This window comes from Paenibacillus sp. NEAU-GSW1, assembly GCF_009737085.1.
Classification (GTDB): Bacteria; Bacillota; Bacilli; order Paenibacillales; family Paenibacillaceae; genus Pristimantibacillus.
Genome location: NZ_WOVL01000036.1, coordinates 1 through 48,493, shown reverse-complemented (window position 1 = coordinate 48,493; position 48,493 = coordinate 1). Strand labels below are relative to the sequence as shown.

The window sequence follows — 48,493 nt, the reverse complement described above, 5'->3', positions numbered from 1 at the left end:
CCCCCTCAAGATGAGATTTCCCAATTCGTAAGACCCCTTGAAGACGACGAGGTTGATAGGCTGGGGGTGGAAGCACAGCAATGTGTGGAGCTGACCAGTACTAATCGGTCGAGGGCTTATCCTAATGGAGCCCCACAAAGTGAAGCGAATGCTTCCGGAGTTAATTCCGATACCTTTGCGGGGACCCCGAACTTGCTAAAGAGTTCAAACATTTCGCATCCAGTTTTCAAGGTACAACCCTTGACCGTTTGGTGGCGATGGCGGAGGGGAACCACGCGTTCCCATACCGAACACGACCGTTAAGCCCTCCAGCGCCGATGGTACTTGGACCGCAGGGTCCTGGGAGAGTAGGACGTCGCCAAGCACGAGAAGCCTGCCGCATGTGATGCGGCAGGTTTTTTGTTGTTCATAGAGTTGAGCGCGCTAACGATAATGAGCCACGTGCTAATGGACACCAGCGCCCTTATTTACTTGAAAACTGACTCGAATGAGCTGAAACTGGCGCAATAGCGTCTCTGATGTCCGTTAGCGAATAATGAAGAGAGAAAATTACTCGAATAAGGTCTCTCATGTCCGTTACAGTTTCGAGGTAAAGGGAAAAGGACAGCATAGAGTGCGGAGAAGGCGGCAGTAGTTTTAGCGACTACTATATCTGCTGATGTGCCAGCAATTTTATCTTCCCATAGGACTATTCTATCCATATAATAGAATAGTCCTAGTTTTATACGTAAAGGAAGTGAGTGGATTGACCATACAAGAGCAAACGATTAGCCGAAACGAGCTGCATAAGCCATTCTCAATACCTCGCATCCTGCTTTTGCTCAGGAACGAGCCGATCCTGACGACACTTTTCATACTCGGCATTTTCATCCGTATATATGGAATTGCTGCATTTCCTGCCGGTTTGAATCAAGACGAAGCTTCGATCGGTTACGACGCATTTGCCATACTGAATTATGGAATCGACCGTAACGGCAGCTTTTTGCCGATTCATCTCATCGCCTGGGGGAGCGGTCAGAACGCGCTTTATGCCTATTTTTCTATGCCGTTTATATGGCTGTTCGGATTAAACGCTTTTTCGATTCGCATCGTAAGCGCGCTTGCAGGCGTGGCTACACTTTTCTTGTTTCTATATGCGGCGAAACGTTTTATTCCAAACCATCGCGCAGCGGTTATCGCTTCATTTGTGATCGTCATCTGCCCTTGGCATATCATGATGTCGAGATGGGCGCTGGAATCGAATCTATTACCGGCACTCGTACTGCTTGCCGTTTGTTTTGCGCTCAAAGCGCTTAACAATCCGAAATGGCTGTTTGCCTTTTCAGCGGTTATGGCGATATCGCTGTACGCCTACGGCACTGCTTATTTTTTCGTGCCGTTGTTTGTCATTTCAATTTATGCGCTGTTCATAATAAAACGATTGATTACGGTTTGGCAGCTTGCCGCAAACGTGATTGCAGCCTTTGTGCTTGGCATACCAATAGCGCTTTTCGTATTAATTAACCGCCTCTCTTCGGATGCGATTCATGCAGTCTTTACGATTCCAAAGCTGACCGTTCCCCGCGTAGAGTCTGTTTCCAGCGTGTTTGGTTCGGAAATGATTAGCAGCTCGTTTCATAATATGAAGCGGTTTCTGGAAATTATCATTAGCCAAAATGACGGATTACTATGGAATGCGATTCCTACATACGGCTATATGTATCCGATTGCGCTGCCCCTAATCGTTCTTGGTCTTGCAGTAACGGCAAAGTTGCTGAAAAGCAAGCTTGATGCCGCGCAGTTGATTATTATGCTTTGGCTGGTTTTTGCCATTTCGTTAGGATTTATTTTGAGCGATGCCAATATTAACCGGATTAATATTGTGTTTTATCCGCTGCTGCTTCTAACGGCGGCCGGTCTTGCATGGCTGATAGACAAGGAAAAATGGTTAGGCAGGCTCGCAGTCGTCATGCTAGCGGGATACTTTTTATTTTTTACGAACTATTATTTCAAGGAATATCCGAAGCAAATCGGCCCGATGTTTTTTGAAGGGCTGGGCGAAGCGATCCAGTACGCGTCGGATGCGACCGATGGCACCGTCTATATTACCGACAAAATAAACATGCCTTACATTTATGTGCTCGTAAATGAAAAAGTAAATCCGCATGATTTTATGGATACGGTTGTGTATTCGAATCCAGGCGGCGCTTTTCAACAGGTTCAATCGTTTGGCCGATACCGCTTCGGACAGCCTGTCATTCAAGAGGGCGAAAAAGCGGCATACCTCATGTCGAGCGGGGATGCGCTCCCCGAGGACATATCCAAATATAAGGTAAAGCATTTCAAACAATATTTAGTCTTGACTGAGAGATAGGACGAAATCAGGCGAATTAGGCAATAAAATAGCATTAGCGGAAGGCAAATGGCTCCTAAGGGGGCCATTTGCTTATTTAGCGGGCTTAATGGAAGTATAGCTGGCTCTTTCACTTTTACAGCTATGATAAAATGAACGCATCAAATGACTAGCGCTGCAAGGTCAAGGAGAGAGACATCATATGTTAAGCGGCTGTAGATCAAGATTTCGTTTACCAAAAGGCAGTACGGTGCCTCCCGAGAGAAGGCTGGGTGCGAACGCTGTCGTCTCGCTCATCATTCATGGCTTTTTTCAATTTGGAGCCTCGATGTCGGGGCTGTTCCTCAATCTGTACTTATGGCGGCTGACGGAGGATCTAGTCATAAACGGCCTGTACAATATTATTGTGTACGGCAGTTTGCCTGTTGTTTTTGCTATCGGGGGCTGGGTCGCCAAGCGATGGGACAAAATGCTGATTTACCGGATCGGCATTGCAATGAACGCTTTGTTTTACTTGCTTGTCGTCATCGCGCAGGAGCAAGTCGTGCAATACTATATTTGGTTTGCTCTTTTAAACGGTATTGCAACCGGTTTCTATTGGACAGGCTATTTGATTATGCAGTATGACGTTTCTACCGACGCCAATCGGCTGCGGTACCTTGGCGTAAACTTAATTGTCTTTAATACTGCGGGTCTTGCTGGGCCGGCGTTGGCTGGCTATGTCATTAAGCAGAGCGAAGGTCTGCAGGGCTATATGATTATTTTTATGCTCGCTTTCGTAATGTTTATTGTCGCAGCCATTATCAGCTTTCGGATTCCAGCAATCAAATCGCACCACAAGGCGTACTACTTGAAGTTTGCGGGACTGTTGATGAAAAAGCATCCGCGCTGGCTGATGGCGCTAGTGAGCTTCTTCGTATTCGGGCTTTTTCAGGGCATTATGCTGTTTCTGCCTAATATTTTGCTTTTCCAAGCGGTTGGCCGCGAAGACTGGGTCGGTTACTTAGGCGTGTTTTTCTCGGCGCTGACAGTGGGTACCGGTTATGCGATATCAAAAACAAAGAAAGAAAATGTAAGCTCCTATTTGCGATATTCAACTACGGCTATTGTGATCGGGGCGGCCATGCTGCTGATTGAAGTGAAACTTTGGTCGGTAGCGATATTTATGATCGTGTTCTCGATCTGCAATCCGCTTGCAAGCAACACGCTGAATACGTTTTATTTTCGGATCATGAGCAGTTTGCCCTTGAAAGGGCAGCTTCGGGTAGAATCGGTAGTCATAAGGGAGCTGTTCTTGAATACCGGCCGAGTGCTTTCGATAGCGATGATGATCATTATGGCGCAGGATACCGAATCGGTATGGCTGCCAATCGTGCTGTTCGGCGGAGCGCTTCTGCAATATTTGCTTCTTCCGCTCGTACGCGGCAATAAATCGGCAGCCGGCGAATAATGAGAAAAGCTAGTTTTCAATTAGAATATTCTATGAATTCCATTGTCAATAGTGATGTTATGGTAAAATCAGTTTCCGTCGGACATGTTCGGCATGGACAGCATGAGCTAGAACTGGAGGGAACTGATGATGATGAAAAAAACAGCAGGAATGTTCGCTATCGCGTTGCTGGCGGCCATTCTAACGTTGACCGGCTCCGCCGATGCTTCTGCCTTAAAGCTAGGCAGCAGCGGAGCAGCGGTCAAAGATTTGCAAGAGCGGCTTTATATGCTCGGATATTATAAAGGGTCGATCACAAGCAAATTTAGCGTGTCGACCAAGCATGCAGTAATGGCTTTTCAAGGCGGAGCCGGACTCGAGAAGGACGGTGCCGCAGGAACGTCAACGATGCGCGCGCTGCGCAAAGTGACGGTAAGCCGTTCGGATTTATCGCGGCTGGCGCGAGTCGTGTATGCGGAGGCGCGGGGCGAAAGCTATAGCGGCCAAGTGGCGGTAGCCGCCGTTGTGCTTAATCGGTCACGGTCGCCGTTGTTTCCTAGCAGCGTGCGCGATGTTATTTTTGCTCCGAACGCTTTCAGTGCAGTAAGCAACGGCCAATTCTGGCTCTTGCCCGATGATGAAGCGTTCGATGCGGCAAAAGCAGCGGCACGCAGAGTGGACCCGTCAAAAGGCGCCTACTATTTCTATAATCCGAGGGTGACGGATTCAACCTGGTTCGAGTCGCGCAAAGTGACGGCGAAAATCGGCAATCATGTTTTTCTGAAATAGCTGTTTGGTGAACTGGCTTTCTGCTGCATTTGCAGCGGAAAGCTTTTTTATTCCATTCTGATGTGAAAGTGAGAACAGATTATTCTCAAGGCAATAGTGCTATAATTGATAAAGAAAACATGAGGAAAGCTTGATTATGATAATAAGTAAAGAAAATGCTGAACGATTCTATATGAACAAGAAGGTGTGGAGGTATCTGTCGCTGTATTTATGATCCATTGGCATGTTCACAGAAGGAGAGCGGTACATGAGCCAGCTTCATCAATATAAGGACTACATTTCGACTTTGCAAGACAAGCAGCTGACGAAGGAGCTGCTGCTTGTGCCCGAGCTGCTGCTTGCAGTCGATCATAAGCTGTCTGTCTATTACATCCCTTTCGAATATGTCAATGAAAGCGCGAAAGTGATGATTATCGGCATTACGCCTGGTTTTACGCAAATGAAGCTAGCCTATGAGCAGGCGATCATCGGATTGGGCAAGGGGAATCCATACCCAGATATCGACAAACGGGCGAAAGGCGTTGCCAGCTTCGCAGGATCGATGCGTAAAAATTTGTACAGCATGCTCGATGCAATCGGCCTGCCGGAAGCGATTGGAATTGAAAGCAGCGAAGCGTTGTTCGAAAAAGACCGCCATTTGCTCCATACGACTTCGGCAGTCCGTTATCCTGTATTCCGGAAAGGAAACAACTATACGGGACATCAGCCGGAGCTCGTAAAGTCCGATTTTCTGATGAGCTACGCTCGAAGTATTTTGCTAGAGGAGCTGCGTGCTGTAAAAGAGGCGCTCATCGTACCGTTAGGCAAGTCTACAGCCGATGTGCTGGAGAAGTTTATTGACGAGGGAGAGCTTGATCCCGTCCGCTGCCTGCTTCAAATGCCGCATCCTTCCGGAGCGAACGGTCATCGGTTTCGGCAGTTTGCCGAGCGAAAAGATGAGATGGAGCGGCGCGTAAAGCAGTGGTTTCTCAATCGTTGACCGGCGGGGCAAAAAATACGGAGATCAAGCAAAAAGTTACGTATTCCTCATGAATGCGACAAAGCTTTCTCTATATCAACGTTGACCGTTTGACAGGCTTCTCGTTAGCGTTTGGTTACAATCTATCTATCCTGCCAACTGAAGGGAAATGATAGAATGAACCGCGCAACGAAAACGCTAGTAATCGTACTCTCTCTTATGTTATTGTCGCAGCAGCTCGTAATGGCAGGCAGTCTGTTTTCGTACGAATGGAACCGGAAGCCGGCTGCGGCTAAAGCTTTTCCGTTGAAATATACGGAGACGGAAGGCATTCTCACCTTCCGCGGTTCGAACGAGCGGAGCGCGCCGTCTTTCGGCACGACCTCGATGACAACATTCAAACCGAAAATCGCATGGTCGAAGCAAACCAGGTCAAGTTCGTGGGGCGGAGGCGCAGGCTGGACGGGACAGCCGGCAATTGTGAAATGGTCGCCTGAAGTGTTGAAAGCGATGAACGTTAAGCCGAAATTTCAGTCGAAAGCGAATTTTACCGAAGTCATTTACGCTTCGCTTGACGGCTATGTCTATTTTCTCGATCTAGGCACCGGAGAAGAGACGCGCAGCCCAATCAAAATCGGCAATCCGATCAAAGGGAGCGTGTCGGTAGATGCGCGAGGCTATCCTTTGTTGTACGTGGGGGAAGGAATTCCCGAGAATGGCACGATCGGCTTTAGTTTGTACAGTCTGATCGATCAAAAGCGGCTGTTCAGAGCAAATGGCATCGATTCCTTCGCCTATCGCAAATGGGGCGCGTTCGACAGTTCGGCGTTGTTCAACCGGCAGGACGATACGCTGACCGTTGGCGGGGAGAACGGACTTATGTATAAGATTAAGCTGAATACGGCGTTCGAACCGGCGAAAAAGAAACTGACGATCAAACCGGAAGTCAGTAAATATCGGTATAAAATAAAAGGAAACAGCTATCAAGGCATTGAAAATTCCATTGCGGCGTACGGCGACCTTGCTTTTTTCGCGGATAATGGTGGCAGTCTGCAAGCGATAAATGTTAAAACTCACGAGCCGAAGTGGAATCTAGCCCCGCTTGACGATACCGATGCGACGATCGTCATTGAGGCGGAGAATGACGTTCCGTTCCTCTACACAGGAACAGAGGTCGACAAGCAAGGCACTGAAGGCTATGCCTATATACGAAAAATTAATGGGCATACGGGCAAGGTTGTATGGCAGCAAAAATACGCCAGCTTCTCGCAACTCGGCGATCATCCGGTCAATGGAGGGCTGCTAGCCACGCCGGTGCTGGGGAAGAAAAGCATTTCGAATTATGTTATTTTTACAATAGCGAGATACGGATCGTTTAGCGGCGGGCTTATGGTGGCGCTGGACAAGAAAACAGGCAAAGAAGCGTGGCGTATGACGATGAAAAATTACGCGTGGTCGTCGCCGGTTGACGTTTACGATGCGGACGGCAAAGCTTACATCATCCAGGCTGATTCGGCCGGTGTGGTATCCGTCATTGATGCGAGCAAAGGCAAAAAGCTGGGAAGCTTGAATATCGGAACGAACATTGAATCGACCCCGTCCGTGTTTAACAATACGGCAGTCGTCGCTTCGCGAGGCGGAAAAATATACGGAATCGCTTTGAAATAATATGGTAAACGGCTGAGATCGCCTAGTCGTCTCAGCCGTTTTGCTTGGTTAGCGGCGAGGGTATCTTTTTTTTCCTTTGCCGCCCTTTTTAATATTGACGTTGATTTTTTTCGACTCTTGACCGCCGATCTCGTCGTTTTTCTTGCCGGCCAAGCCGCTTCTGCCGTTGCCGTTCGCGAAGTTGGCGAATTTATTTCCGGTACGGCTTTTGAATGCCGATTGACCGCCCTGGTTAGAGTTTTGTCCAACATTTTTGTTGATTTGCCCGCCGCCTTCTGCACGCTGCTCAATGTGGATGTTGTTATAAATGTTGTAGTAGTAATTGTAAGTGATCGAGCTGCCTTTTTTGTGGCTTTTTTTGTGACCTTGTCCATAGCTCATGTTTATCCCCTCCTCTATTGATACAAGCAGTATATGCGAATCTATCAAATCGGATTATGTGGTTGTCCAATAGACGGGTTTCATGTTAAGTCATGTCGGACGGAAAAGCATTCCCGACCCTGAGAATACCGAATGCCGAGAAGCGCAGGTGGCTTTTCGGCATTTTTTTGCACATTTTTCGTTATTGGAAGGATGCATGCACATCATCGATAAACCGTTTGGCGGCCGGCGAAAGGAACCGGTCCCTTCTGGTTTGCAGCCCGACCTCGCAGATCGCGCCTTCATCGGCAATGGGCAGCCATGCCAATCCATCGAGTATTAATCCATTCGTTTGCGGAAGCACGGATATGCCTAGGCCAGCTGCGACAAAACCGGCGACGGTCATCAAATCGTCAGCCTCGAAAGTCGTAGCGGGCTGAAAGCCGACCCGGCCAAAGCAGGCGCATAGCGATTCGTTTAGGCCGCAGCTATTTTTCACCTCAATGAACGGCTCGCCTTCAAGCTGTTGGAAGCGGATTTCCTTCAGACCGGCAAAGCGATGAGCGCTCGGAACGACGACATACAGCGGAGCTGTCAGCATCGGGATCCAGGCGTACGTATCCGAGTGCGGCTTAATCGAAGTGATGGCCATATCGCTGGCGCCGTTATCTAGCTGGTTGACGATGACCGTGTGGTTGCCCTGCTTTAAATCAAAGGATATGCCTGGATGCTTTGCGCTAAAGCTGCGAATGAGCTTCGGTACAAGCTCTGCCCCAAGAATGTTCAAATACGACATGGAAATGATTCCTGTCTCGGGATCGGCCCATTCCTGGACGATTTGCTTGCCGCTGTCAAGCTCATCCAACGCCTTCGTCACCGATTCGGCAAACCGTTTGCCGTAGCGGTTTAGCTGAATCGTTCTGCCGCTTCGCTCGAACAGCGGAACGCCCAGCTCATCCTCCAGCTTGGAAATGGCATGGCTTAACGCGGGCTGCGTAATGGACAGCGCTTCTGACGCTTTGGTCATATGCTGAAGCCGGACGACTGTTAAAAAATAGTTGAGCTGCGTGAGCTCCATCGCTTTTCATCTCCAAATCATAAATAATATTCATTGATTTTATTATTATCATAAATTAGACGGCATGATTAATCAACGATAAACTGGAATCAAACGGAAGGGGATGATGAGATGAAAGTAACAGACGGTATAGCAACGGTAGAAATGACATTGCCATTCAGAGCAATTGGAGTAGGTACGAAAGCGGAGGATGAACCGGATCGATACAACCTTACGCTGCTTTGGGATGAAGAGGGGGCGATACTGGTCGATGCTGGCGTTACAGGCATCGTACCCGTTCTGAAACAAGCGATGGCGCTGGAAGGCATTCCCGAGGAAAAGCTGCAAAAGCTGTTGCTGACCCATCAAGATTTGGATCATATCGGAGGCATGGCGGAATTGCGGCAATATTTTCCGCAGCTGATCTCCATTGCTGCGACAGCCGAAGAGAAGCCATTTATCGAAGGGGAGCGCAGGCTGCTTAAGCTTACCCCGGCATTCGTAGAACGCTTGCGCGCTAATGTGCCGAAGGAGATGCCAGAGGATCAGCGCAATATGATTGCCGGTCTGCTGGAACGACCGCCATCCGCGCCCGTTGACCATATTGTTGCGGATGGCGAGGAGATTGCAAGATGCGGAGGCATCGTCGTCATTCATACTGCGGGGCATACACCAGGGCATATTAGTTTCTATTTGAAGCAAAGCCGGACGCTGATCGCCGGAGATGCGCTGATGATCCATGACGGCCGTATCGTGTTACCGATCAACAATGTGGACGATCAATTGGCTCGCCAATCGATCAAGAAGCTGCTGAACTATGATATCCAGACGTTAATCTGTTATCATGGCGGCGTTCTTAGCGGCGATGTGAACGAGAAGCTCAAAGAGCTGGCGGAACGGGCAGAGTTCGCATAACTTTATAGTCAGCAAAAGAAGTCCGCATGGCGATACTGCCCTGCGGACTTTAAGTCGCATTGGCTATTTTTCCACGTATCAGGAAGTTAAGAATTAATTCGTCTATCCCGTACATGCACTTCTAGGCTCCCGCCCTCATACAATGTAAAACCGACTTCATTGTGCACTGAGGGGAGCTGCCCCTCGGTGATCCGACCTGGGGGTGCATGGAATTATGGGATTGTTTGCGGCCATCGCGCTGTTTATTAAACAGCTGTCAATGCTTGTATCGTACGTCAAAAATAACGCCTTTCCGCAACCGCTTCACGAGGATGATGAAATGAAGCACTTGCAGCTTATGGCGGAGGGCAATGCGCATTCGCGTAATTTGCTTATCGAGCACAACCTGCGTTTGGTTGCGCACATCGTCAAGATGTTATGGTCAAAGTCGCACGTCAAATGTACGTCGTCAAGAACCGCGTGTTGATTGTTAAATCAAAGCATCGCGGCGAGAAATCATTTATCGAATAAAAGAAGAGGCGCCCGTTAATGGGCGCCTTGTTTGTCTACATGAGATCAGAGAGACTAATCAATCCGACAAAGTTATACTTTAAACTGAGTCGGATTTTTAATAAATCCTTCGACCGAATGCTGCCGATGTATTTCCCTAATTCTTGACTTTCTGAGATGCCCTGAATCATACTCACCGTTGCAATCGATGTTTCCTCTAAGAAATTGTTATGCTTTTTCTTAATTTTGACGTTGATATCCTTATCATACAATCTTGAATCTCCATCCTTCGACAAGGGGACGAAGAAGTGTTTTCGGTCTGCCGTATGTAAATAGACAGCAGGACGATATTTTTCCATTGAATACACAATAAATACATCCCCTGGGGATAGACTGAGCATACAAACTCACTCCTGACATGAAGTTTTTGTTATAAGATATCTTGCCCCCGCCAACATTCTCCATTCACCTTTGTCTATAGGCACATATTGGGAATAAAGTGTTCAACCAGTCGTTCCATTTATGGTACTATTTTCTTATTCGAGGAATGGATGGTGAAATCAGTGAGCGAAGCAATCAAAGCTAAGTTGCCCGAACAGAAACGCATTGAGAAACTGACCACAATAAATCGAAATTGGTTCTTGGAATTCGGAGAATGGCTTAAAACCAGAACTAGTAGGCGTGGCAAACCTTACTCTCCAGAAACAATTAGCCAGATGAGAAATGTCGTTTTAAACCGCTTATCTAATTTCGGCAAAACAAATGCAAATGAAATACCCATAGAATCATTCGAATCTTTCTTTAATCAAGAACGACGCTTAACAACAAGAAATAATAAAGTGAATCATATTATTGCTTTTTATACATTCCTTTCGGAAGAAAAGAAAGTTGATCTCCCATTTGAAGTTACAGAGTTAAACCGGCATATACGAAAAAAAGAAGAATTGACAAACGATTTAGAAGGCGCTGCAAAGGCGCTTACTATTGAGGAGATAATTTTGATACGGAATCATTTAATAAACGACCCTAGACGACTGTTTGTCTTCGAGATGGTGTATCAATACGGTTTGAACTTAGGTGAATTGTCTCAATGCGTTGAGCAAAATTACGATTTTAATACAGGAATATTTAAAATTAAGCGAAATCGAAAACTCGAAGAATTTCATGTAAATGCCCGAATCTCAAATTTGATTAATGAAAACCGCTTTATTTTAAAACCAATTGCAAAAACCGGCAGCCAAGACCGTTTTAAAACCCTTGGAGTGATCCTGCAAGAAAAAGGACTCATGAATAAGACGGTAAGATGGAAAGACATCGAAAAAACCCGAGAACGTAATTTTTTTCGATGCCCTGGCTGCGAGAAGTTATATGAAAATACGCCTGATAATTGGGCTTTAATTCAACATGAGATCGATGAACATAAGACCAAATGGATTGTTTGCAGAAGTACCTGTGCAGTAACGGGGGTATAACATGAGCAAAGTAATAATCTTTGATTTAGAAGCAGGCTTACCCATATACAAAGTAACAAAAAAGACATCGTTATTCGAACGTGGTCAAAGCGAGGTTGTTCTCGGTTCCATTGATAACGAACTTGATAAACGACAAGAAGAACTAAAACAAGCAAACATTCATCACGATATCGGCTCCGAAGAGGATTCTATTCCAGGTTGGGTAAAGGTAACTGCAAAGACCGGACGCTTTGGCGAGGAACTTGCCATAGCCTATTTGAAAGAACAATCATTAGGAGAAGTTAAATACGTTGGAATGAATGCCAAGCTAGGGTATGACATTCAAGTATCATATGAAGGGCAGCTTCATGCTTATGAGATAAAAACCACAACAAAGGATAATAACAAGTTTTACATTTCATACAATGAACTACGCGTCGCAGAAAAAATGCAAAATTTATATCATCTTCTTTTCATTAAAATTAATAATATTGCTCGAACAATAACCGGGTACCATATTGTCAATCCAATTAACATGTTAGATATTGATTTTCATACAATTTCCAAGCTTATAAATAATCAAAAGATTGAATTGGCTTCAAATCAGTTCGTTATCAATATTAATGATAATTTCTTACTGAGTACATTTGATGATATTTCATTAGATGCGTATGTTGGAAGAGCATCAGTAAAATAAATTGTACTTCTTTTTAAGGATTCAGTTCAGAAAGAGATAATAAATTCTCTGCTCAAGGTATTAGTTGAGAGTGGCAAGAGAAAAAATAATTGCTTCACGAAAATCATCTTATATGGCTAAATATCAACGTTAAACGCCTTTGACTGTATAGCCATAGTCCATGTTACGATCTCTCTACATTCCGTGAAGGAGAATGCAACATGGACTTAGAAACACAGCTACACTACATGCTCAAAGAGGAAAGCTACTTAACCAGATCTATACCGTCGAAACGCTATTAATGGCATTGCAAACGGCTGTAACCAAAGAACAGGATTGCTTGGACTTGGAGACAGTCAGAGAAGTGGTAGATCCTATTCTTGAACTTGAAACAGACATTAAGAACGAGTTACTTGAACTTGAACAAATTGGAAAACAATTGTCAGCCAAAAGAGCTGCAGATGCTGTTGCCAAAGGAATATAACTTCTAATTGTAAATATACTTATAGTATGTTTTCGATTTAGGAGGAAATATGTATTTTTATAATGAATATCATCAATTCAACTTTCATGTGATGTTAGAAAAGTATCCGATCGCACAACAAAATGCTGAGTATCGCGTTGCTTGCTATATCGTTGCTCACCCTGAAATTTATGAAAAGGCTACACGAAAATCATGGGAAAATATATTCGATGAATGGATGGATACAGAAGATTTCTCAAGAGGCATTCAATTGCTGATTGACTTAGGTTTGCACCTTTACGGTGGTGGATTCCATCGGTTTGATTTACTGTACGGAATTGAAACGTGGGACATTGGTAATTACTCTGTTTTCAAACAAGCGTGTGAAATACGAAAAAGTTTTGCTTGAAGCTGTCATTAGGCAGCTTTTTCATATTTCTTTAGAAGGTACATATACATATAGATGAACCATATTACGTACTAGGAGAATTATAATGAAAAACTACAACTACGCATTGGAAGCAGAGCTTGGACTTGCACCAAAATTAGAGGACAAATATAAAAGTATTCCCGACGAGATGACGTTAACATCTGATCAAGTCGCTGAACTCATCGGAATGAGCCCGGTTAGTGTTCGGCGTTGGTGCCATAATGGGAAGTTACCCGCTTATCAGTTTGGTCGAAAATACGTTATTACCGGCGAGGCTCTTAAGTCTTTCATGCAGAAATCTAAAATCAGGGTGGAAACAGCGAAGGATGTCTTTATGAATTGAGCACTGAATATGTCGCTTTATCCTTTTTCAAAACAAACAAAATCGATTATTACTATAAGAAGCCTATAATCACCTTTCCTTGCCCTGACTGCGGCAAGGAAGCAAAAATGAATGCATTTGAAGCCACTTGGAGTTGTAACGCATGCTTTGCTCGTGGAACGCTTGTAAGCTTAATTAAACTTACAACTAGCTCTCACTCAGGCAAGTTAACGGAGTCGATTTATAACCCTGGCAAAGAGATTCTAGACATTAGACGGCTACTCCAAGAAGTAAAGCGTTCTTCGTCAGAACGAAATCAAAAGTTAATCGAGAAAGCGTATAATAAAACGAACGCCTTATATTCGTATTTAAAAACCGAACCAGAATAATCACTGGTTCGGTTTTGTGTTTAACCTTTACAATTTGATCCCATGTAACAATGCACTCATTCTTACTCCAGGATATGTAATAAGCTTGGTGCTTATTTTTTTTGTAAAATCAGATTTAGAAAGATCTGTCCATACGGCATTTGATTCCCAATCGCAACCGATGTCTATAGATGTTCGTAATTCCCACTTTTTCGCCTTTTCATCTCTTTTAAATGTTATTCGATTCTCAATCCCCTCATAAATAAAGTGTATTGAAAAATACGGGTTGTCATAGTTCACATAAACATCAGTGATGTCTTTTATGACCTCGAACACACTGTGATTGTGTTTCCAAAACGTATTAATCATTTTACTTCTAACAGCCCACGCTTTTGCATACTTCTTTCCTTCATCTGTTTCCATAAAATCCATTTCATCACATCCAATTTATTAGATATGATTTTATTTTTTGAATTTACATTCAAATCCTAAAAAAAGAGAAGCGAAAAATTTCGCCCCTCAATATTACAACAAGCCAAGAACAATTCGAACCCTTTGCTCTTTGGTAATCTCTTTAGCTATTGATTTTTGATACGTTTGAACGATTGCCATTTCTGTGTCTTTGATTTGACTTTTTCCTTCAAATGAATTATTCTTTCTACATTTACTTCTTTCTGATTTTCCTTGTTAGTTATAACCTTAAACGTTACACGACAGTAACCACTCTCGAATATCGGGCGAACTTGCAACTCATACGTATAGAAGTTGCTTACTATTTTGCTTGCATTTTTTATATCTTTACCCTCCGGATCAGATATATGAAGTTCTGCGTCTAATCCATGTTCTTTTACAAATTCAACGACTGCCATAACCCACTTATTTTCATCACAATCCGTATTTATGATTATGTCTTCGATTTCGCACTGCTCTTTAACGGAAAGCACCGTTTGTTCAAGAATCATTTCAATTTTTCCGCCATCATCAAGCAAAAAGTACCCCCGAGACTCCTCTTTATCAGCTACTTTAACCTTGATGCCAAGCTTAATTCCTTCTTTACCATTTTCATTGTTACCAGTGAAAAACAGATACTCGAATTTCACACGTATATCCTCCATAATTCATTCTCTTGAACCATCGTTGTTATAAGAAAAGAATAGCACATGTCAACATTCAATTTGGAATTATCTTGTATGGAAAAGGAGAAACCGTGAAAGAATGAAAACAGAGTATATGTGTTAATTTGTTAAAGCGATGCGAACATTCGATCGCTTTAACAAATAATCGGAACGCTCAAAATGATACTGTTTTTATACAAATTCTTTACCGCTTTCGTTAGAAAGCAGTATCATTTGGATCACGTTGAGCGCATATACATATATTTGAGGTGAAGAAAGGAATATGACAAAGACATTACTCGACATTTCGATCGATAAATTGGAGATGCCGAATGAAGTGAAAAGAGCCTTTATAGCCAACGGCATTAATTCGATCAGTCACATTGTCACAAATACAGTCATGGATTTATGGCAGGTGTTGCTTAAACATTCGATTGAAATCATGAAGAAGGATGTTGCTTCGATTCGCGAGTCAGCATTTCAAATTGGGGAGGATGAAGGTTTTGGATGGGACACCGTTCAAATAAAAGTTGGTACATTTATCGGTTACTCCGAAGCCAATAAACTCATTGGACTGAGAAATACAACATTTATAAAACTTCTTCATAATGGCACATTCAATGAATTCTTGCTCCACGTCGGAAGAGATGTGCTACCTTCTCCATTAAGAAATACACCTGGCGGATCGTTTCCAAAGTTCGCATTCATTAGATCGGGCGTAGAAGCATTTATGAAGCGTTACAAATCACTCCCAGAGATAGCCGAGGAGATGGGTTATAACTACACCCGATTAGCGATATACTCCAAAGCCGGGTTAATGGATGAAGCCAAAATCGCTAAAGGGAAATGGGACTCCATTTGGATAAAAGAAAACTTCAAAAAAATAAAAATGGAATCGGTTGCTGGCAGGAGCGCAAAACGACGCAATTATTTCGGCATGCTAAGCCCTGTTCAACAAAAAATAATCAATGAATTTATTGATTATCGTACCGATAACAAAGTCGTTTTTAGCGCTTCCGCTCAGTTTCCTAAATTTAAACAAAGCGATGCACCAGATGATTGGAGAGCGCAAATTGCCCGTGCTTATTACTCGATCATCTGTTTTCGTAGCGGAATCAATAATTGGTGGGAATTAGAAGGTCGAAATGGCTATCGATTGTTAACCGAAGATGAACGCAAAAAATTTAATCCAGAATTGTTCGATTTCATGGATATTAACTCCAACGATATTCAAGCGCTCGTGCGGGGGAAAGGTGGAATGACTCGCTTCAGCGTCAAAAAATATATAAGAGGTTTCTTTTACTATTTATTGATGCAAGAAAAAGAAGAAATTCGAGCTCAAGAACGCGCAACCGGATTAACTATGCAAGAAGCTAGAGCTCGTCTTGTTGCTATCGGCGAAGATTTAGACGAAAACCTTGAAAAGTTTATGAGCAGAGAGAACGCTCAACCCGACAAAGAATCCACATCTTTATTTTTAACAAGAAAGCAACTGGTTCAGATGATTCACAATGTTTTCAACAGTACAGGCAAAAACCTTCATACACCGATCAAAAATACGGCTATGCTTGCATTAGGCTTTTTCAGCTGCATCCGTCCTATTGAAATGAGCAAACTTGAAATCGATAAACATTTCGAGCTCGATCAGACAACGAAGCTAATAAAATTAAAAGAATTCAAAGGCAGCTCAGGTGAAACGTATAAATTTGGCGTCATGCACGTTACTCGTGACATCAGCAAAATGCGCCAGTCTCCATCCGGCAAGTACGGCATATTGCTAGTACCCAAAGTTGTTCATTTTCTAAATTTATATTTGGAAAATCTCTATAACAAATACACCCTTCCTCGCGGAAAAGGATACTTATTCCGACCGCAAGACACAGAGGAATTTAGCGATTCACATTACTCTTCCAGTGCATCGATGGTGAATTGGATGAGTTATCACAAGGATATGTTCGAAGGGATTCTATCTGAAGACGAGATCTCACATTTCAGCAGCTATGACACGCGGCATACTGGAAACAACTTGATTGCCAAACGCACATTCTTTCGAAACCTGGTTCTCGAAGAGCAGAAATCGGATGTTGCCGAATATCACAGTAGGCACAAAGGTAAAAAAAGTACAAACAAAGAACATTATCAAGAAAAGATCGACTTAGAATCGTATGTCGAGGTAATCAATGCCGCCCTCAACTTCCCGTTTAATTTAGATGAATTAGAAATTTGGGAAAACAAAATGTTGGGCATTACCCCTCCTCCACCAGTTGCGGTTGTTAGCGATGAACCACCTAAGCTAGACGTAGCGACGAAGAAGCAAATCAGTAAAATCAATGCCGAACTCGACGATCTTAAACAAAGGTTTAATGCGCTCGGCAAATTGTCTAAGCTAAGCATTACCGAACGCACAAAATTAGGAGATGCACTTGAAGAAAAAATTCAAAAATTGACGACAGAAAAAGACCGACTAATCCTTGCAGCTACCGAGGGGGATACCACATGATTTCGTACGATCAATTTTGCTCACTCACAGAGAAGCTTGGCTTCTCTGTGTATACTTACTTACCTGAAGATGTATTTAAACCGTACAAAGATGGCTGGGAATATTCCGTTAACGATATCGCCGAACTGACAGGCAAATCCCCTGTAACTGTTCGAAAGTGGTTTACGACGGGTAAGATCAAAGCTTGCCGAACGAATCCCTGGGCAGCCCTAGGAAAGGACGTGAAGAACAAATTGTACATCGATCATTATCCCTACGTGAAAGATAAAATAAAGGTCTTGGAAAGTTTAGACCAAAAAAGAATACAACAAATTTTGAATATGGAATAAAAAAGCTTATACATTAATGAAGGAAACTTTTCTGCTTATGTCGAAGTATATGGAAACACGATATAAACAGAGGGGATATTTCAAAAGATGCATAAAAAATATGAAGATGTAGACGAACTAAGCACTTCATTAAAGGATCAGTTACAGACAAAGTCCACCTCCATTATTGCCAACTTAAAAAAGTGTGATTATACAAAAGCCGCAGCACTGCTAGATGCAATCACAGAAAATCTAAAATTATCTTACGACTCTGCAGAACTGAACAAACAAAGACCAACAGATGGTAAAGAAAAAAACCAACACCCCCTGAAGCCAATCAGAGGACAAATTTACAATGCATTTCTTGGTGAAAACCTTGGGAGTGAGTTAAGCGGCGAACACCCAGTAATTATTTTACAAAACTCATCCGGCAATCTATTTTCTCAAAAAGTAAATGTGGTACCAATCGAGGGCGACGGAAATAAGGTTAAAGAACCTTATCAAACTAAGCTAACAAGTAATGATCTTGAGGATGGTGTTACTTTAAAAAAAGATCCTTCTCGTGTTATTATTTCCGACATTATGTCAATCGATAAGGCTAGATTAGGTTTATTGGTTGGAAAAGTTAAGAAGGAAAAAATGAACGATATTTCTAAATTTATTGCTTCGCAACTTGAAATAAAACCTTGACAAGTTCTTTGTTTCTCGATATATTATAGACATCTAATATCTAGTCTCATTTGAGACACGGCTTCCTCGGAAGCATTTCTAGAAAAAAGAGAAATCATTGCGATTTCTCTTTTTTTCATTTCATATGTATAAACGCTTTGTCGCTAACATATACTAATTTTATCTAGCCGAAAGGCGCGGCTTCTGCGTATTTTGCAGAAGCATTGTCTAAGCCCCACACTTTCGTGGGGCTTTTATTTTTACTTAGTTATTGGACAATCTTTCACCCTCATACGTTGTACCGAGGTGACTGCCTTGGGTACAGATAAAAAGATTGTCATCATCTATGAGCCTCATAGCTTGGATTATCATGAGAAGGATGTCGCGGAAGCAGAGGCTGATCTTGACAACGTCATCCGTTATATCTTACAAGTGTTAATGCCCAAAGGAGCCGGTTCATTATGAACTCGGCTCTGTTTTTGTTTACGCATCAATGAGGTTTGTCTATAATAGATTTTATCGTTTGGTACAAAGGTGGTTTTGTGGTGTGAGAAGGATTGTTGCACTTTACGTACGTGTATCTACAACGCTTCAAGTAGATAACACCAGTTTAGAAGCTCAAATTGAGCTCTGTAAGAAGCATGCAGTATCAATGGGATATAAGTTTGAGGATATTCGTGTCTACCGTGAGGAAGGCGTTACTGGGGAGGATATTGATGTACGCCCTGTGATGACAAAGCTGCGTGAAGACGTTGCCGAAGGCATTATTGAGCGTGTCATATGTACGCACCCCGATCGTTTTAGCCGTGATCTGACCGACAAGTTGATTGTCGTCAGGGAACTTGAAAAAAACGGAGCCGACATCTCCTTTACGGATACCGAATTCGAGAAGTCTCCTGAGGGGATTCTGTTTTTTAACATCATTTCAGCAATCGCAAGTTATGAGCTTGCACTTATTCGCAAACGTACGGTACGTGGTCGCGAACGTGCTGTAAAAGAGCTAAAGAAGATTATGCCGATGCGTGTTGCCCCCTTCGGTTACGATAAGGACGAGAATGGACAACTCGTGATCAACGAAGCGGAAGCTCAATTCGTTAAGATGATTTATGAGTGGTACGTGTATGAGAATTTAACGACGCGTGAAATTGGCGAAAAACTTTACGCCGCAGGCGCTATGCCAAAACGTGGCGAATCTAAAAACTGGAGTGCTTCCAGCATTGGACGCATTTTATCATCCGAAATTTATATTGGGACGTATTATTACAACCGAAGAAAAACGAAAAAGATTAAAGGTCAAACAACAAAATCAGGTAATCCTAAACGTACGATCTCGCTTCGCGACGAAGAGGAATGGTTAGACGTTCCTGTTCCAGGGATCATTGATGAAAAGTTATTCGAATTAGCGCAAAAACAAAAAGATAAGAATAAAACAAACAAACATGTAGGTAATCAAACGTATCAATATTTATTAAAATCACTTTTGAAATGCGGTCATTGCGGTCGAACATGGGATGCGACGACCTATTCTGGTCGAGAAGATAAAATAACAGGCAAGCGAATGAAATATCGGTGTTACCGATGCCCGAATCAAGCGCCAAAGCGCTATGGTCCCGAAGTACAAAAATGCCAAAGCGAATCGTTGCGTGCTGAGCTTTTAGAGGATTACATATGGGCACAAGTCGTTAAACTGGTTTCTGATCCGACGGCTTTTTATAAGCATTTGCAAAACGAGACAAACGAAGGTGTAGAAGAACTTGAAGCAAGGTTAAAAGTATTAGAATCTCAAGCCGATCAACGCGAGAAAGAAAAAGACAAGATTAAAATTATGTTCCGTCATGAGGTCATTTCCGAACAAGAAATGATTAAAGATTTATCTAAAGTTAATGCAACGATCAGCGAATTGGAAACAGAAATAAACCGTTATCGTGTTCAAATTCAAAACCGCCTTAAAAGCGACTTGACGATGGAAATCGTACAGGAACTCGTCAGCCATATTCAATTAAAATTAAAGCAGCCTGAGAGCGTCACATTTGATTTCAAACGGCACATCATTGAAATGCTATTCACAGAAATCATTGTTCGATTTGAGCCAGATCCAGAGAACGAAAAACAGCGTTATATGGTTGTCACTTCAATCGGAGCGTTCGATAAATTGTTTGGAGCACACAACGAAATCGCGGCAACATTGGATTTGAGTGACATAGGAGTTCGAACACAACCTCAAAAAATTTGACAACACAGGTGAGGACCTCGAGGATTTGATCTCGATCGGGACGATCGGGCTTATTAAAGCGATCGAGAGCTTTCAGACGGGCAAAGGGACGAAGCTGGCGACTTTCGCAGCCCGTTGTATTGAGAACGAAATACTTATGCATTTGCGCTCATTGAAGAAAACGCGCAAAGACGTCTCCTTGCACGATCCAATCGGAACGGACAAAGAAGGCAATGAAATAACGCTGATCGATATTCTCGGTACGGAAGCCGATGATGTGGTGGAGCGGGTACAGCTGAAGATTGAGAAGAGCAAAATATACCGCAATCTCGATATTCTCGATGAGCGGGAGCAGGAAGTGATTCGCGGCCGGTTCGGCCTGGATCATGGCGGAGATGAGCGGACGCAACGGGAGATCGCGAAGGAGCTGGGTATCAGCCGGAGTTACGTATCACGGATTGAGAAGCGGGCGCTGATGAAGCTTTATCATGAGTTTTATAAGGCGAAGAAGTAATTAAAAAGAGTTTCCTTTAAATTAAGGCAATTCACTGACTAAAGTGGGTTGTCTTTTTCAATGTGTGCAAATTGTGGAACTTTGTGAATAATTCACAGCCTGCCGCGTTGGGAGCCATATACACCCGATGCGCCGATTGACGATAGGATGAAATTCCTTGTAAGGATATTTCAAGGAAATCAGCTGACGCGGCAGAATGGTTGGGGAGTCCTGAATATTTCAAAGCTAGGTAAGCTGGTTTTTATAATCTGTTGGCGTTGTTCCGGTAAATTGCTTGAATATTCTGCTGAAGTAAAAGGGATCAGGATATCCTACAACCTCGCCTATTTCCTTGACGGTAAGCTCTTGTTTAAGTGAGAGGAGATGCTTGGCCTCGTTCATTCGAAGCGACATGATATATTTGGAAGGCGGCTCACCGGTATACTTTAAAAATATTTTGCTTAAATGGGATGAATTAATGCTGAATTGGCGTGCTATATCCTCAAGAACAAGCTCGCTTTTATAATTCATTTTAATAAAGGCAGCTACTGCTTTAACGATTTCCTCAGGAGAATATTGTCGATTGATCAGCATTTTAGGTGATTTCAATGCAGATCGTTCTTTTTCAATGGTTAGCTTTAACTTGGACAGCATACTCTCGAGTTCCTGTTTTTTTACTGGCTTGAGCAAATAGTCTCCAACATTCATTTTTAAAGCCTGCTGGGCATATTCGAATTCACTGTAGCCGCTAATAATGATTTTTTTTACGCCGGGATAATCTCTGTCAACAGCCTTGATTAATTCAATACCATCTACAACCGGCATATGAATATCCGTAATAATGACATCCGGAACTTGGGTGCTTTCCATAAATTTCAGAACCTTGTCGCCATCAGGAGCAGCAAACAGAACATGGAATAAACGATCAATTTGCTGAATTTGGTTTATCAGCGTTTTGAGAAGCAATGGTTCATCTTCTGCCACAATGATATGAATGGGGTTCATTTGGTTTCCTCCTTTATCTTTTTTGGAACAAAGGACCGCCAATTGAAACAATAGCTCCTTGATCCGGTAAGTTGCGTATTTCGAAAAACATGAGATTGTTGTAATGCAGCTTTAATCTGATAAATACGTTGAGCAGCCCCATACCGTGCAATTTAAGAGTCGGAAGCAAATTGTTTTGTTCGATTTCATGAACCTGCGCATAAAAACGGCTGATTTCTTGTTGATCGAATCCGGGTCCGTTGTCTCTGACTTCTATGATCCAGCGGTTTTTATCTATTTTTCCGCTGACAGTAATCTCCCAGGGCGGGCTGATTTTGGTGCCGTATTTAATGGCGTTTTCGACAAGCGGCTGAATCATGATTTTAGGAATTTGTACTCGCTGGATGGAAGGGTCCAGGTGAATACGGTAGGCAAGCATATCCCCATATCTTAGCTTCATGCAGGTCATGTACATTTCGGTGTAATTGATTTCCGTCTGAATATCGACCAAAGCCGATTCATCAGAAGCACTATACCTCATCATGTCAGATAAATTATCGCACATCACAATAATCTGTTCGTTCATCTGCTCATAGGCCATGGCACTGACTGTTGCCAATGAATTGTATAAGAAATGGGGGTTCATTTGGGATTGAAGGGCGGTCATTTTGGCTTGCATTTCTTGCGATTGCGCGAGAAGTACTTGATCGAACGATTCCTTAAGTCTGGTATTCATTTTAAGAAATGAAGCGTTTATCCGATCCCATTCGTTCATCCCGCTGTTGAGTTCGATAACGTTGCCGGATACTAAGGATTCTAGATTCACTGCCTTTATTGTTTTATTTAGTGCACTTAACGGACTGGTAATTCGTTTGGCTGCAAAATAAGACAAAATAATAAGCGATATCAAGATCATAAGAGTGACAAAACTAGCTAGTCGCGTGAACTTATTAAGGGGCGAAAGCAGCGTTTTGTTAGAAATCATAACGGCGATATTCCAGTTCGTCTGGTCGGAATGTTTAATTGTAAGCAATACCGTGTCGTTCGTTTCGGGATCAGTCATATAAGTGCTCTGATCTTCGGAGAAACTGTATTTCGGGTTACTCAGAATGCTGTTGACGAATTGTCGGTCTTGTTCAGTAGACTCGTAAGGATATATGATATCGCCGGTATCGGAATAAATGATGACCTGCTCAAGCGAAGGATTGTTTTGCTTGAGTTGGATAAAGCCGTTAAACACCTTATTATAGCTCTGCTTAACCTCTACAATGCCTTTAGGAGTATTATATTTGTCCGAGAAGTTACGGAACAAGGATAAGGAAATATTGTTTTTGAGATTCATGGAGCCGCCGTAATTGGATTTCGATATGGTCAGCAGTTTCTTTTTTTTATTATTTTCTACGGCGGTATACCATGGCTGAGTTGTTAGATCTATTTTTTTTTGGCTGTTATCGAAGCCGACGCCAATCGAGATTCCTGAAAATAAGTGTAAATAGACTTGTTGAACGGGATAGGATGGGCCAATAAGCGCAACCAATATATCGTAAATATCCGTGTCTGATTTATTTGAAGGTATACTTGGGTCCGATGATAGCGTATTCAACATTTCGTTATGATTAGGAGGCTCGTAAGCTGAAACTCGATCCGTAATGAGATTTAGATATAGAATGCTGACAGATACAGCGTCTAATTTCTGTACTTCAAGATCCAACTGCGTGCGTAAAGATGAGGACAATTCGGAGATGGAGTTGAAGGCTTTTGTTTTCAACAAATTAGTAGACCATGAGTAAAACAGGATAAACAAGAATGAAATGCCGATAACGATAATTGACGAAAAGGTAAGGAATAGTGTCATTCGGATGGAACGCGGTTTCCTTATCATGCCGATTAGTCTCCCGTTCGTATTACGATGTTTTTTAATCATTTTGCTTCTATGCGAATTAATTGTCAACCCTCGGAAAAATAGTACAATAAAACACACAAACTACTGCATGGAGAAGATGTAAGCGCATTTATATAATGATATTGAAGTCAGATGAATGCGTTTTCAATACTGGGAAAAGGGGAGCTTATTATGAATATGAAGAGAGTATGGAGTATGGCACTGGTTATCGGAATCGCTGGCGGATTGCTCGGCGCCTGCGGCAATTCCAACAGCAAGGAAGAAGCCCAGGTCAATAGCTCTGCAGGTACGGAGAAGAAGAAGAACGTAACCTTGTCCTACCTAGCAAGTCAGGATTGGATTAAGGATCCCGAGATGAAGCTTGCGGAGAAGTTCGAGGAGCAAACGGGCATTCATATCGACTATCAAATTGTACCGTCGGACCAATACAACAATGTTCTGAAAGCAAAGCTGGCCTCCGGAGAAGCGCTTGACATTTTTGGCGGTCAAAGCGGCAAGTTTGATCTAGGCCCGCTTTACGATGTAGAGAATAACGCAGTCGACCTGACGAATGAAGAATGGGTTAAAAGAGAGGATCCGCTTTTTATAGAACAAGCAACGTGGAATTCTAAGGTTTATGCGCTTACGATCTGGGATCCAAGTTCCAGCTGGATTATCGTTTACAACAAGAAAATTTTTGACCAATTAGGACTGGACGTGCCGAAAAGCTACGCCGATTTCCTGCAGGATTGTGAAAAAATCAAAGCAGCAGGCATCACGCCAATTTATGAGCCGGTATCCGATGGATGGCACCATGTCCTGTGGTTCCCAGAGCTCGGAGTCAGATACGAAGAGCAGGATCCGGGACTGGCTGAAAAACTGATTAATAACAAGGAGAAGTTCGAAGATGCAGCCGTTCTGGAGCAATCACTGACGCAATTAAACGAGCTGGTACAAAAAGGTTACTTCGGCGACAATGCATTTTCGAATACGTATGCCGATACTGAGAAAAACATGGCAAGCGGCAAATATGCAATGACCGTTTACAACATCGGCTTGCCGGCACAAATTGAAAAATCGGTTTCAGGCAGCAGCGCATCCGATTACGGGTTCTTCCCGATTCCGTTAAATGATAATCAGAATCTTAACGTCAACCCTGCAGCGCCGAGCAAGTTTATTTCCAGCAACTCCAAGCATATCGAGGAAGCGAAACAATATTTCGCATTCTTGACGGAGCAAGAGAATCTCCAGTTCTTGCTGGATAATGAACCAAAATTTACCAACCTCAACTTTTCTGGTGTAACAGCCAAATTTAATGAGGAGCAAAAGGCATTTTTCGATAGCTATGGGAAAAAGACAGGCGCAGTTTACCAAACGGCCATCAACTACTTAAACCCGCAATGGATGGATATCGGAAAAGACATGTCCGCAATGATGGGCAAGCAAATGACGGTTAAAGATGTTCTGAAAAATATTGACAAGAGACGGGAGCAGCAAGCGAAAACCGCAAAAGATTCGAACTGGTAGTAAAGAAATAGATCAAACAAGGGCTCGAATCTTACTTGCTTAATCATGAGCCCTTGTTTGATTACCTGCTGGGAGGAAACGGAGGAATGAATCATGACTAGACGAATATATCCGTTTTATTTTATTGCTATTGCGCTATGTTTGTACGTTGTATTTGCTGTTGTTCCTAGCTTGATGGGGATTTTCCTGTCTTTTACGGATTGGAATAGTTTTTCTAGTGCCGTCAGTTATATCGGTTTGGACAACTATAAGACTATTTTTTCGTCCGAAGAAAATTACATGCACGGCATTCAGAATACGGTCGTCTTCACGATTTCTACCATTATTCTCAAAACGATTATCGGACTGCTTATAGCTCTGCTCGTAAATAAGGGAGTGAAGTTTAAAAACGTTCATCGTGTCATCCTTTTTTTGCCTTCGATCATACCGATGCTTGTTGTGGGTATTGTTTTTAAATCGATCTTCAATCCGGAAACCGGATTAATTAACGAAGGGTTACGGATGATTGGATTACAGGCATGGACACAGCATTGGCTGACAGATATTCATTGGGCATTCAAGTCAATTATAGCGGTAGATGTATGGAAAGGCGCAGGATACATTATGGTCATACTGCTTGCCGGTCTTCAGTCGATTTCCCATACTTATTATGAGGCCGCAGATATCGATGGTGCTAATGGTTGGCTGAAATTCAGATATATCACGCTGCCTTTGTTGATGCCGTCTCTTACGGTAACAACCGTTTTGAATCTTCTTTATGGCTTAAAGATTTTTGATACGGTTTATGTCCTGACAAATGGCGGACCGGGTTATGCCACTGAGGTCGTCTATACGCAGGTGTTCAGCCAATTTTCTCTTGGAAGCTATGGCGTGGGGACAGCTTTAATTACGGTGCTGTTTTTCATTATGACGATTTTAGGCTTTTTCTCCATCAAGCTTATGTCAAGAGAGGAACAGAACGGATGAAGAACACAAAATTATGGAAGAGTCTCATTCCGAATATCGTGATAGGGATGATAAGTATTCTTGCGATTATCCCTATCTTACTCATAGTTATTAACGCAGTGAAGACAGCGCCTGAAGCAAGTTCCATGAACTTTAGCATTCCTGATGCGTTTCAACTCTCCAATTTCGCTACGGTAATTGAAAAAGGCAAGTTGGGTCAGTCCTTTATAAACAGTATTATGTATTCAAGCATCTCCTCGCTGCTTTGCATCATCTTTTCTGCAATGGCAGCTTACGTGATGGGACGGAACAAGACGAAATTTAATCGTTTTCTTTACCTGTTTATCATTATGGGCATCGCATTGCCGCTTAATTACTTTACCCTCATCGACGTTATGAAATGGACTCATTTGATGAATACCCAAGCCGGAATCATTGTTTTATATATGGTCACGCAAATTCCGTTCAGCATTTTCATTTTATACGGATTTATCGGCGGGGTTCCGAAAGAATTGGACGAAGCAGGCGTAATCGATGGCTGTGGCCCAATTAGACTTTTTTTCTCGGTTATTTTCCCAATGCTGCAGCCAGCTGCAGTAACTGTCTTTATATTATCTTTTCTGAATACGTGGAACGAGTTTTTGCTGCCTCTCTATTATTTGAATAGCGCTCAGAAATGGCCGATGACATTGGCTGTCTATAATTTCTTCGGGCAGTTTCAACAATCATGGAATTTGGTTAGCGCAGATATTATTTTGACGATTTTACCGGTCATCATCATCTATTTATTAGGGCAACGCTTTATAATTGCCGGGATGACAAGCGGATCGGTCAAAGGGTAACAAGAGGGGGATAACATGCCAATCATTAACTATGAATTGAGACCAGAAGGACTTCTAATTGAAACAAACGATGGAAAGCTGCTGCTTACTCCATGTTCGGAACGTGTCGTTCGAATACGATACACCTTGGAATCCCAATTTAGCGATAAAGAAAGTTTCATGTTGGTTCATCCCATGAATCTTGCGGTTCCATTCAAGCTTGAGGAAGAGAATAATGCGCTTAAATTATTGACGGCTGAGCTTGTCGTGCGGATCGATAAATGGACATGTGCCCTTACCTATTACGAATCCAACGGCAGGTTATTAACGAAAGAGCCATCTCGCGGAGGAAAGACGTTGACGCCGGTTGACGTTATTAAATCCGTTTTTGACGAGAACTCCACATTGGAAGCAGGGCAAGGCGCAGACGGGCTTCGAGTTCGTGCGAGCAATATCAAAAAGGTTGTTGACCGGAAAGCTTACCATACCAAACTCGAATTTGATTGGGCTGACGGAGAAGCTCTGTACGGTCTCGGATCGCATGAAGAAGGCATGTTTAATTTGCGCGGTCATCATCAGTATCTCTATCAGCAGAATATGAAAGCGGTTGTTCCTGTTGTTGTCTCCACGCAAGGCTACGGAATATTGATTGATAGTTACTCCCTGATGACTTTCCATGATGATGCATGTGGTTCCTACTTGTCTACCGATGTGGATGATGAAATGGACTACTACTTCATTTACGGGCCGGAGCTAGATGAAGTTGTCCAAGGAATCCGTTTCTTGACAGGCAAGGCGCCAATGCTTCCAAAATGGACATTTGGCTATATCCAGTCGAAGGAACGCTATACCTCGCAAGAGGAATTAGTGGATACAGTCCGACAATTTAGAGCTCGTCAACTGCCTATTGACTGTATCGTATTGGATTGGAAATCGTGGACCGGGGAGCTTTGGGGACAGAAGACACTGGATCCGGAACGATTTCCGGATCCAAAGAAAATGATGGACGATTTGCATCAGCTGGATAGCCGATTAATGGTTTCTATTTGGCCTATTATGAATCCAAATAGCGACAATCATAAGGAAATGGCAGAGCATGGCGGATTGTTGGGCAATTACGCAAATTATGATGCATTCCAGGAAAAGGCGAGAGAACTCTACTGGAAGCAAGCATATGAGGGACTGTTCTCTTACGGAATAGATGCTTGGTGGTGTGATTGCACAGAACCATTCGAGGCCGATTGGAAAGGATCTGTAAAGCCCGAGCCGGAGGAAAGATTGCGGATCAATACGGAAGAAGCGAAGCTTTACTTGGATCCGGCAGTCATCAATGCTTACTCTTTGCTTCATTCTCGCGGAATTTATGAAGGGCAGCGCAAGGTTACGGAAAGTAAACGTGTGGTCAATCTGACACGTTCCGCGTATGCAGGCCAGCATCGATATGGAACGATCACCTGGTCAGGAGATATATCCGCCAATTGGGATACACTACGCAAGCAAATTGCTGATGGACTTAATTTTTGCGCAACGGGTTCTCCATATTGGACGCTTGATATTGGCGCGTTTTTTGTACAGAACAAGCCTGAACAGTGGTTCTGGAACGGAGACTACAATGAGGGTGTAGAGGATAAGGGGTATCGAGAGCTCTATGTGCGATGGTTTCAGTATGGAGCATTCCTGCCGATGTTTCGCTCCCACGGTACGGATACGCCGCGCGAAATATGGCGTTTTGGTGAGCCGGGCGATATCTTTTATGAGACGCTTGTTGCCTTCCTGAGACTCAGATATCGATTGCTTCCCTATATCTATTCCGTGGCTTCAAAGGTTTATCGTGACGATTATACGCTTATGCGCGCACTGCCTTTCGATTTTCGTCATGATCCTAAGACATATAACGTGGATGATCAGTTTATGTTTGGACCTGCGCTGCTTGTCAATCCGATAACGAGTCCAATGTATTATGGAAGTGAATCGAAGCCTATTCACGGTGCTGAGAAGATAAGAAACGTCTATTTGCCGGAAGGCTCCATTTGGTTTGATTTCTGGGATAATCGTGCGCATGAGGGCGGTCAGTCGTTTACAGCTGATGCACCTTTGGAACGCATTCCTTTATATGTCCGCTCGGGGTCTATTCTGCCGATGGCTGATGACATTCAACATGTAGAGGAACAATCCAGCGACCATCTTTATATTAGGGTATACGCAGGCCAGAACGGATCTTTCGACTACTATGAAGACGAGGGTGACAATTACAGCTATGAAGATGGAAACTTTGCCCTTATACCTATGCATTGGGACGACAATAGAAGAGTGTTCGAGGTTGGCAACAGAAGGGGCTCCTATCCAGGCATGAAAGAACAGCGTAAGCTGATTATTATGCTTTATGAGTCTGATGCCTCAGCTAAACGGATTGCAATGACGAAAGAAATTGATTATATGGGCAGCTGTGTAGAACTGGCATTTTAACTTTTGGAGGAAATACTTATTAATGTTAATTTGTTTGAGTAATCTAAGTCGTTTCAAAATGGTTGAAGACTGACTGGAAACCGCATTCGTTATTAATCGTTGAGTCGAGCATTTGCTCGGCTCTTTCTTTTTACAAATTCTGAATTAGTCTTTTGCAGGCCAATATGCCTGTTACTGAAGAAGGATAAGGGTTATAATTTGGAGAATATTTACATGTAATGGTATTAGAGAGAGGGATGTTAAATGAAAAGAAATGTATTATATATTGAAGATAATGAGAAAATAGGCAGCTGGGTAAAGGAAGAATTGGAACTGCGAGGATTTTCAGTTCAGTGGCTGCTTTCCGGCGAAGGAGCCGAACAAGAAGTAAATCAGCATGAAATCGTTATTTTGGATATCATGTTACCCGGGTTAGACGGATTTACGGTGGGAAAACGATTAAAAAAGGCAGCTCCTGCTGTTCCTATTTTGCTCTTATCTGCTCGAACATCTATAGCGGACAAGGTAGAAGGCTTACAATTTGCCGATGACTATTTAATGAAACCATTCCATACGGATGAATTGGTTGCAAGATTAGAAGTATTAATCCGTCGAAGGGGTGGAACACATTCCGAACGCATTTCATTAGGAAATCAGATTGAAGTAGATCCAGAAGGCCAAATGATATTTGACAAACGCACAGGAGAAGAAATTATATTGACCGGGAGGCAGCATCAAATCTTAATGTACTTCTTACGGCACCCTAACCAGGTTTTGCCAAAAGAACAAATTTATGAAGCGATTTGGGAAGAAGCCTATTTAACGGGTGATAAAACATTAATGGTGCATATCCATCGACTGCGTCAAAAGCTGGAACGTCATCCAGATTCCCCGGAGATTATTGAAACGTTGAAGGGAATAGGCTATCGGGTAAAACTATGAAACAGAATAGATCCTTATTTCGTCGTTTTCTAAAAGTACATTTTCTATTTATCTTCTTCCCTCCTATTGTGCTTATTTTCTTCGGTGCGTTTGTTGAGTTTTCTGACAGCAATGAAAAAGATATGAATACGTTATATCTATTTTACGTTACCGTGCTCTTGTTTGGTTTTATTTTTGCCGCATTTGTTATATTATCTTGGCTGTTCTTCTTGAAATTTCAAAAACGTCTCGCCCGCTTGCAGGAAGTCATGTCATTCTCAGCTGAAAATTTTCCTAAACCAATATCGGTTCAAAGTGATCGTATGGATGAAATAGACCAGTTAGGAAGCTCTTTTAATTGGATGATTCAGCAGCTTGAAGACAGCCGCAAGCGAGAATATGAAGAGGAATTACTGCGACATCGGCTCATTGCGAATTTATCTCACGATTTGCGAACGCCGCTTACCATTTTGAGAGGACATGTTACCAGATTAAATAAAGAACCCTTGAGTTTAGAAGGACAAGACTCGTTAACAGAAATCAACCATACGATTACAAGAGTCGGAGATCTAATGGATGATTTGCTTACCTATACATTGCTTACATCAGAAAAACATCCTTTTGGGCCCGTTTCAACAGATATTGGACGTTTAGTAAGGGCATCTGCTGCTGCGTGGTATCCTGTATTTGAAGAAAAAGAAATTCAGCTTGATGTTGATTTACCGGCAGACGAGACTTTTTATTGGGAAGCAGATCCTACCTGGATGACACGCGTCCTGGATAATTTATTGCAGAATATCATTCGCCATGCAGCAGAGGGGAAATATGCAAACATTGTGGTTGATGTAGAGAAAGAACAGATCATTGTTGCAGACAGAGGTCCAGGCTTGGATAACTCTTCCTATAAGAGTGGGTCGGGGATTGGTTTATCGACTTGCGATTATATGTTGAAAAAAATGAATCTGAAAGCGGACTTTATATCAAATGAAAATGGCACAACAGTAGCTGTTGGCAGAGCTTAACCTAAAGGTAATCCAGAATTAAACCACATGATAGCTGTGATGTAACTTTGCTTCTTTATAATTGGAACCATAACAGAAAGGGAGTGTTATGGTTGCTTACAATTAATAACTTAGTCAAATATCGCGGAACGCAAGAAATATTATCAGGTGTCAGTTTTAAAGCTAAACCGGGTAGAGTTACTGGTTTTTTAGGTCCAAATGGGGCAGGTAAAAGTTCTACACTACGCATCCTGCTTGGATTAGATCGCCCCACTTCAGGGAGTGCACTAATTAATGGAAAGCCATTCGCAGAATTACATAATCCTCTATCAACAATAGGTGCCGCACTGGATGGATCCGGAGCTCATCGTAGACGAACAGGACGGGCCCATTTACGTTGGATTGCTCATGCCGCAGGATTGTCTAGTTCACGTGTCGAGGAAGTTCTGAAAATAGCTGGTCTTACTCATGCAGCTGACAAAAGAGTCGGGAATTATTCGCTTGGTATGGGGAAGAGACTTGGCATGGCGGCTGCACTGCTGGGTGATCCCAACATATTGGTTTTAGATGAACCCGTAAATGGGCTTGACCCAGAAGGAATTCGTTGGATTCGGACCTTTTTACGTGAACGTGCTGACGCTGGAAACACGGTGCTATTATCGAGTCATCTAATTGGAGAGCTTGCAGAGACTGTTGATGATGTGGTGATTATTAAGGATGGAAAAATCGTTGCAGATGGAACATTGGATGAAGTAATAGGTACCCATTCCACGCTGGAGAACGCCTTTTTTGCCCTGACATCTGACAAAACAGGTGATGTTGTATGAGAGCATTCAACGCGGAACTATCTAAATTGTTCTCCCTGCCGGGCATTTGGCTTGCCTTTGTTATTGGAGCATTTGCCCCAGCGGTCATTGCTGCCTTGGACTGTATCGCACAAAAAGAGGAGATTATTGCTGGAGTCAGCACACGGCTATCGGAAGTTGGCTATATTGGATTAGGTCTTGGTGTGCAAGGTGTCATTATTCTGGGTGTGCTTGCTGTCAGCAGTGAGTATTTGACAGAGAGCAGTGAATCTGGCGGAGGACAACAGATTGCAACAAGTTTAACTGCTGTTTCATCAAGGCTTCATTTGTTGCTGGCAAAAGCAGGCGCTGTGACCGTAATCAGCATACTGCTTTGTGTGGTTGCTATTATGACAACTGTGCCAGCAACGCATCTTATTCTTGGTGAATATGCCCCTGCATTTGAATGGTCTAAACTTATCGGTGCAGTTTGTTACTGGACATTCACTGCTCTTTTAGCATTTGGGATTACTGTTCTAACTAAAAATGGCATTATTCCGCTTGCTGTGCTCATCATCAATACATCCTTTGTATCCTTTAGTTTCCTGCTTTCCAAGGTTACAAAGTTGGCGTTATACTTGCCAGACAGGGCTGGCATGGATATGTTTATGAGCATGAGCGACAGCTTTCACACCCCAGTCACAGGTGGTTTAATCATGTTTGCCTGGGTAGTCGTTCTTTTCATTGCTGCAGCTATTGTATTCCATAGAAGGGACGTTGCGTCATGAGTGTCCATTCTAGTAAAAAGATAAGACTAATCCTTGGAGCTGAACTCTACAAATTAGTAACATTACCATTGACATGGCTCACAGTTATGGGCACCTTCATTCTTAATTTAGTTTTAGCCAAGGCTTTTGCTTCGATTGGTCTACAAGGTGCAGCAGGGATACAAAGTATACTGAATATAGGGCTTGCTTCTATGGGATATCTTCAAGCAGGGTTCGTTATTCTTGGTGTCGTAGCTACTTGTTCGGAGTATAATGGAGGACAGATTCGAACGACTTTAACTACGATGCCTTGGCGTGGGTTTCAACTATCCATCAAGTATTTGGCAATAGCAATGATAACCGTTCCCGCGGCTTTTATTATTGCTGCATCAGGTGTACTATATACTTTTATTATGATGAGAGACACAGCAGTAGGGCTTGAAACCGACACAATGATAAAAACATTAGTAGGGGCAACAGCCTATCTAACATTAACCACACTTCTCAGTGCAGCTATAGGCGCTTTATTAAGACGAACCACTCCTGCGTTAGTGGTACTGCTTGGTTATTATTTCATTGTCAGTCCAATGTCGAGAGATGTTCTGCCTAGTATTAAAAATTATTTTCCGGATACGGCAGGATATTATATGTACATGCTGCCTTCCTCTGATGAAATAAATGTTCTTACACCCATGCAAGGGACAGGCATTTCAATGTTATGGACACTGATCTTTATTACAGTAGCTATTGTATTTTACCGTAAACGAGATGCCTAAGTTTAGGTTTCATCAATTCCAAATATAACGGTAGTGATTTTTTTAAGGTGGTGCGCAAATGACAACGGAGGCATTATTAACACTTAAAGAAGTTTCAAAAAAATATGGAAATAGAGATGTGTTAACAGATGTCTCTCTTACGATTAAAAAAGGAGATTGTATAATTATAAGGGGGAACAATGGTTCCGGAAAAAGTACGATGCTTCGAATTGTAAGCGGGCTAATTCCAATAAGTTCGGGTGAAAGGCTACTGAAGCATTCTGATTTAGTTATTGGCTACACGCCTGACCGACTCTCGAAACTAAGGATGACGTCTACGGAGTACCTGACACACATGGGGAGAATATCTGGTATCCCGAAAAATGATCTAAAAAATCGCATTCGTGAATTGCACGATTTTTTTAGTCTTGAACAGAGTAATACGTTGAAAATGACTCATTTTTCTAAAGGAATGTTGCAAAAAACGAACCTAATGCAAGCCATGATTAAGACGCCAGATGTACTCGTGCTGGATGAACCGTTTTCAGGATTAGATAAAGAATCTATAGGGCATTTACTTAGCGCATTGAAGAGAATACAATCGCAAGGAACTTCAATACTTGCGGCTGTTCATGATCCGTTGCTAGCACGTCAATTGGAGTGTAGGACATACTGGATCAGGCAAGGGCGAATAGTGTTGGATAATGCAGATCATTCAATAGATCATTCGACTGCTTATTTCGAATTGGAAGGTTCAGTAGACCAGGAGACTCTAGATCGTCTTTCAGGCTTATTTTCTGACGTTACTTGGAAAACATACGATAATGGATATCTCCTGTTCACCATTATGAAGAAAGATTATCGTGACTTTTTAATCGAATTTATACACAAAGGTGGAGAGATTAACAGCCTGTCAAGAAAGGAGCTGAATGAATGACTGCACTGGTGTCCTTTCTACATACTTGCTACATGCGTTCTTATCGGTATGGCCCGCCTACATTTGTCTTTGTTCTAGGTATCATATTTGTGTATAGTGTAGTTCCAAATCCCGTGATGGAAAGCTATGCGTTCTCAACTACATTTTTATTTATTATTTCTGCGGTTATCTGTTATACGGTCATAGATATTGAAACGGCGAATCAGGAATCTGTAACGATGTTGCACAGTGGAAGTTTACTTAAACTGTATATTTCTAAATTGTTATATAGCTGGCTATTTTCCGTCCCGTTGGCGTTATATGCAGTGATTTTTCCTGCATTATTTCAAAAATTTGATAGAAGTGCCAGCTTTGAAGAGCTGTGCATGTCCTTTATTTATCATGTCTCCTCATCCTGGTTAGGTGTCGCACTAGCTTGTTGGTTCAGTTCTAAATTTATCCGATCCCGAGTCATGTCTTTCTTATTGTTAAGTGTTGTCGTTGTCGTTACGATTTCCGTAGAGGGAATTGAGAATATGTTGCCTGAAGGCTTAGAAAACGCGATTCTTCTGCTGCCTCCATTACATAGCACAATAAACGTGCTGCTTGATTATGATGCTGCGACGCTTTCTAGTAAACTAGCTGCAATTGGAGCATCGCTACTATATGGTGTGATTATTGCTGCGTTATTTCTGTTCATGCTTCATAAACGAAAGCTGGATTCATCTCATTCTTAAGAAAGAATGTACATTTTGTTGAGTTTTATTAGTCGTTATTACTGCCGATGAAATTGTATTTACGAATAAAGAGGCAAAATTCCCGGAAGCAGTGAAAGGGGATTTTGCCTCTTCATATTTGCTGCAAAAACTAAAGTGTATAGCCTTAGTAGATACGGAAGTTGCCGCTTAATGCTAGCAGGCTGAAGAAATAGAGACAATTATCATAATATCGGCGCTCGCCGCTGCGAAGCGGCGTTTCCCAAAAGAGACGGACGAAATGCTGCGCGTCTGGGCCGTCTGCGGCCAGCGAAGCCATAGCGTTCGTCGCCAGAAGACCGATAGGATGAAGCGCGGGTTCCTCGAACGGTTTACCGTCAATCGTATATCTGCGGTAGTCGGCAACATCGATTCCGCGGAAAAACGCTTGAAGGCGGTTCGATTGCCCAATTTGCCACGGATCCCTACGGAACCATTCCCAATCCAACCCGATATTGGCTGCCACACGGTAAGCGTCACTGAAGAAATGGCCGAAATCGCCATGAGGCTGAGGTTTCGCCGGCGTTCCGTCGTATTCCGCATATTCGGGCGAGAGGCCAGTTTCTGGATGACAGGCTTTGTGCAGGTAAGCGCGGCTTGCCTCAGCGGCTTCTTTCCAAAAAGGCCGATCCTTATCGTCTGCTTGTAGCGCAAACAAATCATAAAAATGAGGCAGATGATAGGACGGATCGCTGAAAGGAGATTCCGGAATGAATTTAATCAATTTTGTAGCCGGATCCCACATCGGGTCCCCTAAGCCATTTTCGCCTTGATGCACGCATGCTCGCAAAATCTTTTTCGCTTGTTCGGCATAATTATAAGGCTCAGGCCCATCGCCCCAACGGTTGGAGGCAAAGAATAAAGCCATTGCAAAAAATTCTTCCCCGTCTGGAGCTGGGCCTTGGGAAATGCGGGTGCCGTCAGGTTTGCAATGCCAAGCAAAGTAATCTTTGTATCGGCCTTCTGAATGCTGCATGTATGTATTGGAAAAATTCCAGAGCCGGTCAAACATCTCTTTTTTATTCATTTGAACGGCCATCATCATTCCGTATGACATACCTTCGGTTCGGACGTCTAAATTGCCGGTATCGAGTATATATCCTTTATCATCCCCCATGGGGTAATAGATCCGCATATCCGAATCCTCGTCAAACAATTCAGACCATGCCTTTTCAAGTTTTGCTTCGACCTCTTCTTCGGAATAGCCTATCTCCTTGAACAGGTTCCTGTATTTACCTGTATAAAAAGCGCCTTGTTTTAAAACCGACATATAAGAGAATCCTCCATTCTTATAACTTTGCTAAAATTATAGCATATTTGATAGCGTTTCAGTCCGATCTTTGTGTGACGCGACGCTAGGGATATTTGTGTTGTCAGCAGCCTGCTGAAGCCGATAAGGTCCCGCCAATCAGGTTTAATGGATCCGTCCCATTTCTCGATTTTGATTAGTTTTAACCCACATGGAAATAATGTATATATTATGGAATATTAGCATTTGGAGGAATGTGATGATCCGATTGATCAAAAAAATATTTTTTCAACAAACCCGAAGCTTAGATAAAAAAGGCAAATTAGGATCATCAACCAGCCTCTCGCACGAACTCACCATTAATTTGGATCGGTTAAAGGAAATATTCGGCACAAGCAATGATATTGTTATCCGAGAATTTAATATGGGCCGGAATCGACAAATAAGCGGTGCTATTTTATACGTGGAAGGTATGTCGGATAAGCTATTGATTAACGAAAGCTTAATCAAACCGTTGATGTATGGCATCCCTGGTACTGAAGAGGTTGTTAGCATTGATACAATCAGGAAAAGTATGGTCTCTGTAGGAGGCGTGGAACAGGTTTCCTCCATTAGCGATGTGGTTGACGGATGCTTATCCGGAGATACAGTTTTGTTGATCCATGGTTTGAATGAAGCTTTGATTCTTAACACGAAAGGCTGGGATTCGCGCGGCGTAGAAGAACCAAGCACCGAATCAGTCGTCCGTGGTCCCCGAGAAGGATTTTCCGAAACCCTCAGAGTCAATACAGCTCTGCTGCGGCGTAAAATCAAAAACCCTGATTTAAAGATAGAACCGATGAAGCTCGGCAGAAGAACCAAAACCGACGTTTGTATCATTTATTTAAAAGATCTGGCAAATCCCCGGCTTATTGAAGAAATCAGACGCCGTTTAAACAGAATTGATACTGATGGCATTATGGAATCAGGCTATATCGAACAATTTATAGAAGATGCTCCTTATTCCATTTTCTCTACAATAGCCAATAGTGAAAAGCCCGACGTCATTGCCGCAAAATTACTGGAAGGACGGGCCGCCATTATGGTCGACGGCACGCCTTTCGTACTTACCGTTCCGATGGTTCTTATTGAAAGCTTCCAAAGTGCGGAAGATTACTATTCCCGCCCCTATTTTGCATCCTTGATCAGAATGATGAGATTTTTAGCTTATGGGATCAGCACTCTGGCTCCGGCGGTATATGTGGCGTTAACGACATTTCATCAGGAATTGATTCCCACCCCACTGCTATTTACGCTTGCTTCCTCGCGTGAAGGGATTCCTTTTCCTGCTGTGCTGGAAGCCCTCGTGATGCTGGTCGCATTTGAGATACTCCGGGAAGCCGGGGTTCGGTTGCCACGGCCCGTGGGATCGGCGATCAGCATTGTTGGCGCCTTAGTTATCGGCGAGGCTGCTGTATCAGCCGGTCTTATCGGCGCGCCTATGGTTATCGTGGTTGCATTGACGGCTGTTTCCAGCTTCGTGGTTCCGGCCCAAACCGACTCACAGGTTATCCTGCGTTATATTTTTCTGGTTTTGGCCGGTTTCATGGGCGGGTTCGGCATTGCCATAGGACTATTAGGAGTTGTTATCCATCTTGCATCTTTAAGGTCTTTTGGAACGCCTTATTTGTCGCCCGTAGCTCCGCTTAGCGTTCGTGATCTGAAAGATACTTTTATCCGGGCCCCTATTTGGGCCATGCTTACCCGCCCCAGAACGATAGCGCTGCACGATCCCGAGCGGCAGGAATTCCGATTGGATACCGCCCCGCATGCGGAAGACGGGGATGGAACGGAAGGATAGACAATACATTATATTTTGGAATTCGGGGTGCAATCCATGATACACCGCATCGGCCTACTTATAAAAATAGTGGTTTGCTCGTCTCTGATTTTAAGTACAACCGGCTGCTGGAACCGCACAGAGGTGGATGAACTCTCCGTTGTGATGGCTGTAGGATTGGATAAACAAGAACACAGCGGGGATGTACAGTTCACCGCTCAAATTTTCAAACCGACGGAAAAAAAAGAAGGCGGGACAGGTGGCGGCGGTGGCGATAGGAGCTACTGGAATCTCAAAAGCACTGGTGATACCGTGTACAGCGCCGTACAGGGAACGGATCACAAGGCGCCCCGCAAATTATATTTCGCCCATAATCAAATTGTTATCTTCAGCAGAAATATCGCTCAGGAAGGGATGCAAAAGCAGATTGATTTTTTTATGCAGCAACATCAAAACCGTCTCAACGTTTGGATCCTTGTCGCACAAGGAAGAGCGGATGAAATCTTGGAAATTCAACCCCAATTGGAAAAAATGCCGGCACTGGACATTGCCGATTTGATTGAAACTCAGGTTGAGGCATCCCAATCAAGCGTGGTCAATCTGAAACAATTTTCGACCCGCTTGATGAGCAAGACCACGTCGCCGATCGCCCCTTTTATTGAGGTTTCGGGGAAAGGAAAGAAACGAACGGTTCTCATTTCGGGTACCGCTGTTTTCAAAAAGGACAAACTGGCCGGTCAATTGAACAAAACCGAAACCCGCGGCCTTTTATGGGTTATCGGTGAGGTGAAAAGAGGGATCATTGAAATGGATTGTCCCGGCGGCGGAGGAAAAGCCAGCCTTAATATAATCCGGGCCGACAGTAAAATAGTACCTGAAATAAAGGGTAATAAGATCATTATGAAGATTCAGCTAAATGAAGAAGGCATTTTGGGCAGCCAGTTGTGCCCTGAAAATTTATCGACGCCGGAAAAAATTGCGGCACTTGAACAAAGTAAAGCCGATGCGATCCGCAGTGAAGTCATGGCTGCCGTCAACAAAGCGAGGAAACTTCGTGCCGATATTTTCGGGTTTGGCGATGCGGTGCATCGAAAATATCCAAAGCAATGGATTAGGCTTGAAAGCAAGTGGGATAAAGTTTTTCCGGATATTGAATTGGTATTGACAATAGATGCAAAAATACGCAGGGCGGGCTGGACAATGAAACCGCCAGTACCGGCAAAGGAGTAGGGTTCCTTATGAGGATTGAAAAGGGCGTCATATCCAGTTCACAATTAATGTTTATGACAGCAGCTTTTGTTCAGGGTTCTTCCTTGCTGGTAGCTTTTACTTACGCGATAGCCAAACATGATACTTGGCTCGTTGTTTTATCGGGTTTCGCGCTCATTTTACCGCTCATATGGGTCAATGTATCCCTTGCGCAAAAATTCCCCGGCAAAAATCTGGTGCAAATCATGGATATCGTTTACGGATCCTTCCTCGGCAAGTTAATTTCGGCGATTTACATCTTGTTTCCTTTTCAGCTAATCGCACATAATTTAGGGTTTATCGGCGAATTTTTTCTGACTTACATGTATCCGGAAACCCCTTTGACTGTCATTCTGATTATGTTCGTTTCAGTCTGTATCTGGGCCGTTCGAGGCGGAATCGAAGTGATCTCCCGGATTAGTGCTATCACTGTAGTCATTACTTTTATCGTCGTTGCTGTTACATCCCTTTTATTATATAAAGAAATGGAATTCAACAATTTCCTGCCGGTTTTTGAACTTTCTATGAAGGAGTTTATTCAGGGGACCCATATTATGATGGCGATCCCCTATGGCGAGTTGGTTGTTTTTCTCATGATCATCCCTTATTTGAACAAGATCAAGCAGGCGAAAAGCTCTGTTTTTCTGGGATTGATTTTCGGAGCGGCTACATTATTGATCATTACCGTAACGGATATTGCCGCACTTGGCGTTTTAGCTACTGTTATGGTCTCCCCTGCACTAGAGGCAGTGCGCCTTATTGACATAGCAAAAATTATAACAAGAATGGAAATGCTGGTTGCGGTCGTCCTGTTAATAACGGTATTTATCAAGGTTTGCGTCACTTTATATGCATCGGTTCTGGGCATTGCCCAACTATTTCGACTTAGATCATATCGCCCCCTGGTACTACCCATTGGCATAATAAGTGTAAGCTTTACTGTGCTGCTCTTTGATCACGTTTCAGAACCGGCTATCATGGGTGCAACTATCTGGCCCAGTCACGCTTTTCTGTATTTACCGATTCCTGTCCTTACCTTATTAATCGCCAAGATACGCAAATTGCCGCAAAAACATGGGGGAGAAAACAAATGATCCTTTTGTTGATCCTTTTTTTTATAGGTGCAGCATGTTTTGAAGTCCCCAGCCTTATTAGGAAGAAATATTTCCGTGAGCTTTCCGTCTTTTCGCTATTCTTCCTATCGGCGTTTTTACTGGCATTTTTGCAAATCATCGGTGTCAAAATACCCAGTCCTATGATTGGTATCGAATATTTGATTAAGGATCTGCTGCATTTAAACTATTAACTCAAAATTCGCAGCTTTAAAATCGGCAGGAAACCTTAATGTAGTTGGGCAAGCTGGTCATCCAGTGCTAGAGTTGACCTAATCATTTACGGTTTTTGGAAGGAGATAAGCATGGATCTTTTTACTGTCGAACATGGGAAGCTGATCTTTGAGAATAACGGAAAAACCTTGCAAATTGAAGAATGGGGTGAAAACAGCTTGCGTATCCGCTCCCGAATGACGGGTGAAATACTGGATACGGACTATGCCTTACTTCCTGTTAATGGCGGTGCGGAAGCTGCGATTGAGATCGATAAAGAAGAGTTATTGCTTCAGGAAATAGGAAGCGGCGGGTAAAACTGCAGTGAACTTGGAACAGCAGTGAAGGACTTTTGATCACAAAGCGTATCAGGGAGCCTACTCGACATCGAATATCAATTCAGCCGAAACGTCCAGTGCTCGCGTAGCTTCCACTACGCTCCGCTCCTCATTTCCTAGCTTCATCCGATCTTCTCGGTACTGAAAACTGGACTTTTTGAACTTGCATTTAAACTTAATATTCCAGTTGGGCCTAAATAGGCGCCCCGGAATATGTTTTATTGACAACATTTCAAGGAGGCGCCTCATGTAATTTGTAACATAAACCTAATATAAAAAAATCACTGACTTAGTCTAAAGGCCTTGGGGGAAAGCCCATAGGCTTTGGAAAACTTACGAGTGAAATAATTGCTGTCGTTAAACCCGCATTCGTATGAAATTTTCGTGATGGGGAGTCCGCTTTGCCTTAACAACATACGCGCTCGCTCCAAACGAAGTTGTTGAAGGTATGAAATAGGAGTCGTTTGGTAATAAGATTGAAAAATCCGATTCAGATGCCGAACCGAAATTTTGGATCTGTCCGCGATTTCCTCCAGAGTAAGAGGCTCGAGATAATTATCTTCAATGTAGGAGATCGCATTCGCCAAATGCATCAGATTGCTATCCGTGCCATTTTCCTGATTGTCATACTGTCTGGACAAATAGATGACGAGTTCCATGAATTGGGAAATAAGCATCGTCTGATAGCCCTGCTGCTTATCGTTATATTCGTTGATCATGTCGGAGATAATCGATGCGACGTGTTCCATGCTTGGAATCGGCAAACTAAGTCCGCTTTGAAAAGAATGAATATTGCGATAAAACGGCTCCAAAACAAAAAGTGCCTGAAAGCCGTTGGAGGTGCTTAAATCCGGACCGGCGCTCCGAAGTATCTCGGGCCGATACATAATATTGCAAATTTTAAAATCATGAGGGTTTTTGAAGGCATGGGAGGCAGAGCCATTAAGGACAAATACGTTCCCCTTCTTAATAAAATAAGTTTCAGAATTGACGATATGCGTAGCGTTCCCATTCAATACAATAACGAGTTCGGTGAAGTCATTATGTTTATGAAGAATCGTATCCTCTTCGTGCCCGCCATATTGAATAAAAAACGGAAATTGCTCGTCATTGGTAAACCAGTTCAAATAAACGTTATCGATGATATCACTGTTAATTGACGGCAACTTGTTCATGCAGATCGATTCCATAGTACTTCCTCGCCCGTTTGACATCCAACAACACCCCTTTTTTTCGTGATAGTTGTAAGCGGTGACATTTTTATTTTAACCGTGTGAAATTGCTGATCATACAACCAAAAATGTACTAAAAACCATATTAAAAATCGCTATTTAAAACTTCCGGTTCAGATTTGCATTTACAGATATGGCTATTTGATATCACGGATTCAGGATAACTGGATAACAGGATCTTGACTAAATAATGCTATACAGATGTCTGTAAAATGAAGGTGTGCGTTGATTTTTTGCAATACGATCTAAACAGGAGCAAGGAGAGACACGATGTAGAATTCGTCCTATGAAGTTGAAGCGGCCAGGAGGTGATAGGATCGGAATGGCGTAGTTGGTTCGACTTTAATCGTATTATTCACATTACATCAAAGTGACAGCGGTTACATTACAAGTTCATGAAGACGAAGAAATTCCATTCTATCAAATGGTCGTTCGCGGATATATCGACTATACGGGCATGCCTTACAATCTGTCGACGTTTACCGATATGAACCAGTATATATTGAAGTGTCTGGAATATGGAAAAGGTGGATTTGGTCATTTGTCATACCGCTTGCCGCAATGGATTCGGCAAGCAATCCAATACTAGGGGGCGTAATGACTTGGGAATGAAAGAACTAAGCGGCGCAGAGCTTGCGTCTATGTTGAAGAGCAGCATCCAGCTCAAAAGCCTGGACGGCGTTAAAGCGCCTGAGCTAAAGCTGAGGGAAGAGGATATGCAATGGTGGCGCGATGCGAAGCTCGGTCTGTTTTTCCACTGGGGACTTTATTCGATTCTGGGACGCGGCGAATGGGCCATGTTCAACGAGAAGATTCCCGCTGACGAATACTCGAAGCTGGCTGAGAGGTTTAACCCGTTGCATTGGAACCCGGAGCGAATGGCGCAACTTGCTCAGGAAGCTGGCATGCGCTATTCCGTTATGGTCACCCGCCACCACGATGGATTTGCGCTGTGGGACAGTCCCGGCAGCTATGGAAGCTTTGACAGCATGCATGCAGCGGCCAATCGCGATTTCGTGAAAGAATATACGGACGCCTTCAGGGACGCGGGACTGCGCGTCGGCTTGTATTATTCGCCAATGGATTGGCGGTTTCCGGGCTACTTCAAGCCCGTGGAGCTTGCCGATAATGCGGCGCTGATGAAGAAGCAATGCTACGCTCAGATAGAGGAGCTAACCACCCGGTACGGGCCAATCGATATTCTATGGTATGATGGGGGCTGGCTGGCGCATACCGGAACGGATGCCGATGCGGCTTGGTTCTGGGAGCCGGTGGAGCTGAATGGGATGGTTCGGCGCAATCAGCCGGCATGCGTGATCAATCCGCGGTCCGGATGGATCGGCGATTTTCAATGCGACGAAGGCACGCATGCCATCACCGGGCACATCCTTCCGCTCGACTGGGAGAAATGTTTTTCCATCGGCACACATTGGTCCTATGATCCGCAAGAACAGGTAATGCCGCTGGAAGAGATCATCAAGATTATGATTGACTGTTTCGTCCGCGGCGGCAATGTGCTGCTGAACGTTGCTCCGAATCCGGACGGGGAGATCCCCTCTAGCCAAGTCGAACGACTCAAGCAAATCGGCGCGTTTATGCGGAAGAACGGCGAAGCTATCTACGGGACGACAGCGGGGCCGATCCATCCGGTCGATCATGTCTACGGGATGACCCGGAGAGGAAATGATCTTTATTTACATGTGCAAGATATGCAGGCATTCGAAAACATCGGGTTGCTGCCGCTTGAACAGCGAATCGCGCGCTGCCGGTTGCTCGACGGCAGCGAGATTCCTTTCGTGCAGAACGAGCAGGGGATTGGTATTCGAGTTCCGAAGGAGAAATGGGAACCGCTCGATACCGTGATCAAGCTGGAAATTCAAGAATAAAGTGCATGTTATGAGTCATCGAGTAACCGCGTACAAATTCTGATCATACAACCAAAAACGTACAAAAAAACATACTAAAAATCGTTATTCTAGAAAGTAAGGGCTTGCGGATGGACTTATGATCGTGGACGACCAAACGTTGGCAATTGATATATTATTTTTAATAGAGTATTTATAAGGTATAATTTTGACAGGGATTATAGTTTTGTCTCATTCGTAAGATTCGTGTTGTAAGCGCCGCCAAGGATTTACTCAAGCATTCGAAAGGAGACCTAGAATGGGAAGCAAGATCCTCGCCGCAGTTAGGAAAACGAACAATATCCGACTCAAGAACAAAATGATCATTTCCATCGTGGTAGTGGTGTTCATTCCAGTTCTTCTCGTGGGTATAATCTTGACGGCTTCCTACCGCCAGAATGTATTAGATCAGGCTACACAGCAAACCATGAACAACGTGGATAAGATCAAGAAGCATGTAACGGACATTCTTCGGATGCCGATTGAAATATCGAACAAATTGCAAGTCGACGACAGGTTATCCAATTTGGTCAATTCCCGCTATGAGACCCCATTCGACATAGTTACAGCATATTGGGATTTTCGCTATTTCCAGGATTACGTGCAGCTATACAAGGAAATTCATAACATCCGCTTCTATACAGATCCGCCGATGGAGATTAGCAACTGGGACTTTCTAAGCGCAGATGAGTCAGTCAAAAACTCGGAATGGTATCAGGAGGTGTTGGACAAATCCAGTTCGCCTATCAGTTGGTATTATATCCCTGACGAGACGAAGGAAAATCGGCCTTATCTCAGCCTTGTTCGCAGAATTGATTTTCCGCTGTACCGTTCCTACGGAGTGCTGGTCATTGATTTGGATCAGGATGAACTCAATAGAATTCTAAGCCAGGAACCGTTCGATACGATGATTTTCGATTCTAAGGGCTTAATTGTCGCTGCCAAATACCCGCAGTGGGTCGGCAGGAATATCGACAGCATGGATTTCGCAAAGGATCTAAGCGATAAACCGGCTGGCGCTTACGAGTTTAATTATGAGGGGAAGATATCGAAGATTGTGGTGGAGGAGGTGGTTCCGCCATATAGCCGGAACGGGCTCAAAGTCGTTTCTGTCTTTACGATCGACAGCATCGTGAGCGACGCGAACCGGGTCAGCAGGCTGGGATTCACCATCATTGTGGCCAGTTTGTCTATTGCGATCGTTCTAATCTACTTCACCTCCTCCTTTTTGTCCCGCAGACTGCTTCTGCTTAATAAGGTACTGAACAAAGTTTCCATAGGCAATCTGAACGTGAAGTCGGATGTGGATGGAAACGATGAGATTGGTGCGTTATCCAGACAGTTCAACCATATGCTTGCCAGCATCCGGAGCTTGATGGAAGAAGTGAGAGAGACCCAAGTGCAGAAAAACTTGCTGGAGCTGCGGCAGCGCGACATTAAGCTGAAGATGATGGCGAGCCAAATGAACCCGCACTTTCTGTTCAATGCGCTGGAGTCCATCCGAATGAAAGCGTTTGTGAAGGGAGATACTGAGATTTCCAATGTCGTGCATCACTTGGGGAAATTGATGAGGCGCAGCATTGAAATCGGTGACCGCAAGATCACGCTAAAGGAAGAGCTTGAAGTTGTGCACTGCTATTTGGAACTTCAGAAATTCCGTTTCGACGACGAACGTTTGACCTACAAGCTCCATCTGGATCATTCGGCAAAGAGAGTGGAGATTCCGCCGCTCATTATTCAACCTCTAGTAGAAAATGCTGTGGTGCACGGGCTGGAGGAGGTTGAAGAAAGGGGCATTGTAATTATTGATACTCGCGTGGAGTCGGATCGGGTAGTGATTACGGTAGAGGATAATGGGTGCGGCATACCGGAAAACAAATTGCGGGAAATTGAGCATTCATTTCAGGACATGGAAGATGCCGAGGAGTATCGGATAGGACTCCGCAACGTGCATCAGCGTCTTATTCTGACTTACGGAGAAGGATTCGGGCTAAAGCTGGAATGCCCGCCGGGATCCGGTACGCGCATAACATTTTCCATACCGTTGGGAGGGAATTTGCATGTATAAAGTACTAGTGGTCGATGACGAACCGGCAATTCGACAGGGGCTTTTGAAAATTGTCGATTGGGGAGCGCTTGGCTTCTGCGTGGTGGGAGACGTCTCGAACGGAAGAAAAGCGATTGCCCTCCATCAGGAGCTTTCTCCTGAACTGATCGTCATCGATATCCGGATGCCGCGCATGGATGGTCTTCAAGCGATCCGCGAAATTCGCAAGACGGATAGGGATTGTCAATTTCTTATCCTGAGCGGATACGCCGACTTTGCCTACGCCAAGCAAGCCATCGAGATGGATGTGAGCGGCTATGTGCTCAAACCGATCGATGTAGAGGAGCTAAGGGAGGAACTGCTGCGCATCAGAGCCAAACTGGAGCAGTTGTCAGGTCGCGCAAAATTATCCGAATTCCATGCCGACGCGCTGCGGGAGGAACTTATCCTCAAGTTGATCGCAGCTGATCCGGCAGACGCTCAGGAGCTTGAAAGTGAACTGGTACCCTTAACCAGCTTTGCAGGGAAATCCAAGCAGATTCTGTTGGTTGAGGCGGAGGACAACTCTCACGCAGGACCTGCGTATCTGGAATACGTCAAGAAGAAATGGCTGGAAGCCGCGGAGGAAGAGGGCCTCGGGTATGGGTTTCAGACCGGCCCGTATATCGGATTCCTGTCGAAGGAAGCTCTGAATCGGCCCGACACCAAAAGCGAATGGACCCGGCTTCTGAAAGACTCCTGTGGGTCTCAACAGTCCTTCACTGCCGCCGCTGGACGAATTGTCTATGACCTTGCGGATATCCGTCAATCGTACGAGGGTGCCTTGGGATTGTTGAAAAACCGTTTCCTGCTTGCCGAAGGGCAGATCCACATAGTGACGGAACCAGACTTGAGCCATTCTTCGACCGAGCCAAACAGTCATGCTCCGCCGAATTTGGAGGCGCTTGCAACTAAGCTGTTCTATATGCTGGATCTCGGCAGGCGCGAAGGGGTGGCGGAGACGCTTGAGGAAGCGGGAATGGCGCTTGCGGCTTACGATTCTTCCGAAACCGCGATCAAGTATGGCCTGACCAAAGTGTTGTCCGTTGCGCTAAGCAAATTGTCAACTCTCCATCAGAGCGTCAATATCCAGGACTATGCGCCTCTGCTTGCTGAGTTTAATCAGCACACCCACTACGATAGGGCGATGAACGCCGCTTGTTCCCAGCTCGCCGAACTGGCGGGAAGGCTGGGGGTGAACGGCAGTCTGCCAGTGGTCAAGCAAGTGATGGATTTTGTCCAGCGGCATTATTATGAAAATCTAAAGCTGGAGACGATGGCTGGTATGTACAATTACAACAAAGGATATTTGGGCAGAATGTTCAAGCAGCATACGGGAGACTCGTTCCATACCTTCTTGGACAAGGTCCGTATTCAGCAAGCGAGCCGGCTTCTTAAGGAAGGACACAAGGTCTACGAGGTTTCGGAGCTCGTAGGTTATCCCAATGTGGATTATTTCCATAGCAAATTCAAGAAATATGTAGGAGCTTCCCCCTCTTCGATCAAAGGAGCTCCTCCCAAGGCTGAGGCAGTTTCATTGGAAACATCATAGTTTTTTTTCATAAAGGAAAAAACCGGAATCTCGATCAAAGCGTGTGACAAGCGGGAATTATAAATCGGGGGTGTCCCATAAGTCATTTAAATGACGATGGGATACCCCCCCTGTTTTATTTGGGTAAAACAGCAAACTGCACATTTAAATGTTCTTCCGATCGCCATTGCTCAGGGATTCCTTTGAATCAACGAGGTAAAGTGGGAATCCCTTCACAAAAACGAACGCTGAC

44 protein-coding genes, 2 rRNA genes and 3 pseudogenes are annotated in these 48,493 nt (G+C 43.7%); 40 read left to right on the top strand and 9 right to left on the bottom strand.

The window, feature by feature from the left end; translation table 11 throughout:
- From GOM71_RS21725 to GOM71_RS21695, 7 genes are all read left to right on the top strand, one after another.
- A 23S ribosomal RNA gene (locus tag GOM71_RS21725) occupies nucleotides 1-124 on the top strand; the annotation flags it as partial.
- 123 nt (nucleotides 125-247) lie between these two features.
- Nucleotides 248-364: ribosomal RNA gene (gene rrf / locus GOM71_RS21720) — 5S ribosomal RNA — on the top strand.
- Nucleotides 365-745: 381 nt separating this feature from the next.
- Nucleotides 746-2,353 carry an ArnT family glycosyltransferase gene (locus GOM71_RS21715; RefSeq protein WP_173275910.1) on the top strand — a complete coding sequence of 536 codons (1,608 nt, stop codon included), beginning with the start codon at nucleotides 746-748 and terminating at the stop codon, nucleotides 2,351-2,353.
- 229 nt (nucleotides 2,354-2,582) lie between these two features.
- Nucleotides 2,583-3,782 (top strand): MFS transporter, encoded by a 1,200-nt coding sequence (locus GOM71_RS21710; protein WP_367649742.1) that lies wholly within the window; start codon nucleotides 2,583-2,585, stop codon nucleotides 3,780-3,782.
- Between the two features lie 129 nt (nucleotides 3,783-3,911).
- Nucleotides 3,912-4,550 carry a cell wall hydrolase gene (locus GOM71_RS21705; RefSeq protein ID WP_173275907.1) on the top strand — a complete coding sequence of 213 codons (639 nt, stop codon included), beginning with the start codon at nucleotides 3,912-3,914 and terminating at the stop codon, nucleotides 4,548-4,550.
- Between the two features lie 247 nt (nucleotides 4,551-4,797).
- A complete protein-coding gene (locus tag GOM71_RS21700) occupies nucleotides 4,798-5,529 on the top strand; it encodes a uracil-DNA glycosylase family protein (RefSeq protein WP_173275904.1) in 732 nt (243 codons plus the stop codon).
- 156 nt (nucleotides 5,530-5,685) lie between these two features.
- Nucleotides 5,686-7,176 (top strand): outer membrane protein assembly factor BamB family protein, encoded by a 1,491-nt coding sequence (locus tag GOM71_RS21695; protein ID WP_156284907.1) that lies wholly within the window; start codon nucleotides 5,686-5,688, stop codon nucleotides 7,174-7,176.
- Nucleotides 7,177-7,224: 48 nt separating this feature from the next.
- On the opposite strand, the gene GOM71_RS21690 is transcribed toward GOM71_RS21695, so the two are convergent.
- Both GOM71_RS21690 and GOM71_RS21685 read right to left on the bottom strand, forming a co-directional pair.
- The gene (locus GOM71_RS21690) at nucleotides 7,225-7,557 is read right to left on the bottom strand and encodes a hypothetical protein (protein WP_156284905.1); all 333 of its coding nucleotides are present in this window, start codon (nucleotides 7,555-7,557) and stop codon (nucleotides 7,225-7,227) included.
- Between the two features lie 181 nt (nucleotides 7,558-7,738).
- Nucleotides 7,739-8,614 carry a LysR family transcriptional regulator gene (locus tag GOM71_RS21685; protein ID WP_156284904.1) on the bottom strand — a complete coding sequence of 292 codons (876 nt, stop codon included), beginning with the start codon at nucleotides 8,612-8,614 and terminating at the stop codon, nucleotides 7,739-7,741.
- A 111-nt stretch (nucleotides 8,615-8,725) separates the two neighbouring features.
- Here GOM71_RS21685 and GOM71_RS21680 point away from each other — a divergent pair, with 111 nt between their 5' ends.
- Nucleotides 8,726-9,508 carry an MBL fold metallo-hydrolase gene (locus GOM71_RS21680; protein ID WP_156284902.1) on the top strand — a complete coding sequence of 261 codons (783 nt, stop codon included), beginning with the start codon at nucleotides 8,726-8,728 and terminating at the stop codon, nucleotides 9,506-9,508.
- A gap of 211 nt (nucleotides 9,509-9,719) precedes the next feature.
- Nucleotides 9,720-9,920: pseudogene (locus GOM71_RS24560) on the top strand (RNA polymerase subunit sigma-70); the annotation flags it as partial.
- Nucleotides 9,921-10,053: 133 nt separating this feature from the next.
- Here the strand turns inward: GOM71_RS24560 and GOM71_RS21670 are convergent.
- Nucleotides 10,054-10,398: a type II toxin-antitoxin system PemK/MazF family toxin gene (locus tag GOM71_RS21670; RefSeq protein ID WP_156284900.1), complete on the bottom strand. Its 345-nt coding sequence runs from the start codon at nucleotides 10,396-10,398 to the stop codon at nucleotides 10,054-10,056.
- A 162-nt stretch (nucleotides 10,399-10,560) separates the two neighbouring features.
- Here GOM71_RS21670 and GOM71_RS21665 point away from each other — a divergent pair, with 162 nt between their 5' ends.
- The 6 genes from GOM71_RS21665 to GOM71_RS21640 all read left to right on the top strand — a co-directional run bounded on the left by GOM71_RS21665 (nucleotide 10,561) and on the right by GOM71_RS21640 (nucleotide 13,728).
- Entirely contained in the window at nucleotides 10,561-11,469 is a 909-nt protein-coding gene (locus GOM71_RS21665; RefSeq protein WP_156284897.1) for a hypothetical protein, read from the top strand.
- 1 nt (nucleotide 11,470) lies between these two features.
- Complete coding sequence (locus GOM71_RS21660; protein WP_156284895.1) at nucleotides 11,471-12,145, top strand: protein NO VEIN domain-containing protein; 675 nt, start codon at nucleotides 11,471-11,473, stop codon at nucleotides 12,143-12,145.
- 193 nt (nucleotides 12,146-12,338) lie between these two features.
- Entirely contained in the window at nucleotides 12,339-12,608 is a 270-nt protein-coding gene (locus GOM71_RS21655; RefSeq protein WP_156284893.1) for a hypothetical protein, read from the top strand.
- A 49-nt stretch (nucleotides 12,609-12,657) separates the two neighbouring features.
- Nucleotides 12,658-12,996, top strand: a complete 339-nt coding sequence (locus tag GOM71_RS21650; RefSeq protein WP_156284891.1) for a DUF2538 family protein — start codon at nucleotides 12,658-12,660, stop codon at nucleotides 12,994-12,996.
- 85 nt (nucleotides 12,997-13,081) lie between these two features.
- The gene (locus GOM71_RS21645) at nucleotides 13,082-13,360 is read left to right on the top strand and encodes a helix-turn-helix domain-containing protein (RefSeq protein WP_156284884.1); all 279 of its coding nucleotides are present in this window, start codon (nucleotides 13,082-13,084) and stop codon (nucleotides 13,358-13,360) included.
- A complete protein-coding gene (locus GOM71_RS21640; RefSeq protein ID WP_156284882.1) occupies nucleotides 13,357-13,728 on the top strand; it encodes a hypothetical protein in 372 nt (123 codons plus the stop codon). Before GOM71_RS21645 ends, GOM71_RS21640 begins: the two co-directional genes overlap by 4 nt.
- 27 nt (nucleotides 13,729-13,755) lie before the next feature.
- Here GOM71_RS21640 and GOM71_RS21635 read toward each other — a convergent pair whose 3' ends face one another.
- Nucleotides 13,756-14,139: a hypothetical protein gene (locus GOM71_RS21635; RefSeq protein WP_156284878.1), complete on the bottom strand. Its 384-nt coding sequence runs from the start codon at nucleotides 14,137-14,139 to the stop codon at nucleotides 13,756-13,758.
- A 146-nt stretch (nucleotides 14,140-14,285) separates the two neighbouring features.
- On the bottom strand, nucleotides 14,286-14,807 hold the full coding sequence (locus GOM71_RS21630) for a hypothetical protein (RefSeq protein WP_156284876.1): 522 nt from the start codon (nucleotides 14,805-14,807) through the stop codon (nucleotides 14,286-14,288).
- Nucleotides 14,808-15,105: 298 nt separating this feature from the next.
- Between GOM71_RS21630 and GOM71_RS21625 the strand changes: the two genes are divergently transcribed.
- From GOM71_RS21625 to sigK, 5 genes and pseudogenes are all read left to right on the top strand, one after another.
- Nucleotides 15,106-17,322, top strand: coding sequence for a hypothetical protein (locus tag GOM71_RS21625; protein ID WP_156284874.1), 2,217 nt, complete (start codon nucleotides 15,106-15,108; stop codon nucleotides 17,320-17,322).
- Nucleotides 17,319-17,651 carry a MerR family transcriptional regulator gene (locus tag GOM71_RS21620; RefSeq protein ID WP_156284873.1) on the top strand — a complete coding sequence of 111 codons (333 nt, stop codon included), beginning with the start codon at nucleotides 17,319-17,321 and terminating at the stop codon, nucleotides 17,649-17,651. Before GOM71_RS21625 ends, GOM71_RS21620 begins: the two co-directional genes overlap by 4 nt.
- Before the next feature lie 87 nt (nucleotides 17,652-17,738).
- The gene (locus tag GOM71_RS21615; protein ID WP_156284871.1) at nucleotides 17,739-18,320 is read left to right on the top strand and encodes a type II toxin-antitoxin system PemK/MazF family toxin; all 582 of its coding nucleotides are present in this window, start codon (nucleotides 17,739-17,741) and stop codon (nucleotides 18,318-18,320) included.
- 526 nt (nucleotides 18,321-18,846) lie between these two features.
- On the top strand, nucleotides 18,847-20,532 hold the full coding sequence (locus GOM71_RS21610) for a recombinase family protein (protein WP_367649741.1): 1,686 nt from the start codon (nucleotides 18,847-18,849) through the stop codon (nucleotides 20,530-20,532).
- Nucleotides 20,513-21,025 (top strand): annotated as a pseudogene (gene sigK / locus GOM71_RS21605) (RNA polymerase sporulation sigma factor SigK); the annotation flags it as partial. The gene GOM71_RS21610 and the pseudogene sigK, both read left to right, overlap by 20 nt.
- A gap of 225 nt (nucleotides 21,026-21,250) precedes the next feature.
- Here the strand turns inward: sigK and GOM71_RS21600 are convergent.
- Together GOM71_RS21600 and GOM71_RS21595 are read right to left on the bottom strand one after the other, a co-directional pair.
- Nucleotides 21,251-22,009: a response regulator transcription factor gene (locus tag GOM71_RS21600; RefSeq protein WP_156284867.1), complete on the bottom strand. Its 759-nt coding sequence runs from the start codon at nucleotides 22,007-22,009 to the stop codon at nucleotides 21,251-21,253.
- A gap of 13 nt (nucleotides 22,010-22,022) precedes the next feature.
- A complete protein-coding gene (locus GOM71_RS21595; protein WP_216651803.1) occupies nucleotides 22,023-23,870 on the bottom strand; it encodes a sensor histidine kinase in 1,848 nt (615 codons plus the stop codon).
- 192 nt (nucleotides 23,871-24,062) lie between these two features.
- Here GOM71_RS21595 and GOM71_RS21590 point away from each other — a divergent pair, with 192 nt between their 5' ends.
- The 11 genes from GOM71_RS21590 to GOM71_RS21540 all read left to right on the top strand — a co-directional run bounded on the left by GOM71_RS21590 (nucleotide 24,063) and on the right by GOM71_RS21540 (nucleotide 35,490).
- Nucleotides 24,063-25,397 (top strand): ABC transporter substrate-binding protein, encoded by a 1,335-nt coding sequence (locus GOM71_RS21590; protein WP_216651802.1) that lies wholly within the window; start codon nucleotides 24,063-24,065, stop codon nucleotides 25,395-25,397.
- Nucleotides 25,398-25,490: 93 nt separating this feature from the next.
- Nucleotides 25,491-26,363, top strand: coding sequence for a carbohydrate ABC transporter permease (locus GOM71_RS21585; protein ID WP_156284862.1), 873 nt, complete (start codon nucleotides 25,491-25,493; stop codon nucleotides 26,361-26,363).
- Between the two features lie 218 nt (nucleotides 26,364-26,581).
- Nucleotides 26,582-27,184 carry a carbohydrate ABC transporter permease gene (locus tag GOM71_RS21580; RefSeq protein WP_216651801.1) on the top strand — a complete coding sequence of 201 codons (603 nt, stop codon included), beginning with the start codon at nucleotides 26,582-26,584 and terminating at the stop codon, nucleotides 27,182-27,184.
- Nucleotides 27,185-27,199: 15 nt separating this feature from the next.
- Nucleotides 27,200-29,629: a glycoside hydrolase family 31 protein gene (locus GOM71_RS21575; RefSeq protein WP_156284856.1), complete on the top strand. Its 2,430-nt coding sequence runs from the start codon at nucleotides 27,200-27,202 to the stop codon at nucleotides 29,627-29,629.
- Nucleotides 29,630-29,872: 243 nt separating this feature from the next.
- Complete coding sequence (locus GOM71_RS21570) at nucleotides 29,873-30,550, top strand: response regulator transcription factor (RefSeq protein WP_156284854.1); 678 nt, start codon at nucleotides 29,873-29,875, stop codon at nucleotides 30,548-30,550.
- Nucleotides 30,547-31,551: a HAMP domain-containing sensor histidine kinase gene (locus GOM71_RS21565; protein WP_156284852.1), complete on the top strand. Its 1,005-nt coding sequence runs from the start codon at nucleotides 30,547-30,549 to the stop codon at nucleotides 31,549-31,551. Before GOM71_RS21570 ends, GOM71_RS21565 begins: the two co-directional genes overlap by 4 nt.
- A gap of 92 nt (nucleotides 31,552-31,643) precedes the next feature.
- Nucleotides 31,644-32,357 carry an ABC transporter ATP-binding protein gene (locus GOM71_RS21560; protein WP_156284850.1) on the top strand — a complete coding sequence of 238 codons (714 nt, stop codon included), beginning with the start codon at nucleotides 31,644-31,646 and terminating at the stop codon, nucleotides 32,355-32,357.
- Nucleotides 32,354-33,103 (top strand): ABC transporter permease, encoded by a 750-nt coding sequence (locus GOM71_RS21555; RefSeq protein WP_156284848.1) that lies wholly within the window; start codon nucleotides 32,354-32,356, stop codon nucleotides 33,101-33,103. Before GOM71_RS21560 ends, GOM71_RS21555 begins: the two co-directional genes overlap by 4 nt.
- On the top strand, nucleotides 33,100-33,858 hold the full coding sequence (locus GOM71_RS21550) for an ABC transporter permease (RefSeq protein ID WP_156284846.1): 759 nt from the start codon (nucleotides 33,100-33,102) through the stop codon (nucleotides 33,856-33,858). Before GOM71_RS21555 ends, GOM71_RS21550 begins: the two co-directional genes overlap by 4 nt.
- A gap of 58 nt (nucleotides 33,859-33,916) precedes the next feature.
- Complete coding sequence (locus tag GOM71_RS21545) at nucleotides 33,917-34,774, top strand: ATP-binding cassette domain-containing protein (protein ID WP_156284844.1); 858 nt, start codon at nucleotides 33,917-33,919, stop codon at nucleotides 34,772-34,774.
- Nucleotides 34,771-35,490 (top strand): hypothetical protein, encoded by a 720-nt coding sequence (locus GOM71_RS21540; protein ID WP_156284837.1) that lies wholly within the window; start codon nucleotides 34,771-34,773, stop codon nucleotides 35,488-35,490. Before GOM71_RS21545 ends, GOM71_RS21540 begins: the two co-directional genes overlap by 4 nt.
- A 145-nt stretch (nucleotides 35,491-35,635) precedes the next feature.
- Here GOM71_RS21540 and GOM71_RS21535 read toward each other — a convergent pair whose 3' ends face one another.
- Nucleotides 35,636-36,778: a family 8 glycosyl hydrolase gene (locus GOM71_RS21535; protein WP_156284835.1), complete on the bottom strand. Its 1,143-nt coding sequence runs from the start codon at nucleotides 36,776-36,778 to the stop codon at nucleotides 35,636-35,638.
- Nucleotides 36,779-37,016: 238 nt separating this feature from the next.
- Between GOM71_RS21535 and GOM71_RS21530 the strand changes: the two genes are divergently transcribed.
- From GOM71_RS21530 to GOM71_RS21510, 5 genes are all read left to right on the top strand, one after another.
- Nucleotides 37,017-38,597, top strand: a complete 1,581-nt coding sequence (locus tag GOM71_RS21530; protein WP_156284833.1) for a spore germination protein — start codon at nucleotides 37,017-37,019, stop codon at nucleotides 38,595-38,597.
- A gap of 36 nt (nucleotides 38,598-38,633) precedes the next feature.
- Entirely contained in the window at nucleotides 38,634-39,806 is a 1,173-nt protein-coding gene (locus GOM71_RS21525) for a Ger(x)C family spore germination protein (protein WP_156284831.1), read from the top strand.
- A gap of 8 nt (nucleotides 39,807-39,814) precedes the next feature.
- The gene (locus tag GOM71_RS21520; RefSeq protein WP_156284829.1) at nucleotides 39,815-40,918 is read left to right on the top strand and encodes a GerAB/ArcD/ProY family transporter; all 1,104 of its coding nucleotides are present in this window, start codon (nucleotides 39,815-39,817) and stop codon (nucleotides 40,916-40,918) included.
- Nucleotides 40,915-41,130, top strand: coding sequence for a hypothetical protein (locus GOM71_RS21515; protein ID WP_156284827.1), 216 nt, complete (start codon nucleotides 40,915-40,917; stop codon nucleotides 41,128-41,130). The genes GOM71_RS21520 and GOM71_RS21515 overlap by 4 nt, the downstream gene beginning before the upstream one ends.
- A 111-nt stretch (nucleotides 41,131-41,241) precedes the next feature.
- The gene (locus GOM71_RS21510; RefSeq protein WP_156284825.1) at nucleotides 41,242-41,466 is read left to right on the top strand and encodes a hypothetical protein; all 225 of its coding nucleotides are present in this window, start codon (nucleotides 41,242-41,244) and stop codon (nucleotides 41,464-41,466) included.
- Nucleotides 41,467-41,768: 302 nt separating this feature from the next.
- Here GOM71_RS21510 and GOM71_RS21505 read toward each other — a convergent pair whose 3' ends face one another.
- A complete protein-coding gene (locus GOM71_RS21505; protein ID WP_367649743.1) occupies nucleotides 41,769-42,629 on the bottom strand; it encodes a helix-turn-helix domain-containing protein in 861 nt (286 codons plus the stop codon).
- Nucleotides 42,630-43,116: 487 nt separating this feature from the next.
- Here GOM71_RS21505 and GOM71_RS25210 point away from each other — a divergent pair.
- The 4 genes and pseudogenes from GOM71_RS25210 to GOM71_RS21485 all read left to right on the top strand — a co-directional run.
- Nucleotides 43,117-43,248, top strand: a pseudogene (locus tag GOM71_RS25210) (DUF5696 domain-containing protein); the annotation flags it as partial.
- Nucleotides 43,249-43,327: 79 nt separating this feature from the next.
- Nucleotides 43,328-44,605 carry an alpha-L-fucosidase gene (locus GOM71_RS21495; protein ID WP_253944969.1) on the top strand — a complete coding sequence of 426 codons (1,278 nt, stop codon included), beginning with the start codon at nucleotides 43,328-43,330 and terminating at the stop codon, nucleotides 44,603-44,605.
- 277 nt (nucleotides 44,606-44,882) lie between these two features.
- Nucleotides 44,883-46,691: a sensor histidine kinase gene (locus tag GOM71_RS21490; RefSeq protein WP_156284817.1), complete on the top strand. Its 1,809-nt coding sequence runs from the start codon at nucleotides 44,883-44,885 to the stop codon at nucleotides 46,689-46,691.
- On the top strand, nucleotides 46,684-48,261 hold the full coding sequence (locus GOM71_RS21485) for a response regulator transcription factor (protein ID WP_156284815.1): 1,578 nt from the start codon (nucleotides 46,684-46,686) through the stop codon (nucleotides 48,259-48,261). The genes GOM71_RS21490 and GOM71_RS21485 overlap by 8 nt, the downstream gene beginning before the upstream one ends.
- Nucleotides 48,262-48,493: the final 232 nt, after the last annotated feature.

Bases quoted from the DNA above. Each gene is read 5' to 3' on its own strand.
- GOM71_RS21680 (WP_156284902.1), top strand. From the start codon at position 8,726: ATGAAAGTAACAGACGGTATAGCAACGGTAGAAATGACATTGCCATTC.
- GOM71_RS21650 (WP_156284891.1), top strand. From the start codon at position 12,658: ATGTATTTTTATAATGAATATCATCAATTCAACTTTCATGTGATGTTA.
- GOM71_RS21535 (WP_156284835.1), bottom strand. From the start codon at position 36,778: ATGTCGGTTTTAAAACAAGGCGCTTTTTATACAGGTAAATACAGGAAC.
- GOM71_RS21615 (WP_156284871.1), top strand. From the start codon at position 17,739: ATGCATAAAAAATATGAAGATGTAGACGAACTAAGCACTTCATTAAAG.
- GOM71_RS21635 (WP_156284878.1), bottom strand. From the start codon at position 14,139: ATGGATTTTATGGAAACAGATGAAGGAAAGAAGTATGCAAAAGCGTGG.
- GOM71_RS21550 (WP_156284846.1), top strand. From the start codon at position 33,100: ATGAGTGTCCATTCTAGTAAAAAGATAAGACTAATCCTTGGAGCTGAA.
- GOM71_RS21555 (WP_156284848.1), top strand. From the start codon at position 32,354: ATGAGAGCATTCAACGCGGAACTATCTAAATTGTTCTCCCTGCCGGGC.
- GOM71_RS21540 (WP_156284837.1), top strand. From the start codon at position 34,771: ATGACTGCACTGGTGTCCTTTCTACATACTTGCTACATGCGTTCTTAT.
- GOM71_RS21515 (WP_156284827.1), top strand. From the start codon at position 40,915: ATGATCCTTTTGTTGATCCTTTTTTTTATAGGTGCAGCATGTTTTGAA.
- GOM71_RS21580 (WP_216651801.1), top strand. From the start codon at position 26,582: ATGTATTCAAGCATCTCCTCGCTGCTTTGCATCATCTTTTCTGCAATG.
- GOM71_RS21685 (WP_156284904.1), bottom strand. From the start codon at position 8,614: ATGGAGCTCACGCAGCTCAACTATTTTTTAACAGTCGTCCGGCTTCAG.
- GOM71_RS21600 (WP_156284867.1), bottom strand. From the start codon at position 22,009: ATGAACCCCATTCATATCATTGTGGCAGAAGATGAACCATTGCTTCTC.
- GOM71_RS21525 (WP_156284831.1), top strand. From the start codon at position 38,634: ATGATACACCGCATCGGCCTACTTATAAAAATAGTGGTTTGCTCGTCT.
- GOM71_RS21705 (WP_173275907.1), top strand. From the start codon at position 3,912: ATGATGAAAAAAACAGCAGGAATGTTCGCTATCGCGTTGCTGGCGGCC.
- GOM71_RS21590 (WP_216651802.1), top strand. From the start codon at position 24,063: ATGAATATGAAGAGAGTATGGAGTATGGCACTGGTTATCGGAATCGCT.
- GOM71_RS21645 (WP_156284884.1), top strand. From the start codon at position 13,082: ATGAAAAACTACAACTACGCATTGGAAGCAGAGCTTGGACTTGCACCA.
- GOM71_RS21570 (WP_156284854.1), top strand. From the start codon at position 29,873: ATGAAAAGAAATGTATTATATATTGAAGATAATGAGAAAATAGGCAGC.
- GOM71_RS21565 (WP_156284852.1), top strand. From the start codon at position 30,547: ATGAAACAGAATAGATCCTTATTTCGTCGTTTTCTAAAAGTACATTTT.
- GOM71_RS21495 (WP_253944969.1), top strand. From the start codon at position 43,328: ATGAAAGAACTAAGCGGCGCAGAGCTTGCGTCTATGTTGAAGAGCAGC.
- GOM71_RS21625 (WP_156284874.1), top strand. From the start codon at position 15,106: ATGACAAAGACATTACTCGACATTTCGATCGATAAATTGGAGATGCCG.
- GOM71_RS21670 (WP_156284900.1), bottom strand. From the start codon at position 10,398: ATGCTCAGTCTATCCCCAGGGGATGTATTTATTGTGTATTCAATGGAA.
- GOM71_RS21695 (WP_156284907.1), top strand. From the start codon at position 5,686: ATGAACCGCGCAACGAAAACGCTAGTAATCGTACTCTCTCTTATGTTA.
- GOM71_RS21520 (WP_156284829.1), top strand. From the start codon at position 39,815: ATGAGGATTGAAAAGGGCGTCATATCCAGTTCACAATTAATGTTTATG.
- GOM71_RS21485 (WP_156284815.1), top strand. From the start codon at position 46,684: ATGTATAAAGTACTAGTGGTCGATGACGAACCGGCAATTCGACAGGGG.
- GOM71_RS21655 (WP_156284893.1), top strand. From the start codon at position 12,339: ATGCAACATGGACTTAGAAACACAGCTACACTACATGCTCAAAGAGGA.
- GOM71_RS21690 (WP_156284905.1), bottom strand. From the start codon at position 7,557: ATGAGCTATGGACAAGGTCACAAAAAAAGCCACAAAAAAGGCAGCTCG.
- GOM71_RS21595 (WP_216651803.1), bottom strand. From the start codon at position 23,870: ATGATAAGGAAACCGCGTTCCATCCGAATGACACTATTCCTTACCTTT.
- GOM71_RS21620 (WP_156284873.1), top strand. From the start codon at position 17,319: ATGATTTCGTACGATCAATTTTGCTCACTCACAGAGAAGCTTGGCTTC.
- GOM71_RS21700 (WP_173275904.1), top strand. From the start codon at position 4,798: ATGAGCCAGCTTCATCAATATAAGGACTACATTTCGACTTTGCAAGAC.
- GOM71_RS21660 (WP_156284895.1), top strand. From the start codon at position 11,471: ATGAGCAAAGTAATAATCTTTGATTTAGAAGCAGGCTTACCCATATAC.
- GOM71_RS21510 (WP_156284825.1), top strand. From the start codon at position 41,242: ATGGATCTTTTTACTGTCGAACATGGGAAGCTGATCTTTGAGAATAAC.
- GOM71_RS21530 (WP_156284833.1), top strand. From the start codon at position 37,017: ATGATCCGATTGATCAAAAAAATATTTTTTCAACAAACCCGAAGCTTA.
- GOM71_RS21585 (WP_156284862.1), top strand. From the start codon at position 25,491: ATGACTAGACGAATATATCCGTTTTATTTTATTGCTATTGCGCTATGT.
- GOM71_RS21545 (WP_156284844.1), top strand. From the start codon at position 33,917: ATGACAACGGAGGCATTATTAACACTTAAAGAAGTTTCAAAAAAATAT.
- GOM71_RS21490 (WP_156284817.1), top strand. From the start codon at position 44,883: ATGGGAAGCAAGATCCTCGCCGCAGTTAGGAAAACGAACAATATCCGA.
- GOM71_RS21575 (WP_156284856.1), top strand. From the start codon at position 27,200: ATGCCAATCATTAACTATGAATTGAGACCAGAAGGACTTCTAATTGAA.